Source organism: Halorubrum vacuolatum (assembly GCF_900188065.1).
GTDB classification, from domain to species: Archaea; Halobacteriota; Halobacteria; order Halobacteriales; family Haloferacaceae; genus Halorubrum; species Halorubrum vacuolatum.
The window spans coordinates 283981-339233 of record NZ_FZNQ01000001.1; the positions used below are offsets into that span (position 1 = coordinate 283981).

Annotated in this window: 59 protein-coding genes (1 of these 59 running past the window's edge); 19 read left to right on the top strand and 40 right to left on the bottom strand. The window is 66.6% G+C overall.

What is annotated here, in order from left to right; genetic code table 11:
* Position 1 precedes the first annotated feature (1 nt).
* On the top strand, positions 2–595 hold the full coding sequence (locus tag CHB65_RS01370) for a carboxymuconolactone decarboxylase family protein (RefSeq protein WP_089383246.1): 594 nt from the start codon (positions 2–4) through the stop codon (positions 593–595).
* A gap of 26 nt (positions 596–621) precedes the next feature.
* On the opposite strand, the gene CHB65_RS01375 is transcribed toward CHB65_RS01370, so the two are convergent.
* The 6 genes from CHB65_RS01375 to CHB65_RS01400 all read right to left on the bottom strand — a co-directional run bounded on the left by CHB65_RS01375 (position 622) and on the right by CHB65_RS01400 (position 5583).
* Positions 622–804, bottom strand: a complete 183-nt coding sequence (locus tag CHB65_RS01375) for a hypothetical protein (RefSeq protein ID WP_089383247.1) — start codon at positions 802–804, stop codon at positions 622–624.
* A gap of 105 nt (positions 805–909) precedes the next feature.
* Positions 910–1209 carry a hypothetical protein gene (locus CHB65_RS01380; RefSeq protein WP_089383248.1) on the bottom strand — a complete coding sequence of 100 codons (300 nt, stop codon included), beginning with the start codon at positions 1207–1209 and terminating at the stop codon, positions 910–912.
* A gap of 77 nt (positions 1210–1286) precedes the next feature.
* A complete protein-coding gene (locus tag CHB65_RS01385) occupies positions 1287–2246 on the bottom strand; it encodes a hypothetical protein (RefSeq protein WP_089383249.1) in 960 nt (319 codons plus the stop codon).
* Between the two features lie 84 nt (positions 2247–2330).
* Positions 2331–3014 carry a nitroreductase family protein gene (locus CHB65_RS01390; RefSeq protein ID WP_089383250.1) on the bottom strand — a complete coding sequence of 228 codons (684 nt, stop codon included), beginning with the start codon at positions 3012–3014 and terminating at the stop codon, positions 2331–2333.
* Between the two features lie 84 nt (positions 3015–3098).
* The gene (locus CHB65_RS01395) at positions 3099–3596 is read right to left on the bottom strand and encodes a universal stress protein (RefSeq protein ID WP_089383251.1); all 498 of its coding nucleotides are present in this window, start codon (positions 3594–3596) and stop codon (positions 3099–3101) included.
* Positions 3597–3684: 88 nt separating this feature from the next.
* A complete protein-coding gene (locus tag CHB65_RS01400; RefSeq protein ID WP_089383252.1) occupies positions 3685–5583 on the bottom strand; it encodes an ATP-binding protein in 1899 nt (632 codons plus the stop codon).
* 191 nt (positions 5584–5774) lie between these two features.
* On the opposite strand from CHB65_RS01400, the gene CHB65_RS01405 reads away from it, so the two are divergent.
* Positions 5775–6110: a DUF7113 family protein gene (locus CHB65_RS01405; protein WP_089383253.1), complete on the top strand. Its 336-nt coding sequence runs from the start codon at positions 5775–5777 to the stop codon at positions 6108–6110.
* 89 nt (positions 6111–6199) lie between these two features.
* Positions 6200–7558: a M28 family peptidase gene (locus tag CHB65_RS01410; protein ID WP_089383254.1), complete on the top strand. Its 1359-nt coding sequence runs from the start codon at positions 6200–6202 to the stop codon at positions 7556–7558.
* A gap of 41 nt (positions 7559–7599) precedes the next feature.
* Here CHB65_RS01410 and CHB65_RS01415 read toward each other — a convergent pair whose 3' ends face one another.
* The 9 genes from CHB65_RS01415 to CHB65_RS01455 all read right to left on the bottom strand — a co-directional run bounded on the left by CHB65_RS01415 (position 7600) and on the right by CHB65_RS01455 (position 16087).
* Positions 7600–8286 carry a helix-turn-helix domain-containing protein gene (locus CHB65_RS01415; RefSeq protein ID WP_089383255.1) on the bottom strand — a complete coding sequence of 229 codons (687 nt, stop codon included), beginning with the start codon at positions 8284–8286 and terminating at the stop codon, positions 7600–7602.
* A 65-nt stretch (positions 8287–8351) separates the two neighbouring features.
* Positions 8352–9290: a lipoyl synthase gene (lipA, locus tag CHB65_RS01420; RefSeq protein ID WP_089383256.1), complete on the bottom strand. Its 939-nt coding sequence runs from the start codon at positions 9288–9290 to the stop codon at positions 8352–8354.
* A 78-nt stretch (positions 9291–9368) separates the two neighbouring features.
* Positions 9369–10229: a hydroxyethylthiazole kinase gene (gene thiM / locus CHB65_RS01425; RefSeq protein WP_089383257.1), complete on the bottom strand. Its 861-nt coding sequence runs from the start codon at positions 10227–10229 to the stop codon at positions 9369–9371.
* Positions 10219–10857: a thiamine phosphate synthase gene (gene thiE, locus CHB65_RS01430; protein ID WP_089383258.1), complete on the bottom strand. Its 639-nt coding sequence runs from the start codon at positions 10855–10857 to the stop codon at positions 10219–10221. Before thiE ends, thiM begins: the two co-directional genes overlap by 11 nt.
* A 56-nt stretch (positions 10858–10913) precedes the next feature.
* Positions 10914–11774 carry a mechanosensitive ion channel family protein gene (locus tag CHB65_RS01435; RefSeq protein ID WP_089383259.1) on the bottom strand — a complete coding sequence of 287 codons (861 nt, stop codon included), beginning with the start codon at positions 11772–11774 and terminating at the stop codon, positions 10914–10916.
* Positions 11775–11836: 62 nt separating this feature from the next.
* Complete coding sequence (gene cofG / locus CHB65_RS01440) at positions 11837–13027, bottom strand: 7,8-didemethyl-8-hydroxy-5-deazariboflavin synthase subunit CofG (protein ID WP_089383260.1); 1191 nt, start codon at positions 13025–13027, stop codon at positions 11837–11839.
* 83 nt (positions 13028–13110) lie between these two features.
* On the bottom strand, positions 13111–13785 hold the full coding sequence (gene cofC, locus CHB65_RS01445) for a 2-phospho-L-lactate guanylyltransferase (RefSeq protein WP_089383261.1): 675 nt from the start codon (positions 13783–13785) through the stop codon (positions 13111–13113).
* Between the two features lie 15 nt (positions 13786–13800).
* Positions 13801–14979 (bottom strand): tubulin/FtsZ family protein, encoded by a 1179-nt coding sequence (locus tag CHB65_RS01450; RefSeq protein WP_179213551.1) that lies wholly within the window; start codon positions 14977–14979, stop codon positions 13801–13803.
* Positions 14980–15187: 208 nt separating this feature from the next.
* Positions 15188–16087: a complex I NDUFA9 subunit family protein gene (locus tag CHB65_RS01455; RefSeq protein ID WP_089383262.1), complete on the bottom strand. Its 900-nt coding sequence runs from the start codon at positions 16085–16087 to the stop codon at positions 15188–15190.
* A 135-nt stretch (positions 16088–16222) separates the two neighbouring features.
* Here CHB65_RS01455 and tmk point away from each other — a divergent pair, with 135 nt between their 5' ends.
* The gene (tmk, locus tag CHB65_RS01460; protein ID WP_089383263.1) at positions 16223–16819 is read left to right on the top strand and encodes a dTMP kinase; all 597 of its coding nucleotides are present in this window, start codon (positions 16223–16225) and stop codon (positions 16817–16819) included.
* 25 nt (positions 16820–16844) lie between these two features.
* Here the strand turns inward: tmk and CHB65_RS01465 are convergent, their stop codons facing one another.
* Together CHB65_RS01465 and CHB65_RS01470 are read right to left on the bottom strand one after the other, a co-directional pair.
* The gene (locus CHB65_RS01465; protein WP_089383264.1) at positions 16845–17168 is read right to left on the bottom strand and encodes a hypothetical protein; all 324 of its coding nucleotides are present in this window, start codon (positions 17166–17168) and stop codon (positions 16845–16847) included.
* Between the two features lie 55 nt (positions 17169–17223).
* Positions 17224–17724 carry a DUF5813 family protein gene (locus CHB65_RS01470; RefSeq protein ID WP_089383265.1) on the bottom strand — a complete coding sequence of 167 codons (501 nt, stop codon included), beginning with the start codon at positions 17722–17724 and terminating at the stop codon, positions 17224–17226.
* Positions 17725–17871: 147 nt separating this feature from the next.
* On the opposite strand from CHB65_RS01470, the gene CHB65_RS01475 reads away from it, so the two are divergent.
* From CHB65_RS01475 to CHB65_RS01485, 3 genes are all read left to right on the top strand, one after another.
* A complete protein-coding gene (locus CHB65_RS01475) occupies positions 17872–19170 on the top strand; it encodes a carboxylate--amine ligase (RefSeq protein ID WP_089383266.1) in 1299 nt (432 codons plus the stop codon).
* A gap of 92 nt (positions 19171–19262) precedes the next feature.
* Positions 19263–19532, top strand: coding sequence for an AbrB/MazE/SpoVT family DNA-binding domain-containing protein (locus CHB65_RS01480; protein WP_089383267.1), 270 nt, complete (start codon positions 19263–19265; stop codon positions 19530–19532).
* A 130-nt stretch (positions 19533–19662) separates the two neighbouring features.
* A complete protein-coding gene (locus CHB65_RS01485; RefSeq protein ID WP_089383268.1) occupies positions 19663–20853 on the top strand; it encodes an amidohydrolase in 1191 nt (396 codons plus the stop codon).
* 31 nt (positions 20854–20884) lie between these two features.
* Here CHB65_RS01485 and CHB65_RS01490 read toward each other — a convergent pair whose 3' ends face one another.
* From CHB65_RS01490 to CHB65_RS01515, 6 genes are all read right to left on the bottom strand, one after another.
* A complete protein-coding gene (locus CHB65_RS01490; RefSeq protein WP_089383269.1) occupies positions 20885–21424 on the bottom strand; it encodes a hypothetical protein in 540 nt (179 codons plus the stop codon).
* A complete protein-coding gene (gene mch / locus CHB65_RS01495) occupies positions 21424–22362 on the bottom strand; it encodes a methenyltetrahydromethanopterin cyclohydrolase (RefSeq protein ID WP_089383270.1) in 939 nt (312 codons plus the stop codon). The genes CHB65_RS01490 and mch overlap by 1 nt, the downstream gene beginning before the upstream one ends.
* A gap of 173 nt (positions 22363–22535) precedes the next feature.
* Positions 22536–22862 carry a hypothetical protein gene (locus CHB65_RS01500; RefSeq protein WP_089383271.1) on the bottom strand — a complete coding sequence of 109 codons (327 nt, stop codon included), beginning with the start codon at positions 22860–22862 and terminating at the stop codon, positions 22536–22538.
* An 87-nt stretch (positions 22863–22949) separates the two neighbouring features.
* Positions 22950–23462, bottom strand: a complete 513-nt coding sequence (locus CHB65_RS01505; RefSeq protein WP_089383272.1) for a hypothetical protein — start codon at positions 23460–23462, stop codon at positions 22950–22952.
* A 66-nt stretch (positions 23463–23528) separates the two neighbouring features.
* Positions 23529–23939, bottom strand: coding sequence for a hypothetical protein (locus tag CHB65_RS01510; protein ID WP_089383273.1), 411 nt, complete (start codon positions 23937–23939; stop codon positions 23529–23531).
* Positions 23940–24022: 83 nt separating this feature from the next.
* Complete coding sequence (locus CHB65_RS01515; protein ID WP_089383274.1) at positions 24023–24472, bottom strand: UPF0179 family protein; 450 nt, start codon at positions 24470–24472, stop codon at positions 24023–24025.
* Between the two features lie 111 nt (positions 24473–24583).
* Here CHB65_RS01515 and tmcA point away from each other — a divergent pair, with 111 nt between their 5' ends.
* Positions 24584–26959: a tRNA(Met) cytidine acetyltransferase TmcA gene (gene tmcA, locus CHB65_RS01520; protein WP_089383275.1), complete on the top strand. Its 2376-nt coding sequence runs from the start codon at positions 24584–24586 to the stop codon at positions 26957–26959.
* 16 nt (positions 26960–26975) lie between these two features.
* Here the strand turns inward: tmcA and CHB65_RS01525 are convergent, their stop codons facing one another.
* The 8 genes from CHB65_RS01525 to CHB65_RS17230 form a co-directional block, all read right to left on the bottom strand.
* On the bottom strand, positions 26976–28226 hold the full coding sequence (locus CHB65_RS01525) for a tRNA (N(6)-L-threonylcarbamoyladenosine(37)-C(2))-methylthiotransferase (RefSeq protein ID WP_089383276.1): 1251 nt from the start codon (positions 28224–28226) through the stop codon (positions 26976–26978).
* Between the two features lie 698 nt (positions 28227–28924).
* Entirely contained in the window at positions 28925–29443 is a 519-nt protein-coding gene (locus CHB65_RS01535; RefSeq protein ID WP_089383278.1) for a DUF7342 family protein, read from the bottom strand.
* A gap of 221 nt (positions 29444–29664) precedes the next feature.
* Complete coding sequence (yciH, locus tag CHB65_RS01540; protein ID WP_089383279.1) at positions 29665–29958, bottom strand: stress response translation initiation inhibitor YciH; 294 nt, start codon at positions 29956–29958, stop codon at positions 29665–29667.
* 114 nt (positions 29959–30072) lie between these two features.
* Positions 30073–32445 carry a transglutaminase TgpA family protein gene (locus CHB65_RS01545; protein ID WP_089383280.1) on the bottom strand — a complete coding sequence of 791 codons (2373 nt, stop codon included), beginning with the start codon at positions 32443–32445 and terminating at the stop codon, positions 30073–30075.
* Positions 32442–33581 carry a DUF58 domain-containing protein gene (locus CHB65_RS01550; RefSeq protein WP_089383281.1) on the bottom strand — a complete coding sequence of 380 codons (1140 nt, stop codon included), beginning with the start codon at positions 33579–33581 and terminating at the stop codon, positions 32442–32444. Before CHB65_RS01550 ends, CHB65_RS01545 begins: the two co-directional genes overlap by 4 nt.
* 3 nt (positions 33582–33584) lie before the next feature.
* Complete coding sequence (locus CHB65_RS01555) at positions 33585–34577, bottom strand: AAA family ATPase (protein ID WP_089383282.1); 993 nt, start codon at positions 34575–34577, stop codon at positions 33585–33587.
* 226 nt (positions 34578–34803) lie between these two features.
* Positions 34804–36135 (bottom strand): RNA-guided endonuclease InsQ/TnpB family protein, encoded by a 1332-nt coding sequence (locus tag CHB65_RS01560; RefSeq protein ID WP_089383283.1) that lies wholly within the window; start codon positions 36133–36135, stop codon positions 34804–34806.
* Between the two features lie 337 nt (positions 36136–36472).
* Positions 36473–36637, bottom strand: coding sequence for a DUF7838 family putative zinc beta-ribbon protein (locus tag CHB65_RS17230; protein ID WP_179213552.1), 165 nt, complete (start codon positions 36635–36637; stop codon positions 36473–36475).
* A gap of 87 nt (positions 36638–36724) precedes the next feature.
* Between CHB65_RS17230 and CHB65_RS01565 the strand changes: the two genes are divergently transcribed.
* Positions 36725–37573: a geranylgeranylglycerol-phosphate geranylgeranyltransferase gene (locus CHB65_RS01565; protein ID WP_394335399.1), complete on the top strand. Its 849-nt coding sequence runs from the start codon at positions 36725–36727 to the stop codon at positions 37571–37573.
* A 59-nt stretch (positions 37574–37632) separates the two neighbouring features.
* Positions 37633–37905, top strand: coding sequence for a hypothetical protein (locus CHB65_RS01570; protein ID WP_089383284.1), 273 nt, complete (start codon positions 37633–37635; stop codon positions 37903–37905).
* Positions 37906–37916: 11 nt separating this feature from the next.
* Here CHB65_RS01570 and CHB65_RS01575 read toward each other — a convergent pair whose 3' ends face one another.
* Both CHB65_RS01575 and CHB65_RS16705 read right to left on the bottom strand, forming a co-directional pair.
* Complete coding sequence (locus CHB65_RS01575) at positions 37917–39203, bottom strand: RNA-guided endonuclease InsQ/TnpB family protein (protein WP_089383285.1); 1287 nt, start codon at positions 39201–39203, stop codon at positions 37917–37919.
* A 3-nt stretch (positions 39204–39206) separates the two neighbouring features.
* Positions 39207–39353 (bottom strand): DUF2080 family transposase-associated protein, encoded by a 147-nt coding sequence (locus tag CHB65_RS16705; RefSeq protein ID WP_158059631.1) that lies wholly within the window; start codon positions 39351–39353, stop codon positions 39207–39209.
* Positions 39354–39577: 224 nt separating this feature from the next.
* Between CHB65_RS16705 and CHB65_RS01580 the strand changes: the two genes are divergently transcribed.
* Both CHB65_RS01580 and CHB65_RS01585 read left to right on the top strand, forming a co-directional pair.
* Positions 39578–39946: a hypothetical protein gene (locus CHB65_RS01580; RefSeq protein WP_089383286.1), complete on the top strand. Its 369-nt coding sequence runs from the start codon at positions 39578–39580 to the stop codon at positions 39944–39946.
* 41 nt (positions 39947–39987) lie between these two features.
* On the top strand, positions 39988–40539 hold the full coding sequence (locus CHB65_RS01585) for a hypothetical protein (RefSeq protein WP_089383287.1): 552 nt from the start codon (positions 39988–39990) through the stop codon (positions 40537–40539).
* 196 nt (positions 40540–40735) lie between these two features.
* Here CHB65_RS01585 and aspS read toward each other — a convergent pair whose 3' ends face one another.
* Positions 40736–42040 (bottom strand): aspartate--tRNA(Asn) ligase, encoded by a 1305-nt coding sequence (gene aspS / locus CHB65_RS01590; RefSeq protein WP_089383288.1) that lies wholly within the window; start codon positions 42038–42040, stop codon positions 40736–40738.
* A gap of 493 nt (positions 42041–42533) precedes the next feature.
* Here aspS and CHB65_RS01595 point away from each other — a divergent pair, with 493 nt between their 5' ends.
* The 3 genes from CHB65_RS01595 to thiL all read left to right on the top strand — a co-directional run bounded on the left by CHB65_RS01595 (position 42534) and on the right by thiL (position 45275).
* Entirely contained in the window at positions 42534–42860 is a 327-nt protein-coding gene (locus CHB65_RS01595; RefSeq protein WP_089383289.1) for a hypothetical protein, read from the top strand.
* A gap of 175 nt (positions 42861–43035) precedes the next feature.
* Positions 43036–44298, top strand: coding sequence for a CaiB/BaiF CoA transferase family protein (locus CHB65_RS01600; protein WP_089383290.1), 1263 nt, complete (start codon positions 43036–43038; stop codon positions 44296–44298).
* Positions 44299–44381: 83 nt separating this feature from the next.
* Complete coding sequence (gene thiL / locus CHB65_RS01605) at positions 44382–45275, top strand: thiamine-phosphate kinase (RefSeq protein ID WP_089383291.1); 894 nt, start codon at positions 44382–44384, stop codon at positions 45273–45275.
* 50 nt (positions 45276–45325) lie between these two features.
* On the opposite strand, the gene CHB65_RS01610 is transcribed toward thiL, so the two are convergent.
* Both CHB65_RS01610 and CHB65_RS01615 read right to left on the bottom strand, forming a co-directional pair.
* Positions 45326–45808: a DUF2237 family protein gene (locus tag CHB65_RS01610; RefSeq protein ID WP_089383292.1), complete on the bottom strand. Its 483-nt coding sequence runs from the start codon at positions 45806–45808 to the stop codon at positions 45326–45328.
* A gap of 38 nt (positions 45809–45846) precedes the next feature.
* Positions 45847–47484 (bottom strand): tryptophan--tRNA ligase, encoded by a 1638-nt coding sequence (locus tag CHB65_RS01615; protein WP_089383293.1) that lies wholly within the window; start codon positions 47482–47484, stop codon positions 45847–45849.
* Positions 47485–47641: 157 nt separating this feature from the next.
* On the opposite strand from CHB65_RS01615, the gene CHB65_RS01620 reads away from it, so the two are divergent.
* On the top strand, positions 47642–48079 hold the full coding sequence (locus CHB65_RS01620; RefSeq protein WP_089383294.1) for a universal stress protein: 438 nt from the start codon (positions 47642–47644) through the stop codon (positions 48077–48079).
* Positions 48080–48175: 96 nt separating this feature from the next.
* Here CHB65_RS01620 and CHB65_RS01625 read toward each other — a convergent pair whose 3' ends face one another.
* Both CHB65_RS01625 and endA read right to left on the bottom strand, forming a co-directional pair.
* Positions 48176–49378: an inorganic phosphate transporter gene (locus CHB65_RS01625; protein WP_089383295.1), complete on the bottom strand. Its 1203-nt coding sequence runs from the start codon at positions 49376–49378 to the stop codon at positions 48176–48178.
* Between the two features lie 110 nt (positions 49379–49488).
* Complete coding sequence (gene endA / locus CHB65_RS01630; RefSeq protein ID WP_089383296.1) at positions 49489–50631, bottom strand: tRNA-intron lyase; 1143 nt, start codon at positions 50629–50631, stop codon at positions 49489–49491.
* 629 nt (positions 50632–51260) lie between these two features.
* Between endA and CHB65_RS01635 the strand changes: the two genes are divergently transcribed.
* From CHB65_RS01635 to CHB65_RS01645, 3 genes are all read left to right on the top strand, one after another.
* Complete coding sequence (locus tag CHB65_RS01635; RefSeq protein WP_179213553.1) at positions 51261–53120, top strand: SLC13 family permease; 1860 nt, start codon at positions 51261–51263, stop codon at positions 53118–53120.
* A 91-nt stretch (positions 53121–53211) separates the two neighbouring features.
* Positions 53212–53487, top strand: coding sequence for a hypothetical protein (locus CHB65_RS01640; protein ID WP_089383297.1), 276 nt, complete (start codon positions 53212–53214; stop codon positions 53485–53487).
* Entirely contained in the window at positions 53484–53870 is a 387-nt protein-coding gene (locus tag CHB65_RS01645) for a PIN domain-containing protein (RefSeq protein ID WP_089383298.1), read from the top strand. The genes CHB65_RS01640 and CHB65_RS01645 overlap by 4 nt, the downstream gene beginning before the upstream one ends.
* Positions 53871–53878: 8 nt before the next feature.
* Here the strand turns inward: CHB65_RS01645 and CHB65_RS01650 are convergent, their stop codons facing one another.
* Complete coding sequence (locus CHB65_RS01650) at positions 53879–54286, bottom strand: universal stress protein (RefSeq protein ID WP_089383299.1); 408 nt, start codon at positions 54284–54286, stop codon at positions 53879–53881.
* 82 nt (positions 54287–54368) lie between these two features.
* On the bottom strand, positions 54369–55253 hold the 3' portion of the coding sequence (locus tag CHB65_RS01655; RefSeq protein WP_089383459.1) for a DHH family phosphoesterase. Its footprint extends 1077 nt past the window's final position; 885 of the gene's 1962 nt are visible here — the last part of the coding sequence; its start codon lies beyond the right edge, outside the window; the stop codon is at positions 54369–54371.

Consider the following 55253-nt stretch of genomic DNA (forward strand, 5'->3'; position numbering starts at 1 on the left):
CATGGCACGAATCGACCCCGTCGATCCGATCGATCTGCCGGCAGAAAAACGCGACCTGCTCGATACGCTCTCGGAGAAAACGTCCGACGAGGATACCGTCGATCATCCGCTGGAGGGCGGAACGTTGAACGTCTATCGGACGCTCGGGCGGAACCTCGGCGTCCTCGAGGGCTTTCGAGCCTACGGAAGCGTCGTCTGGAACGAAAGCGGCCTCACACCGCACGAACGCGAAACCGTCATCCTCGCCACGTCGTATCATGCCGGCTCGGCGTACGAGTGGCACCAGCACGTCCGTGTCGCGCTCGATGAAGGAATGAGCCCCGAACACATCCTCGCGATCGCCAGTGAGGAAAGCGACCGGCTGGACGAGCCGTTTGCCGCGCTCGTCGCGTACGTCGAGGCGTTCGTCGACGACGACGTCGATGACGCGATCCATGCCCGATTAGCCGGTCACTACGACGAGGAAACGATCGTCGGGATCTGTGCCCTCACGGGCTGTTATCTCGGCCTCGCTCGGCTGTTGAGCTCGCTCGATGTCGAGACCGAGTCCGAGTTCGTCGGGTGGAAGCTGGAGCGGTTGGAACTGGACCGCTAGCGCGGCAGAACACGGCGAGGCGGCGCTTACCGGTCGTCCTGCGGACTCGTGACGAGGAACGTTCGGCCACCGCGACGTTCGAGATGTACCTCGCTGCCGGCGACACGGTTCACACGGGCGCGGTCGGCGATCCGATCGGCACGGCAGTTCGTGACGTCGACGCGCGTCAGTGAGGCGTATCGGGGGCTCGCTTGGCTTTGCATGCTCATGACCGTAGATCGGATCGCACAGCACCTATAAGCGAGCCATGCGCGGAGTGAAAGTGAAAGTGGACGGGAGGATGACGGAACCGGGCGGCGACGATCGCCTGTGTCTTATCGTCGGAGCTCGGCTTCGTCGTCGCCCTCGATGAACCGGACCGTGAAGTAGTCGTATCCGCCATAGGCGACGTCGAGCGCGCCCATCCACCAGTTCCACCGCTCTGGGAGCGAGGAGTCGTCCGGCGCATCCGAGAGGTGGCGGATGATATCGGGGACGGTCAGCGCGTGCCCGCGGTCACGGGAGGGATTTCCCGAGTCGGCGAGGTCCCGGGCCGACCGGACGATCGCCCGGCGCTCGGCCGCGGTGCCGCCGAACTCCGCCGCCAGCGCGGCGTCGAGACGTTTCGGGTCCATACCCCGGCTAAGTGGTCGGGCTATTTGAGTCGTGCGGTGGTGTCACACACCGTCTCGCACCGCCGCTCGCCACGCGTTTATAACCGCGCGGCCAGCGCGAAAAAGACGAGGCTCATCGGCGATGCGAGGACCGCTAACGCCCAGCCGCCGCTCTCGCCGGTCGCGAGCGCGATGGCGAGCCCGACGACGAGGGTGCTGGCTCCGACGAGCGCAAGGACGACCCGTTCCGGGACGCTCGCGCGGTCGGGGCCGTCGCTTCGCGCCAGCGCGCTTTTAAGCGCTCCCTCGACCATGTCGGCTCGATCCGTCGGGACGAACAGCCACGGCGTCGACCGGTACCACTCGTTGCCGCGGAACGCCAACAGGAACACCGTCGTCCACGGCAGGTCGATCCGCCGCGTCCGCACCACCGCATCGAGGTCCTCGGTCCGTGTACGGTCAGTCTTGACGTTCCGACGTTCGACCGTCCGATCGGCCGGATCGAGCCGGTACGTTGCGCCCCTGAAACCGGCCATCGCCGGGGCGAAGAGGATCAGCGGAAACAACAGCCAAAGGCTCCCCGTGAGCCACGGGAGACCGGCCAACCAGATGCCGAGGAGGGCCCCTGCACCCGCAAGCGTCCATCCCGGCCGCAGGTTTCGCGTGACCTGCTTGGGAGCGTAGCCGAACTCGGCGATCAGGCGACGCCGTTTCTCCGAGGAGGCGCGGTCGGCAACGATGAGGAGGTAGATGAGCGAAAACGGGCCGCCGATCAGGAACAGGATGAGCAGCGCCCATTCGGCCCCAAACGTGAGCGACCCGGACCCGAGCGCGGGAACGAAGGCACCGACTGCGAGCCCAAGCACGGCCAGCAGCCCGAACAGGACGGTGAGCGCCATGCCCGTGATCAGCGAACGGATCCGATCGTATCGAACCGGCCCCCACTCGATGGCGGCGCCCGGCCCGTCGGCCGCCCGTGTGGCTTCGGCCGACGTCGTGACCGACTCGGTCATTGCTGTAACGGGTTCGGTCGTAGCCGATTCGGTCTCGGAGGGCATTAACGGCGGTACGCTGGCTGGAGGCATAACTTGTGGGCCGAATTCGATGGGCCACGCCGGCCAGCCAAAGCGGATTCCCCAGCCTTAATTGTCCGTCGCTTCGGGCTCGCTTAGGGACGCCGTGGTGTCCTCGACGGTCGGCTCGAACGATCCGTAATGAACGACCTCCGAGACCGGCCGTCGGAACTTCCGCGGGAGCCGTTCCGCCTCGGCGTCCTCGTCGGGATAGCCCATCGTCAACAGCATGATCGGGACGTATCCGGCCGGCACCTCGAACGTCTCACACAGCGCCTCGGCGTCGAACCCGCCCATCGGGCAGGTGGCGACTCCCCGATCGCGTGCGGCGAGCATCAGCCCCATCGCCGCGAGCGACGTCGACGTCACGCTCCACCGGTGTCGCTCCGCCTCGGGGAGCTCCCGCATCCCGACGATCGACTCGCGGGTTCGCTCGGCGGCGGCCTCGTCGCGGTAGCCCTTTTCGATCTGATCCGCAAGGACCCGGTCGACGTGGGCGGCCGGATCGAGCGACCCGAGGACGGCGATCGCGACCGGCGCATCGGTCACGTGCGGCTGTCCGTAGGCGACCTCCTGAAGGCGCTCGCGGTCCTCGTCGTCGGTGAAGACGAGGAACTCCCACGGCTGGAGGTTATAACTGGAGGGCATGAGCGTCGCGTCGGCGACGATGGCCTCGATCGTTTCCCGATCCAGCCGTGCATCCGTGTAGGATCGGACGGAACGGCGAGCCTCGATCACCTCTGTGAACTCCATCGATCCATCGGTCGGGCTCCAGCGTGATGAATCGATCCACATCCGTTTCGGCCGTCGCCTATTCGCCCGCTCAATGACCCGTAGTCACCGAACCACCGTCACCGGTATCTCCGCGCGTCTGACGACGCCCTCGGCGACGCTGCCGAGGAACACCCGGGAGAGGCCCGTCCGTCCGCGGCTCGCGAGCACGACGTGATCGAACGGGACGTCCTCGCCCGAGCCGACCGCGTCCGCTGTATCCGTGCCGTCCCCGGTATCCGCCCCCGTCGACTCGATCGGCTCGCTGCCGTGGGCGACGTTGAGGATCATGCGCGTCGGGCGGCCCACTTCAAGACGCGTCTCCACGTCGCGGTCGAGCGCCGCCGCCGCCCGATCGAGGACGCGCTCGCCGCGGGCGCGTGCGCTCTCATACCACTGTTCGACCGCGCCGGGGAAGCCACCCTCCGCGCCCGTCGAGGACTCCGCCGGGTTGATCACGTGGAGCAGCGTCACCGACGCCGCCGGCCATTCCGCCGCCGCGAACCGGGCCGCCTCGATCGCCGCATCCGAGCCGTCGACCGCGACGAGAATTCGTTTGCCCATGGTTCACCTCCTCGATAGTGGGATAAAAAGATCGGTTCCGCGGGGAACGACGCCGGCGCTCGTGACGCACGAGCCCTGGCTCACGTGCTCACTCGTGCCGGGTCACACAGGTCGAAAGGCCGGTTAGCTCGACTGGCTCGGAGTTATCCGGCGAGTAGACCACCATCTGTCCCTTCTCCATGTACGGCACTTTCCCGGCGAGCGTCGACGGGATGTTGACGCTTTTGATGGCGTCCTCGTCGCCGAGGTTCAAGACGACCTTCGTGTTGATCTGTTTGAAGACGGACTCCGCGACGTCCTGTGGGTCCTGCGTGATGAGAAAGAGCCCGAGCCGCTCCTTACGGCCCTGTTTGGCCGCCTCGGTGAACTTTCCGACGACCCGCTCCGCCTGCACGTTGTCGGCGTCCGCGAGGAAGTTGTGCGCCTCGTCCATCCCGATGAGCAACGGCGTCCGTTTGATCCGCTCGCTGGTGGGGTCATTGGAGAGTTTATCGTCGATGAGCAGCGCCGCCACCGCGAGGACGACGATCTCCTTCTGTCGGGAGGTCGGGAGGTGATAGGTCGGGATCACGGTGAGCCCTCCGGGCCTGACGAGGGTGTGATCGAGGTCGGTGATCGGCGTCGCGTCGGCGTCGAAGACACCCGAGGGAACCGCCCGAACCCGCCGTTTCACCGCGTCGAAGGTCGCCTCGTGGACGCGGCCGGTCTCGTCGAGCTCCTCCTTTAACGCGGGGTCATCGAGATACGAGAGGAACTGCCGATATGTCCCGGAATCGCCGTAATCGCGGAAGAACCGGTTGAGAAGCGTGAGCAGGGCCGGATACTGGTTGTCGTTCAGCCCCGAGCCGGCGACGAGCCACGGCAGCTCCTTCGTGAGCGAGAACGGGATCGTGAACTCGACCTGTTCGGCCCGATGCCCTTCGCCGGGATAGCTCGCGTCGACAACCCGGGGGACGAGCGCGACGGTGTCGTCGTGGCCGCCATAGGCGATCCCTTCACGCTCCAGCCGGCGGGCGGTCTCGGCGTCGAGCGCGGGGTTGTCGTCGTGCATCTGGGCGTACTCGTCCTGGGGGTCGAACTGGACCACCGCCATTCGTGCCTCGCGACCGTCGTCCATCGGATAGGTCCGGTCGGGATCGAGGTACTGTCTGAGGACGTTCTTCGAGGCGTGGGTCTTTCCGGAGCCGGTGCCGCCGGCGACGAGCGTGTGTCTGAACGCGAGCGGGTCGCCGTCGCCGTAGTCGTCCTTGACGCGATAATCCACCGTCGGCGGCTTCGCGGCCGTACGGACGACCTCCCCGCCGACGGAGAGGTGCCCGAGGAAGACGCCCTCCTCGGGGATCTTGAGCCCCGTCTTTATTTCGCGGGCATCCGCCGCCTCCTCGACGAGCGCGCCCGGTTTCGGGACGCGATCGGTCATCCGTCGACTGAGGTCCTCGCCGACCCCGTAGACGATGGACATCGGTTCCAGTTCGGCCATGAACTTGTAGTCGCGCTCGGAGAAGTCGTTTCGGCGCATCCGGCGGCGCGCGTGGATCTCCGTCGCGTCGTCCGATCGGAACTCCTGGGCGTACTCCAATCCCGTGATCCGACAGAAGAGCCGTTCGCCGTCGGGATAGGGGACGACGAGATACTTCCCGAGCCTGACTGACTCCCGGTTATCGGTCGTGACGAACGCCTGCAGCGTCGTCTCCTCCGCCTCCTCGGCGACACGGAGCCCCCGTGAGACCGACAACACGCCGAGCCCGGAATCCTCGCCCACCGGTTCCGCCTCGTACTCGGCGAACGCGCCGCCCGCACCCGTGTCCGCGTCGTGGCCCCCGACGTCGCTCCCAGCCCCGGCGGCATCCGACTCCACGACGTCGCCGGCGGGCCCGTCCACGTCGGCGTCCCCGTCAACACCGGCGGCGTCCCCGTCAACACCGGCGGCATCCTCGTCCGCATCATCTCCGTCGCCGACGAAATCCGTGAAGTCCTCAAGGGTCATGTCCCATTCACCGGGCGCGAGGTGGAAAGCGGTTTCCCCACGACGGGTCGGGGACCGGTGTGCGGAACGGTCGACGCGACACGACGGAGTATATACCGGACCGGACGGCCGACACGCCAGCGGCGTCGTCGATACCCGATCGAACGGCCGACCATGGGTCCCTTTTTAGGCCGCGGACGCCTACCGTTTCTATGATACTCGTTCGCGGCAGCGGCGGGGGGACGGACCTCACCGGCACGGTCTTTGAGCGCGGCGAGGAGCCACCCACTTATAAGGGTGCGCCGAACGAGGACGCCCCGTACGTCTGGGTCTGTGACGCCTTTTATCAGGTCGAAAGCGGCGGATCGGCGCTGCGCGTGAACGGCTCGGAGATCCGGGTCGCCTTCGAGGAGCCGATGCCACGCGGGTTCGACACTCGCGATCAGGCCCTGAAGGCGGCGAAAGAACATGTTCGCACACAGTTCGCACGGATCGGCGTCAACCCCGACGACGTGGTCATCGAAGTCACGCGAGCCGACCCCGTTTGAAGGGAAACAACCATCCACCGACCGCGACGCGTCCGAGTCGAAACGACCGCTTCCCACAGTCCCTTTTGAGTGCGGTTCGTCGTGTCCGTATGGCCCAGCTACCGGACCGCGTGATCGGGAACGCACGGACGAGCGATTTCGGATGGGAGCTGTTGACCGACCTGACCGACATCGGGGATCGCATGGCCGGATCGGCGGGCGAGCGGCGCGGCGCGGAACGGGTCGTCGAGGCGTTCGAGGCCGCCGGACTCCGAAACGCCGGTCTGGACGAGTTCGACATTCCCGGCTGGTGGCGCGGGGACGCGTCGCTCGCGCTTTCCGGCCCGGTATCGCGGCGACACGAGGGGAGCCACGAGGTGATCGGGCTCCCGGGTACCCCGGCGGGCACGGTGACCGCGCCGCTCGTCGACGTCGGCGACGGCACCCCCGCCGAGTTCGAGGAAGCGGGCGACCGATTGGAGGGCGCCGTCGTCATGGCCTCCTCGCGAACGCCATCGGATCACGGCCGCTGGATCCATCGGATGGAGAAGTACGTGGGCGCGGTCGAGGCCGGCGCGGTCGGGTTTATATTCAGCAATCACGTCGAGGGATCGCTCCCGGCAACCGGCGAGATCGGCTATCACGAGCGGCCGGGGCCGATCCCGGCCGTCGGGATCAGCAGCGAGGTCGGCGCACGGCTCGCACGACTTGCCGAACGGGACGGTGGGGGCGACCCACCCGAGGTGACGATCGACGTCGACTGCCGGAACGAGCCGACGACCTCGGTGAACGCCGTCGCGGACGTCGGGCCCGACACCGCGGAGGCGATCTGGATCACGGCCCACGTGGACGCGCACGACGTGAGCGACGGCGCGAACGACAACGGAGCCGGAAGCGCGCTCGTCGCCGAGGTCGGTCGCCTCCTCGCGCAGGTCGAAGCCGACCTGGAGCGCCGGGTGCATCTCGTGACGTTCGGCGCGGAGGAGATCGGCCTGTGGGGCGCGTATCACGCGGCGGAGACGACGCCACACGAGGAGATCGCCTGCGTGATCAACCTCGACGGCGCGTGCAGCTCGCGAAACCTCCGCGTCGGGACGAACGGGTTCGAGACCCTCGGGGAGCTCTTCGAGTCGGTCACGGCGGACCTCGACGCACCGCTTTCGACCGCGGATGGGATCTCTCCGCACGGCGACCAGTGGGCCTTCGTACAGGAGGGAATCCCCGCCGTGATGGCCGCAACGACGTCGGAGGCGTCAGGACGGGGCTGGGGACACACCCACGCCGACACGCTGGATAAACTCGATCCCCGGGACCTCCGCGAGGTCGCTATCCTCATCGCCGAGGCGACCTATCGGCTCGCGAGCGAGGATCGCCGGATCCCGCATCGATCCCGCGAGGAGACCAGAGACATGATCGACGAGGGCTACGTTCGCGAGTTGAAAACTGGCGGTCGGTGGCCATACGAGTGAACACGCCGCTATACGATCTCTCGCGGTGAGCGCTCCGTCGCTCAGCTCGAAAGCTCCTCTCGGAGCTGAGTCATCACCTTCGACTCCGCCCGCGAGAGGTGTTCCCAGACGGTCGTCGATCCGAGATCGAGCGCCTCGGCGACGTCATCGATGCCGACGCCCCCGTCATGTTCGTAGTAACCACGCTCGATAGCCGTCGTGAGCACCTCCCGTTGTCTGCGCGTGAGGTCATCGAAAAATCGGACCCGGGACAGCTGCGGGGGCCGGTCCAGATCCGAGAGGGGGACGTTTCGAACGAGCGTGACGTCGTTGTCGCTGCCCTCCATCGTCCGGATCACGCCCGAAAGGTCCTCGTCGGGATCGAGATAGAGGATCCACCGCTCGACCCCGCCGGTGATCGTCGTCCCGGTTCGATAATGAATACCCATCCCGGAGAGCACGGACGACATGCTCTCCTTTTTGCCCGAATCGTACGCGACGGCGACGTAGATCGGGGAGGTATCGGGCGGCATCAGTGGGTCGACATCGACGACGGACGGATGTTCACGAAGCGTGAATACGAATCCCGCAATGTCATCGGATGGTCCCTCAAGTTCGACGATCCGTTTCTTGATCGGCCCCTGACCGGTCATTGAAGAGACCGAGCGCATCGTCACCGACGGGTGCGCGATGCTGGCTTCGTACTCGGGTTCACCGTAGTGACGAACGTCGAGGATCACCTCGCGCATACTGCGGATAGATGCAGCGGGGCAATGATAGCGGTTTCGACGGAACCCCCGACCGTCCGGTCGTCTCAGTCGCCACCGGCCGCCCGTGCGTGTCGTCTCGCGTCTTCCGGCGAACGTCCCTCCCTGATCATCGCATCGATGAAGAGCTCGCCGGCTCGGTATGACGAGCGAACCATCGGTCCGGATGCACAGTAGAGGAAGTCGAACTCCTCCTCGGCGACGGTTTGCCAGACGTCGAAGACGTCGGGATGGACGTACTCGAAGACGTCGAGGTGTGTGCGGGACGGTTGGAGGTACTGCCCGAACGTGACGATATCGACGCCGACCTCCCGGAGGTCACCGAGCGTGCGGTACACCTCGTGGTCGTACTCGCCGACTCCCAGCATGAGGCTCGTCTTCGTATAGACATCGGCGGTGCGATCGATCCGGTCGAGCACCGAAAGCGACTGTTCGTAGGTCGCACGGCGATCACGGACGGGCCACTGAAGCCGCTCCACCGTCTCCACGTTGTGGGCGATCACGTCCGGGCCGGCATCGACGATTCGGTCGACCGCCTCCGGGTCGCCCTGGAAGTCGGGGATCAGCGTCTCGACGAGGATGTCGGGGTCACGGCGTTTGATCTCGCGGATCGTCTCGGCGAAGTGTGCCGAGCCGCCGTCCGCGAGGTCGTCGCGATCGACGGAGGTCAACACGACGTACTCCAAGCCGATCTCCGCGACCGCGTCCGCGACGTTCGCCGGCTCGTCCGGATCGAGCGGCTCCATCCCGCCGGTTTCGACGTCACAGAAGTTACAGCCCCGCGAGCAGCGGTCGCCCATCAACATGAACGTGGCCGTTCCGGGGCCGTTCCGGCCGGACCAACACTCGCCCATGTTCGGGCAGTTCGCCTCCTCACAGACGGTGTGGAGGTTCCGGTCGCGGAGGCTCGCTTTGATCGACGTAAAACGGGTCCCGGACGGCGGGCGCGACTTGAGCCAATCCGGTTTCCGTCGTCCGCGTTGCATACTCACACGGTCGGGTCGCTGGAGGCAAAAACGTGCGGGTCGCCGGTCCGCTCACTACCCGTCAACAATCACGATCGGTCACTCCGTATGTATCCGACCGGCGGCGTCGATCCCGGACGCCTCCACCGCGAGGGCTGCGACCGCGTCCATGAACGCCGTTCGATAGCTCGCCGGGCCCGGCGGGTCGCCCGCGGCGGCCCGTTCACCGGCGACGCCGAACGCGACCGTCGCGATCAGCATGGCCTCGGTATGGGTCCCAAGCGGGGGCACGTCGCCGTGTGCCAGCGTCGCGAACGTCGCGGCCGTACTCCCGAGCATACAGCCCGACCCGACGAACGTCCCCATTCGCTCGTGACCGGCGGTGACCCGATACACTGCCTCGCCGTCGGAGACGACGTCGACGGGACCCGATGCGATGACGACCGCGTCGTGTTCGGCGGCCAGCGCACGGGCGGCCCCGTCGATCGCATCGCCCTCGTCGACCGACTCGACCCCTCGAACGGCGGCCTCCTCCCCGGCGAGTCCGCGTATCTCCCCGACGTTACCCTTTATAATGTCGACGTCGACGGCATCGAGGATCCGTCCGACCGATTCGACGCGGTGAGGCGTCGCGCCGTAGCCGACCGGATCGAGCACGACCGGACTCCCGGCGTCGTTGGCGCTGCGCCCGGCATCGATCATCGCGTCGATGTCGTCGCGGCTCGCCGTCCCCGTGTTCAACAGGACGGCATCGGCGCCAGCGGCCATGTCGGCGGCCTCGGCGGGGGCGTCGGCCATCACCGGGAGGCCGCCCCAGTGGAGGGTGATATTCGCCGTCTCGCTCGTCGTCACGGCGTTCGTGAGGTGATGCACGAGCGGCGATCGGTCCGAAAGCGCCGACAGCGCCCGGTGAACTCGCTCGCCGTCGATATCGACGTGCGCATCCTCCTCACCGGGCATCGGCGACCACCTCCCCAAGCCGGCGGGTCGCGGCCGCCGGATCGGCGGCGGCCGTGATCGCCGAAATGACGGCCACGCCCGTCGCGCCCGCCTGAATGACCGCGGCAGCGTTGCCCTCGCCTATGCCACCGATCCCCACGATCGGGAGGTCCACCGCCGAGGCGATCGCACGGATCCGTTCGGGGCCGATCCCGGATTCCTCCTCCGGGACGTCCTTCGAGTCGGTGGCATACACCGCGCCCACGCCGAGATAGTCGGCCCCCTCGGCGACCGCCCGCTTCGCTTCCGCCGTCGTCGACGTCGAACAGCCGATGATCGCTTCGGAGCCGAGTTGATCGCGGGCGACATCGATCGGGAGATCGGACTGGCCGAGATGAACACCATCGGCGTCGATCGCCGCCGCGATGTCGACCCGGTCGTTGACGATGAGCGGTACATCCGCGTCCGCGGTGAGTTCGCGTAGCTCGCGACCCAAGCGGTAGCGATGGCGCGCATCCGTTCCCTTCTCGCGTAGCTGTACGGCGTCGACGCCGCCGGCGAGCGCCGCCCGGACGACCGCGACGGTGTCACGGTCCCCCGATCGGCTCGCCTGCGTCACGAGGTAGGTCCGCCACGTGGATGGTTCCATGGGTGGTACCACTCAATGATGGAGAAAAACCGTTCCGCTTCGGGTCGCGTTCGACCCTACTCGTCGGCGGCGATCGCCTCGATCGTCTCGATGCTGCCGGTCAGCTCGCGGTGGACGTACGGGATGTCGATACCCGCGTCGTCGAACGCCTCCTTCACCGACTGGACGTACTCGGAACGGATCTTCACGAAGTCACCCCGGTCGGGGTCCTCGATCCACCATCGCGACTGGAGCCCCACGTCGGAGTCGCCGAGGTCGACGAGCCTGACCGAGGGGGCGGGGTCATCGAGGATGTCCTCGTGTTTTTCGGCCTCCCCGACGATGATGTCGGTCGCCTCGTCGATGTCGTCGTCGTAGCCGATGCCGAAGACGAACTTCTGTCGGAGCGTGTCGTAGGCGACCGGGTTGGTGACGGCGTTGTTCGCGAGGTCGCCGTTCGGCACGGTGACCAACTCGTTGTCGAAGGTGCGCACCCGCGAGACGCGGAGGTCGATGTCCTCGACGCGCCCGGCGTTGCCCTCCCACTGGATCCAGTCACCCACCTCGAACGGCTTGTCCTTGAGGATGAAGATCCCGGCGACGAAGTTGCCGAGGAGGTCCTGCGCGGCGAACCCGACCGCGAGCGCGAGCGCCCCGCCGAAGACGGCGAACGCCGAGAGGAACGCCCCGTATCCGGCGACGGTAAAGGCGATGGCGATCGCGGCGACCCAGACGATCGCGTTCGCGACGCTCGTCCCCAGGCTCCGGACGACCTCGTCGAACCCGCGCGAGCCCAACACCCGGCGCACCGCGGGGACGAAGAGCGTCTTTCCGAGGAGCAACACCACGACGAACCCGAGCAGGAACGCGGCCGCGGAGACGACCACCGCACCCGGGTCAAGCGCATCGACGACTTCGTCGGCTTGTAAAGGGAGCATCACCGACCCTATTTGCGAGTATATTTAAAGAAGCTACTGGCCACGCGGTTTTTTACTGACGGTCACGGCGGTCGGCTCCGCCCGGCCGACGGGTTCGCGTCGCCCTCGGCGGACAGCGGTCCCTCCCCCCGTGCAACCGCTCGAAGCCGGCGTCCATGCACGTCGTCCCGGCGGATCCGTTCCTGCACCGCCGGCGGGATCCACGCGTCGCGGTCGCGTGGTTGGTCCGCTCGGTCCGACGACGCCGGCCGGATGTCGTCGGGGAGGTAGCGGGCGTGCGTCGGCAGGCGTTCCCGAAGCGGCACGTTCCCGTCCGCGGCGATCGACCGAAGTTCCGAAAGCCCCGGCCACGCGTAGTCGGGATTGATGTAGTCGTCGGTGACCGGCGAGACACCGCCGAGATCGTCGATCCCGCAGTCGAGCAGCTCGGCGGCGGCGGTGAGGTTCGGCGGCACCTGCACGGAGACCTCCGCAGGGAGCCCCGCGCGGGCCATGGCGACGACACGCCGGAGGGCCTCACGGTCCGGCCCCTCGAAATCGGAGCGTTCGTTCGGCACCACCGGCTGGACGATCACCTCCTGGACGTGCCCATACCGCTCGTGGAGCCGGCGGATCGCGAGGATGCTTTCGGCGCGATCGCGCCATCCCTCGCCGATACCGACGAGGATCCCCGTGGTGAACGGGACCCCGTGCCGACCGGCCGCCCGGATCGTTTCGAGGCGACGCTCGGGGGTCTTCTTGCGTGTGCCCGAGTGGGCGTCCACGTCGGCGGTCGTCTCGAGCATGACGCCCATCGAGGCGTTCACCTCCCGAAGGGTGCGGAACTGCCCCTCGGTGAGGTCGCCGGGGTTCGAATGCGGCAACAGGCCCTCCTCCAAGGCGATCGCACAGGCCGTATAGAGGTAGTCGTGGATCGACTCGAAGCCCCACTCGGCGAGGGTTTCGTGGATCGAGACGTACCGATCGTCGGGGTCGTCGCCGAAGGTGAAAAGCGCCTCCGTGCAGCCGGCGTCCGCGCCGACCCGGCAGCGCCGACGGACCTCCGCCGGCGAGAGCAGCGTCGCCTCGCCCGGGACATCGTAGTACGTACAGTACGTACACGTGTAGCGACACGCCGTGGTGAGCGGGATGAAGACGTTGCGGGCGAACGTGAGTCGGTCGGTCGGGTCGACGTCGGCCGGCGCGATCGAGCACAGCCGCTCGACGTCGGCGTCGTCGATCTCGATCCCGAAGCGGCTCGTGGCCGATGACACGGATCGCGTTCGGCGGCCGAGGGTTATAAACCGCCACGGTCGCAGGAGATGACGCTTATAAATGGCCACGGTAGCGGTTTCGTTCACTCACGAACGACGCCGACGCGGCCGTCCGTAACGCCGAGTCGAAAACCGGCCTCGCGGAGCCACGCGGCCGCAGCGCCGTCGCCGTGGAGCAACACCTCCGTGAGATCCGCCGGTTCGTCGACGTCGCTCGCGAGTCGATGGGAATCGATCTCCCTGACATCCGCGTCGATCGCCGCGGCGATCCGTCGATGATCCCGGACGGACGCCCCGTGATAGTCGACCCGAAACGACGGGTCCCGGACGACGAGCGCGTTCGTGCCACCGCCGCGTCCGGGCGCGATGACCACGTCGCCGTCGGCGGTGAGGAGCCGTTCGATCGCCGCCGACGTCGCGATGGCGAGGTCGGCCATCACGACCGCGACCGGCTCGTCTGGGGTCGGCCGACGGTCAACGAGTTGCGCGTTGACCGCCGCCGAGAGGGCCCGATCGTCGACGATGACGGGAGGGGTGGCGATACCGGCCGCCGCTGTAATGGCGTCAACGTCGAGGTCGTCGGCCGGCGACTCCGCCGGCGGAGTCGTCAACAGGGTCGGCTCGCCGCCTGCGGCCCGTACGGCGGCGAGGACATCGGTACACATGGCGCGGGCGAACGCCGTCCGCTCCGCTCGCGAAAGCACGCTCGACAGTCGAGACTTTGGACGGTCGGTCGAAAACGGAACGAGCACCTCCATCGGAGGCTCGGTCGTTTAAAAGAGCGATTCGAGCTCGTCCTCGCCGTCGTTGACGAGGCTCTCGAGGTTCTCCTCGCTCTCCTCGCGGATCTCCGCGAGGTTGTCCTGCGCTTCGATGGCGACCTGCTGCAGCTCCTTGATCCGGGGGACGTTCGTCACGCCCGCAAGCAGGATGACCGTCGCGACGAAGCCGGCACCACGGTACGGGTAGTCGCCGCCGCGGACCTCCATCGACCCGGTCTGCTCTTCGAGCCACTTGCGGCCGCGCTCGATCCCCTTTCTGTTTAAATACTCCGGCGGCCCCGCGAGCACGAGCAGCGCGCGCTCCGTGCCCTCGATCTCACACGGAAGCGTGAGCCGACCGAGCGCCGCCTTCCGGACGAGGCTCGTGATCCGGTTGGTGGTGTGAGCCGTGTCGAGTTCGTCGACGCCATCGTCGTTGCGGAGCCGCGAGAGCAGCCCTCCCGAGTTGCGCTCTTCGACCTCCTCTTCCGCGTAGCCGACCGTGGAGACGCCGCCACCGGCGAGCGTGTTGATGATCTCCGAGGAGTCGACGACGCTCTCTGCGACCTCCTGCCCCTGTTTGATCTCGCCGGCCCCAAAGAGGATCCCGAAGCGGCGAACGATCTCCTCGTTGATCTGCTCGTAACCGCCCTGCACGGACTCCCCGGTCTGTCGCCACGCATCGTTGTCGAAGACCATGAGGTTGTCCACCTCGCGGACGAACGTCTGGAACGACCGCGCGGCGTTGAGCGTGTAGATCCCGCCTTCGTCGCTGCCGGGCAGGATGCCGAGCCCGTAGACCGGCTCCGTGTAGATCCGCTTGAGGTGTTTCGCGAGCACCGGCGCGCCGCCGGAGCCCGTCCCGCCGCCGAGCCCCGCGACGACGAGGAACGCGTCGACCTCGTGGACCGGGATGGAGTCGATCGCGCCCTGGACCTCGTCCATGTCCTCCTCGGCGATCTCCGCGCCCAGCTCGTTGTCCGCGCCGACGCCGTGGCCCTTCACGCGCGACTGTCCGATGAGCACGCGCTGCTCCTCCGAGATGTGTTGTAATCCCATGAGGTCGGCTTTCGCCGTGTTGACCGCCGCCGCCGCCCGCACGATCTCGGAGCCCGTCCGCTTGTCGTACTCCAGGAACTTGTCGACGACTTTCCCACCCGCCTGTCCGAATCCGATCATTGCCAGTTTCATCGTGTACCCCGCTTACCGTTTGAAAACACACAGCGCCAACTGGAATATAAGGCTTCTGATGCCGTTACCAGCTTTGAGATTTCCGTGCGACGCAGCGACGCGGTAACCCCGACGCGGTGGGGTGATTTCGTACCGTTCGACGTCGATCGATATCGTGATTTCATGTTGACAAGTGTGGTTCGATCCGGTCCCACCGTATCCGTGTGGTTCATGCGACCCCCAGATACGACGCGAGCGTGGTCATCTCCGATTCGTCGATCCCGAACGCCCCGACATCGTTCTCGGCCGCCGTGTTGTCGAAGCTGAGCGAGCGGTACTGATCGGCGCCCATCGGAAAGCCGGGGACCGCCCCGAGGACGGTCAGCCCGACCTTCGCGAGCGGCATCGGCAGCGGCACGATCGTGATCCCTTTCCGTTCCGCTTCATAGACCAAGTCCGTCACCTCACGGAGGGTCAACACCTCCGGGCCGCCGACCTCGTACGTCTCGCCCGCGTGATCGTCCGTCTCGGCTGCGGCGACGAGCATCGGCACGAGGTCCTCGACGTGGATCGGCTGAAACCGGGTCCGGTTGCCGCCGCCCGGAAGGGGATACATCGGCACGACGGGCGCGAACATCTTTTTTAACCGCTTGGTGAAGCCGACGAACTCCCCGCCGTCGCCGAAGACGACGGAGGGCCGGAAGATCGTCCATTCGAGGTCGCTCTCGCGGACGATCCCCTCGGCTTGCCCCTTCGAACGGATATACGCCGTATCGCCGTTCGGGTCGGCCCCGAGCGCGCTCATCTGAACGAATCGGCTCGCGCCACCCGCCTCGGCCGCCCGGACGAGGTTTTCGGTCCCGCCACGGTGAACCCGGTCGTGCATCTCGTTGCCGCCTTTCGGCTCGAAAAGCGGCGAGAGCGCGACGAGGTTCACCACGACATCGTGCCCCTCGACGGCCGGCTCGATCGAGTCGTACGCCGTGACGTCGCCGGTCGCCGACGTGACGCCCTCGGGGACGTCGTTCGGCGAACGCGACAGGGCGGTCACGTCGTGGCCCCCGTCGGCGAGCGCCCGACAGAGGTACGACCCGATGAACCCGCCACCGCCGGCAACAAGCACCTTCATGGGGCGTAACACGTGAGGATGAACCGTAAACTTACCGCGCTTGTCAGACGTGGGGCTGACGACGGGATGACGGCGGCAGCGGAGCTCGTAATCGGTATCACCCCGATTTATAAACGCCGCCCCCCGAGCGCGACCATGCTGGTCACGCTGGAGGGACTCGACGGCAGCGGTAAGACGACGGTCTGGGAGGCGCTTCGCGACGTCTATCCGGACGCGACGTTCACCCGTGAGCCGACGAGCAGCTGGTATGGCGACGCCGTCTACCGATCCATCGAGGACGACGACGCCGACCCGCTCGCGGAGCTGTTCTTATATACTGCCGACCACGCCGACCACCTCGAACGGACGATCCGGCCGGCGCTCGCCGACGGCGACCTCGTCGTCTCCGATCGCTACTCCGACTCCCGGTTCGCGTATCAGGCGGCGACGCTGGCGTCGAGCGATATCGAGATCCGCCGCCCCCTTGAGTATATAAGGGGCATCCACGAGGCGTTCTCCCGTCCACCCGACGCGACGCTCTATCTCGACCTCGACCCGCGAACCGCGGCGGAGCGCTCCGGGCGCACGAACAAGTTCGAGGAGGACGGCTACCTCGCCGCCGTCGCCGAGAACTACGAGCGACTGATCGCCGCCGAACCCGACCGATTTGTTCGGATCGACGCGACCCGTTCGCCCGAGGAGGTCCTCGATCACGTCGAGTCGGTGATGGAACGGTTGCTCGCCGAGGGCTGAATTCGCGGATCGAGTTAGCCCCCGCTCACGTCGTGTCCGGCAGCTCGTACTCCTCCGGCGGGGGCATGTAGAGGTAGTCGATCGTCGCGCCGAGCACGACGGGCAAGAAGACGAGCACGGCGAACACGACCGACGGGCTCCCGAGGTCGACGCCGGTGCCGACGCCCAACACGCCGGTAAACACCAACGTCGAGGCGAGCAGCACGATGGGTGGGAAGATCGCCGTATAGACGATCCACCCCCATGTCGTGTTCAACCGGAGCCGGAAGAATCGTGTCATGACGCCGGCGGCGAGGGTGTGTGCGGCGATCAGCGCGAGCAGCGACACGAACCCGAAGACCGAGAGCATATCAGTGCTACGTGCTCCCGGCTTTTCCGCCTATCGGAGTGCCGGGAGCGGGCGCTTACGGCCCGGCGCTTCCCTGCCGACGTGCGGCCGAGAGGAGATCCGAAACGGGTTCGACGTACTCATAGCCCGGGATCACCCCCTGCACGTAGGTTCCCTCGACGAAGTCGATAAGCGCGCCCGCGTCGTCGACGCCGCGGCGTTCGTTGATATCCGTGAACGAGAAGGCGACCGTTATCTCCTCGCCCGTACGTTCGACGTCGGGGTCGAACTCGTGTTCCTTCCGGGTGACCGCGCCGACGTCGACGACACGCAGCTCGAACGTCTCGTACCAGCCCTCCTCGACCACCTCGGCGATCTCGTCGGCCGCCGTCGCCGACAGGGTCGGAACCGTGACGGTCACGTCGAATCGAATCCGACCGTCCTCGGCGTCCGCGACGTCGACCGCGCCCTCGAAGGCGGTCGTGGTCGACTCCCAGCGTGCGTCCCGTACCTGCTCGAAGGAGCCGTGGCTTGCGAACGCGCGACGAACGCGACCCGGTGGTGTCTCGGAACTCATGTGAGCTGAAAGGGGCCGATCGCTACAAAAGGGCGTTGTGTCCGGTGTCGCGCCCATGCCGCACGGAGCGCCTCGCCTCCGTACACGATAGTGGCACGGTCGACCGGTACTGATGCGACTTTAGGGTTCGACCGGAAAGGGGGATCCATGGCCGACCGAGTTCTCTCCACCGCGGCGCTCATCGACGCGCTCGCGGACGCCTCCTTCGACCGCCCGCCGGCGCTCGTCAGCAACGCACATATCACCGGCCTCGGCGTCGCCCGAGCGCTCGCCGCCCACGACGTGCCCGTGATCGCCCTCGATCGCGCCGGTGGTCCACCCTCGACCGACGACGACGGTATTGAAACGGTCCCGCACGACGGGCTCGCGCCGCCGTCCGAGGCGATCGATTTCGCCGGCGCGGTGACCTACCCCCTCGACGACCTCGATGGCTTCCGGGCGGACGTGGAGGCGATCGTCGAGGCCGCCGGCACCGAGGCGGTCGCGTTCGGTTGTATGGACGAGTGGGCGCTCGCGTACGCGGAGGCACAGCCGGACGGCGTCCGACTCCCCTTTTCGGGGATCGACGTCGTCGACGACGTGTTGAACAAATCGAAACTCTACGCGACCTGTGAGGATCTCGGCGTGCCCTACCCCGAGACCTATCGGCTCGGCGACGGTCCGGAAGCGGACGCGACGCCCGAAGAAGCGGCGGACGCGCTCGGCTTCCCGCTCGTCGTCAAGCCGGCGCTGAAACGCGAGTTCGAGGAAGCGTTCGGCACGAACGTGATCGAGGTCGACGATCACGAGTCGTTCACGAAGGTCGTGGACGAGGCGAGGGAGGCCGAGATCGACGTGATGGCACAAAAGCGGGTCGACGTCGCCACCGGCGAGGACCACTCGCTGGCGTCGTACGTGCCGCCCTCGGGCGTCGAGGACGCGCTCGCGGTCGTCGGCAACGCCGCGGTCCGGTTCCCCCGCCAGTTCGGCACCTCCTGTCTGGTCGAAACCGTCGACGCACCCGAGATCGAAGCGCGCGCGCTCGCCGTCCTCGAGGACGCCGGCTACTATGGGATCAGCGAGTCGGAGTTCGTCTACGACGCCGAGCGCGAGGAGTTCCTGCTGCTCGACGTCAACACCCGCCCGTGGAAGTGGATCTCGATGCCCGTCGCCGCCGGCGCGAACCTGCCGATGGCGGCCTACGCCGCCGTCACCGACGCCGAGTACGAGTCGGACGGGATCGAACCGACCCGGTGGGTCTACCTCCGCGACTATCTCACGCTGCTCGCGACCGACGACGGGTTCTGGGACGTCCTCCGCGGCGAGGACTGGGGACGGCTCGTCTCCGGCGCGTTCGAGACCGAGGGCTCGCTGACGACGGGCGTCTACCGGCCGTCAGATCCCGGCCCCGCTGAAAAGCTCTTGCAAACGGCGTTTCTCGACCGGGAGTACTACTGCTCCTGTTGAGGCGTGCGGATCGGTTGTGATATAAAATCGGTGCTGATTGAACACCGTTCGCACAGAATTTCATATGTAAGGAAGACCAACTTAAGTAAGGAATGGCGATCTCAGCCGACGGAACGGTTACGAGCAAGGGGCAGGTGACGATCCCAAAGCGGATCCGCGACGAGCTCGGCCTGCGCGCGGGGACGGAGGTGGAGTTCACCCTCGCTGAGGATGGGACGCTTCGGGTCCGGCCGAAGCAACCGGCGTTCGAGCGACTGCGGGCCGTCAAAGACCAACTCGTCGAGCACGACATCGATCTCGAGCAGATCCGTCGGGAATCGAAGCGTGAGTGGAGCTCACACCTCGACGTGAACGAAACGTGATATTCTTCGACTTTCTTGGTCGCTGAGCGCCACTCCCGTTTCCCTCTCGTCCTCGTTCTCGTTTCTTGACGAACCGGCAACCGATCCACCCGGCCCGAACGGTTTCCCCCAAGCGCCGATGAGTACGACCATGTACGCCATCACCAACGGCCTCGTCCACACCGCCACCGAGCGCGGAACCGTCGAGGGACACGTCCTGATCGACGACGGCGAGATCGTCGCCGTCGGCGACGTCGATGTCCCCGCTGAAGCGACCGCGATCGACGTCGGCGGCGACCACGTCACGCCGGGGCTCATCGACGCCCACAGCCACGCCGGCATCTCGGAGTGGGGCGAACCGGAGGACCGCGACTACAACGAGGGGACCGACTCGGTCACGCCCCACGTCAACGCGCTCGACGGCTTTCATCCCCGCGACGAGGAGCTGAAACACGCCTTCCGGAACGGGGTGACATCGGTGTCCGCACGGATGGGCTCGGGCAACGTCATCGGCGGGATCATCTGCTCGATGAAGACCTACGGGCTGACCGCCGACGGGATGTTGATCCGCGAGGACGGGATGAAGGCCGCGATGGGCGAGAACCCGAAGCGGTTCCACGGCGAGGAACAGGGTCGCCAGCCGAGCACCCGCCCCGGCGTCGCCGCCACGCTCCGGGAGGCGTTCATGGCCGCCGAGGACTACGTCGACCGCCGCGAACACGCCCGAAACGCGGGCGAACCGTTCGAGCGCGACCTCGGGATGGAGAACCTCTCGCGCGTCCTCACCGAGGGCTTCCCCCTCCGGGTGCACGCCCATCGGGCCGACGACATCATGACCGTCTTCCGGATCGCCGAGGAGTTCGGGATCGAGAACCTCTCGATCGAACACGCGACCGAGGGGCACCTGATCGCCGAGGAGTTCGCGAAACGGGACGTACCCGCGGTCGTCGGCCCCTCGCTCTACTCGGGTGCGAAGTACGAACTCCGCAACATCACCTTCGAGACGCCGGCGATCCTCCACGAGGCCGGCGTGGAGGTCGCGATCCAGACGGACGCGCCGGTCGTCCCGCAACACCACCTCGACGTCTGTGTCGGGCTCGCCGTCCGGGAGGGCTTCCCCGCGGACGACGCGCTCGCGGCGGTCACCCGCGTTCCGGCGGAGATCCTCGGGATCGACGACCGCGTCGGTACGCTGGAGCCTGGAACGGACGCCGACCTCGCGGTCTGGGACGGCGTGTTCTATGAGAACGGTACCCGGACGCGACACGTCTTCGTCGACGGCGAACACGTCTTCGACCGCGAGCGCGACGCCGTCGATCCGCGCGAGGAGTACGCCTGGTAGTCGGATTCTATCGACCCACCGGTCGGCCGTCTCAGTACGCGTCACCCGCGACGTAGCCCGCGTCACCCGCGACGTAGCCCGCGTCGCCGTCCGCGTCCGCCGTAACCCGTTCCGCGAGATCGACCAGGGTGAGCCACCCGAGCAGCCGCTCGGCACGCTCCAGCCAGCTCGTCTCCCAGTCGGGATCGCGTGCACGGTCGTGTCGGGGCACCCGATCGCGGGTGGCCGCGAACACGTCCGCGGCGGTCACCGGATCCTCGCGGGTCGCCTCGCCGAGCAGCGCGAGTGCCTCCGGGGCGAACAGCACGCGCTCGCGAAGCCCACGTCGCACGCCCTCGGGAGTGAGATCCGCGTCCGTGCGTTTGAACCCACGCGGCGTCGACTCGACGAGTTCGAGCGCGTCGAGAAACGCCAGCCAGTCGTTCGCGACCTGTCTGGTGTCGAGATCCGTTCGGTCACAGAGGCGCGCACAGCAGTCGTCGGTTCGGCCGGGGACGAGCGGAACGGCATCCCGGTACGGCGTGATCCCGGCGAGCGTGTCCGGCGGCTCCGGCACCGGCTTCAGTCGCATCAGCGGTAGCCGAACGACGCCGCGAGCAGCTCCTCGTCGGTCTTTCCGACCGTGTAGACTGGACCGTCGACGACGTCGACGGTCACTGTGGCGGGCGCGAAGACGGTCTCGGGGATCGAATAGAAGTCCCAATCGGCCGCCTCGAAGATCTCCACGAAGGGCGTCCCGTAGTCGTCACGGGCCGTCGAGACGAGTCCCTCGAACCGATCGTCGTCGCGGGCGACCTGCAGGTGAACCTCCCCGCCGTAGGCCAACGCGTCGTTCGTCCGGCCCATCGCGCGGTCCTCGTCGTAGGTGACGGGGGCGATCGGGGCCCGTCCGGAGGCGTGGAGGACGTCGGTGGGCTCGTAGCCGATCTCCAGCAGGCGGAAGACCGCCAACTCGGCGGCGCGGGCGGCAGTCGCGACCGAGCCCGCCATCGACCCGGTCGCATACGTCGGGAGGAAGACGCCGCTCGGTTCGACCTCCGAGAGCTCCGCGACGTGCTCGGCGACCGTCACGTCCGGCAGCGCCGTGGATTCGACGGTCAGCGTGGCGAACTCCGAGGAGTCGTAGTAGCCGACCCGCTCGAACTCCGTCTCGCGGCCGACGAGCGCGCGGGCCGGCCCCGATCCGAGCCCCTCGAACCCGTTCTCGAAGGCGAGCTCCCAGCCGGCCTTCTGTGAACACAACAGCGAGACGGCCGGGTGGTCGGTCGAGAGTTCGACGTAGGCGCGCGGCGCGCCCGCGACCTCACCCATCGACGTCCGGACGTTCGCGAGCCCCGCGGTCTGGATCTCCGCGAGCAACAGTCCCGCCTCGACGCCGCCCCCGGCCTCGACGCCGAAGTCGACGACCGTCGCGCCGTTGTCGAGTTCGTAGCCGACGACGTTCAGCTCGCCCGCGAAATCGAGCGCCTCGTCGACGAGTTCGATCGCGGTCCGATTGATGCTCTGCATATGGGTCCGTTCGCCCCCCTGACGTAAGGGGTTTGTCGGTCGGCGATCGGTCGGTTGAGGTTCGGTTGGTCGGTTGTCGGTCGGCGATCGGTCGGTTGACGATCGGTGGATTGAGCGTCGGTCGGAAACTGCCGTGGCCGACCGACCGGTATCGTTCCCGCCACAACGGTGACTCAGTGGTTGCCGTCGGGAAGTGGCTCGACACGGAACACGTAGTCCGCATACGCCTTATCGAGGTTCGTCGGCGACTCCTCGGCGGTGTGGATCTCACAGAGACGTGCTGTCGCCTCCACGGCCCCCTTTCCGGTCTCCTCCTGATACCGTTCGGTGACCGAGAACGCCGCGAGTTCACGGCAGTTCCGGCGATAACATTCCACGGGGGTATCGTCGGCCGGTTCGGGCTCGTCGCCGCGTTCGAGCGCCTCGGCGACGTCCCGTTCGATACGTCGTCGTTCCTGGTTGCGCGCCTGCTCTGCTCGTCCCGATTTGGTGTCCGCCATACCTGAGGGATCGGGCCTCGGGCTGATAATAATATGGCCGTCGGATCGATAGGTCAGGGCACTCGACGGACGGTCGATCCGACGTCCCTACCAGAAGCCGCCGGGTCCACCCGGACCGCCCGGCCCCCGCGGCCCGGACGCCCGTGGATCCGGGTTGATCTCGACGAGTTCGGTTTCCGCACGCGGGTCGATCTCCCGGCCCTCCTCGTAGCGCACGAACGAGAGATAAAAGGCGTCACCACAGCCCTCGCCTCCAGCAACTCCCTCACCTCCAGCAACCTCCTCGATCCCCTTGCCTCCAGCAACCTCCTCGCTTCCCGCAATCCCCTCAACCCCCTCGCTTCCCGCAATCCCCTCGGTCTCCGTGTTCGCGCCCGCCTCGGTTCGGTCCGACGCGGGCCGCCAGCGGACGCCGTCGCTTTCGCCACAGACGAACCGGACGCCGTCGGCTGCGTCGTCCTCGAACGGCTCCGTCGGGGCGACGTACCGCCAGCCCTCGAAGGGATACGGCGTCACCGCCTTGTCCGCGAGGTAGCCGTCGCGGTCGAGTTCGGCGAGCGTCCCACAGCGCGGACAGTAGTAGGTGACCGGAAAGCCCATCGGCGGGCCGTACGTGCGCCGTGGTTAAACGCCCGTCGACGGGGGATCGCGGATCGGCGGACGGGCTCAAACGGTTCGCGTCATGATCCAATCATACTCCGACGCTTGCAGATAGTCGTCGGGCGTTCCCTCGCGGATCACGCCCGAGGAGTACGTCCGTTCGTGATCGTAGGCGATCACGTGTCGAGGGATCGGGATCGCACGCGTATTGTACCCACACACCCCGATCCCGACGCCGGGTCGGTTGTGTGCGATCGCCCACGAGACGACCGCCGTCGCGTAGTCGACACAGTCACCCCGTTCCCGACAGTAGGTCTCGAACGGATTGGCCGACACGTCGATCAGGCCGTTGAAATCGTCCTGTTCCCACTCGAACCGGCCGGACCATTCCTCGACGTCGACGTCCGACCAGAACGGATCAAGCGACGCCAGCAGTCGAGGATTCGCGACGAAGAACACGGTCCATCGACAGAGCATGGCCCGTATTCGTGCTTGACATACAGTAACATTACCGGTGAGAACGTGGATCCACGGTAGCTGAGGGGAACGATCCGATCCGGTCACTCTGATTCGGCGGCGAACTTCACGAGCGTCAGATCCCGATCCAGCGCGCAGTGATCGTGGGGCGGCTCCCCGAGCACCTGTTCGATGACGCGCTCGTCGTCGAAATCGGCTCCTTCGGGGACGCAGTACTGATGACTCGGGCATTCGGTGTGCGGGCAGGGCCCGGCGAGTTCGACCTTGCTGCCGGCGTACGCGACCTTCGAGGGGACGTTCGCGGGAACGGGTGCGGGCTCGACCTCCACCGCCCGAACGCCCGCGTCGTGGACCGCACAGTCGAGCGTCTGGGCGTTCTCGCGAACGCCGGTGATCCGATAGCGGGTCCCCTCGGAGAGGTTGAGACACTGTCCGCGGTACGGACAGCCCTCGCAGTCGGGCGATTCGCCCCCGTAGACGAACTCGCGACCGACGTCCGCGAGCCGGCTGCCGATGAGCGTGATCGTGGTCATACCCGATCATCGGCCCCAGCGATGGTAAGCGTCCCGGCCGAGAGGGTCGGCCGATCCCGGCCGGACCACGGAGGGCAAGACACATCCCCACCCCCCGACAACGCGGATGCGATGATCGGAACGCTCGCGAGGGAGCGACGACGGGAGGCCGTGCGGGCGAACGAGCGCCGCCTGATCGTCCTCGCGGGTGACCGTGATCGTGGGATCGACGCCGCCTACGAGATCGTCGACGCCGTCGACGGGGACGATCCGATCCGATCAGACGACGTCGCCATCGTCTCGACCCGTGAGGGATTCCGGTTCGATGAGTATCGACCACGGAACGCGCGCGGGCTTCTCGGAGCCACCCGCACGGTCGTCGTCGTCGACTGTCACGAGCGGTTCGTCCCGAACGCGCTCGGGGCCGCCGCGGGGGCGGTCGACGGCGGCGGGCTCCTCGTCCTCTTGACGCCCGATCTCGATCGATGGCCCGCCATCCGTGATGGGTTCGACCGGGCGCTCGCGGTGCCGCCATACGAATTGTCCGACGTGACGGGCCGGTTTCGCGAGCGGCTGGTCGGGACGCTCCGACGACATCCGGGCATCGCCATCGTCGACGTCGGCGACGGCGAACGCGGCCCCGAGAACATGCACCTCATTCGCGACGGACGGGCGGACCCGCCACCTGCGACCGATCACCGGCGGCCGCGTCGACCCGCAGATGCGGCCTTTCCCGACGCCGCATACGAGGCCTGTCTGACCGCCGATCAGGCGCGTGCGGTCCGGGCGCTCGAATCGCTCGCCGACCCGGGAACCGCGGTCGTCATCGAGTCCGATCGGGGGCGGGGAAAATCCAGTGCCGCCGGGCTGGCGGCGGGATCGCTGGCGCTCGCCGGCGCCGACGTGCTCGTCACCGCCCCCGCGTTCCGGAACGCGAGGGAAGTCCTCGAACGGGCGCGGGAGCTGGTCGGACTCGAAGATGACGGTGATGGTGGAAGCGACGACGACGAAGCGGCACACGGGGGACGGACCGCTACGGAGACGACACACGGGGAACGGACCGCTACGGGGACAGCACACGAGATTCGAACCGCCACGGGTGGCCGCGTCCGGTTCCTGCCGGCGGCCGAGGCCGCCGACTGTCTCGATGATCCGGATGCCGTCATCGTCGACGAGGCGGCCGCGCTCCCCGTCCAGCTGCTCGAACGCTTCCTCACGGCACCGTCGGTCGCGTTCTGCACGACCGTCCACGGCTACGAGGGGGCGGGCCGGGGCTTCGCCGTCCGGTTTCGCGAACGGCTCGCGGACGCGGACCACGTCGTCCGGGACGTCCATCTCAAGGAGCCGATCCGCTATGTGCGGGGTGACCCAGTCGAGAGATGGCTCTTCGATGCGCTCCTCCTCGATGCCCGCCCCGCCGTCGAGGCCGCGGTTGCGGATGCGGACTCTGCGGACGCGACGTACCGCGCGCTCGACCCCAAAACGCTGCTCGGGAACGATACCCTGTTAGCCGAGACGTTCGGGCTGCTCGTCGTCGCCCACTACCGCACCGAGTCGAACGACCTCGCGCGGGTGCTTGACGCGCCCAACCTCCACACCCGGGCGCTCGTGGTCAACGACCGGCCCGTGGCCGTTGCGCTGCTCGCCCGAGAGGGATCGCTTCCGGCCGACCGCCGCCGATCGATGTACGAGGGGGATCGGGTCCACGGGAACATGGTGCCTGACCTGCTCACGAGCCAGTTACGCGACGAGGCGGCCGGCGAACCCGCGGGGCTCCGGGTCGTCCGGATCGCGACCCACGACGCGCTCCGTGGAACGGGCTTCGGCACCCGCCTCCTCGATCGGATCCACGCGGAGTTCGCGGACGACGTGGACTACGTCTCGGTTGGATACGGGGCGACGCCCCGCCTGCTCCGGTTCTGGCGGCGCGCGGGCTATCGGACGGTGCACCTCTCGACGACGCGTAACGACACCTCCGGCGAGCACTCCGTGGTGATGTTGCGGCCGGTGACCGAGTCCGGGCGGACCCTGCTCTCCCGGCACGCGAGCGCCTTTCGACGGCGCGAACGGGATGCGCTCTCGGACGCCCACCGGGAGGTCGACGTCGACGTGATCCGTGGGGCACTCGGGTCCTCCGCACCCGATCCGGAGGGGACGTCCACGGTCGATCTGACCGATCACGAGTGGCGCGCGGTCGTCGCGGCCGCCTACGGTCCCGGCATGTACGACGTCGCTCCCGGCGCGTTTCGTGACCTCGCGTTCGCCGCGCTCGTCGGTTCCGACATCGAAGCAACCGCCGACGTGGCGGTCGAACTGGACGACGAAGCCGAGCGACTCCTCGTCCGGAAGGTCTTACAGGGATGGTCATGGGGGGACGCCGTCGCCAACCTCGGCTACCCCTCGACACGCTCGTGCATGCGAGCGATCGGGGAGGCGACGAAGCCGCTCGTGGAGCGGTTCGGCACCTCGCTCGCCCGGCGGGAGCGCGATCGCTTTATAAACGGTTAACAGTCGAGGACGTCGGTCACACCGGCTCGCCGAAGGCGTACACCGTGTTGTGGCCGGTGACCTCGACGTCGAGGAACTCTCCGACCTCGATCCCGCGCTCGCCGGCCCGCTGAATGATGACCTGTCGGTACGCGCCGTCACGACACTTCACGGAGTCGGCGGTCCCCTCCTCGACGACGAGCACCTCGCGTTCGGTGCCGACCATCGACCCATAGGCCTCGCCGACGACCTGCATCTTCAGCTCCGACATCGCCTTCGAGCGCTCCTTTTTAATTGTCCCGCCAAGGCCCTTCATGTCGGCCGCGTCGGTGCCGGGACGCTTGGAGAAGCGGGTGACGTTGATCTTTTCGGGGCGAACCTCCCGTAAGAGCTCCATCGACCGCTCGTGGTCTTCGGCCGTCTCCGTCGGGAAGCCGACGATGAAATCGGTCGAGAGCGTCCACTCGTCGAGTCGGTCGTCGAACGTCTCGACGACCTCGCGGAACTTCCCCACGCGGTGTTGTCGGCGCATCGCTTCGAGGACCTCGTCGCTGCCGGACTGCACCGGCGCGTGGATGAAGTCGTAGAGCTTCTCGTTGCGCGCGAAGACGTCGGCCAACTCCTCGTGGATGCCGTGGATCCCGCCGGGGTTCGCCATGCCGAGCCGGACGCGGAACTCGCCGTCGATGTCACAGATCCGATCGAGGAGTTCGGGGAGCTTCCGTTCGCCCGTATCCCAGCCGTAGACGCCGGTATCCTGGCCGGTCACGCGGATCTCCTTTGCGCCGGCGTGCACCAGCGCGCGGGCCTTCGCGACGTTCTCCTCGACGGACGGGGAGTCGACGCGGCCGGTCGCGAACTTGGTGATGCAGTACGAGCAGTTGCTCATACAGCCGCGGGCGATCGGGAGGATGCCGACGACGCCGTCGAGCACGGGGTCGACGTCGGGCGTGACGGTCGGGCACTCGCCGTTGAGGACGTGTTCGGGGACGGCGTCCCAGTGGAGCACCTCCGCGTCGATGCCGGCCTCGCGGAACGCCTCGCCCTGTGCGAGCGCCATGCAGCCGGTGATCACGAGTTCGGCGGTCTCATCGGCCAGCTCCTCGGCGCGTCGGAGCATGTTTCGCTCGGTCTTTTCGACGACCGTGCAGGTGTTGAGGATGGCGACGTCGGCCTCGTCGGGGCCGGGGGCGGGGCGGTGGCCGCCGTCGCGCAGCGCCCGCTCGATCTCGCGGCTCTCACCCCGGTTGGACGTACAGCCGTACGTCTCGATGTGATACGTCGCCATCGGATACCCTGAGTATCGGTCCCGCGGGCAAAAGGGCGACGGATCGGGCGTCGGCGGGTGAACACGTCCGCGGGCGACGATCGGACTGAACTGCCGGACGCGACGAGCGGGGATAGTGGAGGTTCCCACCGCGCCGGTTTATAAACCGGTTCGGCGCGCCCGCCCGCGGCTTTTAGCAGCCGCGGGCGGCCCGCGAGGGAGTTGCGTCGGGGCCGCCGAGCGGTCCGGCGGCCCCGACGGAACGAGGCTGGGGAGGGCCGAGGATGAGGCAGACCTCGGGTGGCGTTATATCCTGCTTGGAAACCACATTTTCAGACACATTCTTGTCTGAAACAGCCGGTCGCTGAGAACTGCGAACTGCGCGGTCTTTTGCTCGGGCTGTTTATAAGCGATCGTGAGAGACCGTGCGGCTGTTTATAAATATGCCGTGGCAGTGATCTGGGGCCTTCGGCGGCGTCCCGAGCGAGGAGCGCGGATCGACTGTTGCCACCGCACCCGAATCCTCACGCCTCCCCAGCCTCGCCACGGCTGGCGGACCCGCCAGCCGTGGGCTCCCTCGCGCTCGGTTTCACGCCCTTCGGGCGCTCACCGGGGCGCGCCGACCGCACGAGTCGAGTTGCGTTGAACCTGGAGCGCATCCGCTCAAGCACCGCCCGATCGATCGGTGGCGGACTGGCACCGTCTTCCGCCGGAACCATTTATATATGGGTCGTGGCCTGTGACTCTGCGACCTTCCGACGTGCACGTTCGTGCAGTCGACGCTCCTCGATGCGCGTGGCCCACTCACCGAGGTCCGCGTACACCTCGTCGATACGGTCCGCATCGAACGAGAGGACATCGACGTCGGCGGGTGAATCCACCCCGTATTCGTCTCGGTGCTTTTGGATCTGGTCGGTCAGTTCGGACACGCGAGCTTGTAGCTCCTCGATGGTCCGATTCCGTGCCAGTTCGTTAACCCGCCGCCACTCGAAGTAGTCGTCGTTGCGTTCGTATCCGACCGGTCGGCCCTCGTGTATCACGACGATCCCTAAGTCGGCGTAGAACGACAGGTGCGTTCGTGCCGACTCCGTCGAACAGTCCGCTCGCTCGGCGATCTCCGCGGCCGTCATCGGCTCCCGGGCATGGAGGACCGCCCCATACACGCGCTGTTTCGTATCTTCCCCCTCAAACGGCCTCTCGAAGGGTGGCGGGCCGTCGCGGCGGGCGTCAGCCGTCATAGTATCAGCTACCTGTTCGCCATATATGTACTTTGCTGAGAGAAATATGTTGGTTTAAGCTGTGCAGGACCCCTCCGATGCCGATGACGCGGCTACATTACTGCCGGTTCGTTCTGTCCACCCTCGGATGAACCCATCGCTCGACAGCAACGCCGCTCGCGGAGTGTGGCGCACGAACGAAAAGCGTCGGGGGTGCCCGACGGCGGGTAGTTAGCGAACGGTCACGCGACGTTGAATCCCTTATCGCGGAGGAACTCCTCCACGCGACCCGAGTGGTTCCCCTGCAGCTCGATGGCGCCCTCCTCGACGGTGCCGCCGCAGGCGAACTTCGATTTGAGATCCGAGGACAGCGAATCCATGTCCACGTCCTTCGGGTCGAATCCTTCGATGACCGTTACCTCCTTACCGTATCTGCGCTCGTCGATGCGGATGCTGATCTGCTGGGACTCCTTCGCGACGTCCTCACAGACGCAGAGTTCCTGGGGCAGCCCGCACGTCGAGCAGACTTCCGACATTACGTTTTGAGCGTACTGGTCGCCGGTATTAAATAGTGTCGGGAGTGTAGCCGGATCACACGTCCGGTCGGCGCGAGAGGGCAACGACGACCGGCTTCCTCCCGTCTCCGATCGCTATCGTCGCCCGAACAGCCGACCGACGAGCGGCGTCGATTCCCACGCCAGCCGTCGGACCGTCCGCCGCGCCTCGTCGACCTCCTCGCGGCTCACGTCCCCCGCATAGACGGCCCGCTCGTACACCGCCGCGACCGCATGCACACGGTCGTCGACGCCACGGACGCGGAGCGCGGTGAGATACGATCGCGGCGTCTCCCCCCGACGGCGTCCGCGATGTCGTGCCGCGAGCAGTCGTTCGAGGTCCGCGAAAGCCCGCTCCGCATCCGCCACAGGCGTCCGCCGACGCGCCGGGAGTCGAACACGGAGCGCGAACCGCAGCCGCCCCGTCACGCCGGTGTGGTGGGCCCCGGCGACGGCGACGACGAGGACGAAGAGGCCGTAGCCGAGCGTCTCACGCGACGGCGCCGGAACGCGATCCGTCGGCGACGTGGCGTCCGCCCCGTCGACGGCCTCCTCGGCTCCGAGTTCATCGGGTGTCGCCTCGCCACCCCCGATACCCTCAAGCGCGTCCTCGGGGATGTCGGAACCGGCCGACGCGTCGTCGACCGTTTCGTTGTCCACGTCGTCCGCTGCCGTTTCCTCATCCACATCCGCTGACTCTTCGACCACATCGGTCTCGTCATCCGCATCGATCTCCTCCGGCAGCGTCGGGCTCCCCTCAGGGGCGCTCCCTGCGGTGTCGACGCCCGCCACGCCGTCCGCGCGCGCCTCCGCAAGCCGGATCTCACGGACCTGATCGCGTTCCGCGCTCGGCGTCGGATCGAACTCCACCCAACCGTGTTCCGGGAAGTAGACCTGCACCCAGGCGTGTGCGTCCTGCCCACGGACGACCCACTCGTCGTCGCCGACCTGTTCGCCGCTGCTGTAGCCCGTCACGAACTGTGCCGGCACGCCCTGTGACCGGAGCATCGCGACCATCGTCGTCGCGAAGTACGTACAGTAGCCCGCGTCCATCTCGAAGAGGAACGCGTCGGCGACGTCGCCGTCGGGCCGTTCGACTGACAGCGAGTAGTCGTACTCCTCGATCAGGTACGTCTCGATGGCCACGGCCGCCTCGTAGGAGTTCTCCGCGTCAGCCTCCGCGAGGATCTCCTCGGTGCGTTCGCCGAGGCGATCGGGGGTGTCCTCCGGCAGCTGGGTGTACCGATCGAGGACCTCCTCGTCGGACGCCTCGTCCGCCGCACGTAATTCCTCGGGGTCGGGATCGGGAACGCGGCTCTCGACGGGGACCGATTCGCCTTCGAGCAGCTCGGTTCCCGGGCGGAGCGTCCCGCGCTCGTCGACCTGCATGCTCTCGCCGAGCCGGCCGTCGACCTGAACGGCCTGCCACGGCGCGGGAAGCGCCCGCATCTCGGTCTCGGGGACGACCGTCGACGAGACGGCGACGGTCTCGCCCGGCGGTCCCGAAAGCGCTCCGGTGTGTGGCCGCTCATCGCCCGAACGGACCCAGCCGTCACCGGTGTAGGTGTCGTACGCGCCCGTCCGCCAGTTCGCCTCGACGTCGCTTTCGATGGTGAACCGCACTTCCGGGGAGAGTTGTGCCGATCCGACGATCGTCAGCTCGTCGTCGTCGATAAGCGTCGATTCGAGCCCCGGCGTGCCGCCCGACCCGCCCCACGACTGGGTCGCACCCGCCGGGATCACGGTGATGGTCGCGCTCGCGACGAGCATCACCGCCAACACGAGCGCGAGGGTATCGCCATGCCCGGACAGCCCGCCGGGCACACGAAGCGTCGTCGCCCCCGCGGCGAGCGCGACGCCGAGAACACCCACGATGGTGACGGCGTCGCCGGCGTCGCCGCTGAGCACGAATATCCCCAGGATGCCGCCGGCGATCCCGGCTGCGAGAACGTGTCGACCCCGCCCGGTGAGATACGTGATGAGGAAACTCAACACGGGGATGACCGCGACCATCCACACGTCGACGCGCGCGAGCCGCAGCACCGAGAGGCCGGTGAGAAACGAGAGCGTATCGAAGAACACGCCGCGGAACGAAAAGAGCGCACGTTGACTCTCGGGGACGGCGAAATAGTAGCCCACCAATGCGAGACCGAGGCACACGAGCGTTGCCCATGCGACGATTCGTTCACCGAACAGCCGTGAGCAGGCGAGCCCGAGGACGACGGCGAGGAGCACCCCGGCGACGATCCGGGAGCTGCCGCCGACGATGTCGGTGATCGACAACACGGTGTGGAGATACGCGCCGACGATCGCGGCGACCCCGACCGTCGCCGGATGCACCAGTCCCGGCGGGAGCGATCGGACCGATGCGGCCGTCGATCGGCTGAACACGCGTCTCTCCGCACCGTCGTCCCCGCCATCTCCCCGTGTGGCCCCCTTATCGGTCCCTGCCGTGTGTCGCGTCCTCATCGACGCTCACCCCCGTCGGCGAGCGGGGCTCTCGGCCGGTCCGTCCGATTGCGCGTGGGTGTCGTGGGATCGTCTCGTGCACCCGACCCATCCGTCGCCTCCGAACGAAGCGCGGTAAAGGAGGTCGGCCGGCCGTTCGCGTGGAGACGCACATCCGTGTCGTCCGCGACCAGACGGACGTCCGCTTTCGCCCCGTCGCTCGGCGCGCCCGGCCCGGTGAGCGCCGCCAACTCAAGCAGCTCGCGCCGGCCGGTCGAGTCGGGGTGGGCGACCGCCGAGCCGTCGGGGAGCCGAAGGTCGACCGACACTCCATCCGAGAGGAACGCCAGCGAGAGGCTGACGGCCGCGCTCGCGAGCAGGTCCGCGGCTGCCTCGTCCGCCGCAGCGATCCCCTCCCCGCCCGGCCCGTTTCCGGTGTCGACGGTCCGGCCGACGATGGTCACGCGACGGCGTTCGCGCTCGGCGGAGAACGCCTTGACCACCAGCTCGTCGTGTTTGGCGGTGGCCGGCCAGTGGACGTCACGCAGCGAGTCGCCCCGCGCATACTCACGAAGCCGGTCGAACGCCTCGCGTTGTGGGCTCCGTCCGATCCCCTCCTCGGCGTACAGGCCGCGGCGGAATCGCGGCGATATCGGGTGGCGTTCCGGATACGCGATCGCCGTCGTCCGCTCATCGACGACCAGTTCGCGTACGAACAGTCCGAAGACGTCGGTCGCCTCGATCCGCACCGGTCCAAACCGCCGCCGACCCCGGGAGACGTACTCGACCGTATAGCTGACCGGCCCCCCGCCGATCGTCGTGAGGGACGGCTCCCGACCGAGTATCGTCAGCCCGTCGTCGACCACGTCGGTCACACGGGCGAGGAACGGTGACTGACCGAAGGCCGTGCCGTGAGCGCCCTCGAAGGTGAGCGATACCGTACGCCGCTCGCCCACGAACCCGTCCGCGGGTCGCGACCGAACGGCTTCCGGCCGGTCGACCCGTGCGACCTGCAGATACCCCGCGGCGAGCGCGACGAGGCCGGACAGGATGACGGCGTTGATCGCCCCGCCGCCGCCGGCGAGCGCGAGGGCCGTCGCGAGGACGCAGACGACCACGACGATTCGACCGCGCCGGGTGAGCGTTGGCGATCGCATCGGTCACTCCACGTCGACCCGGTCTAGCGCCTCGGCGACGATCTGTCGGCCGGTGGTCTCGCCCGATTCAGTCCGGATCCGATGTGCGAGCACCGACTGTGCCTCCCGTTGCACGTCGTCCGGGAGGACGTAGTCGCGACCGTCGAGGACGGCCCGGGCCTGTGCGGTTCGGAGCAGGGCGAGGCTGCCGCGTGGACTCACGCCGAGGGCGGCGTTTCGACGGGTGTACGTCGCGAGCCGGGCGACGTACGCCCGAACCGGCTCGGCCGCCTCCACCTTCGCAACGGTTCGACGGGCCCGCAGGAGATCCTCGACGCTGGCAACCGGTTCGAGCGACTCGACCGGATGACCTGCATGGTCATCGACCAAGCGCTCAAGCATGTGTACCTCCTCGTCGGTTCCGGGGTAGCCGAGCCGGATCTTCTTCGTGAACCGATCGAGCTCCGCGACCGGCAGCTCGTAGGTCTGGCCCGGCTCCACGTCGTTTTGGGTCGCGATGACACAGAACGGATCCGGAAGCGATCGCGTGACCCCGTCGGTCGTCACCTGTCGCTCCTCCATCGCCTCCAGGAGGGCGGACTGCGTCTTCGGGGGCGCGCGGTTGATCTCATCGCCGAGGACGAAGGTGGCGAACACCGGGCCGGGACGAAAGTCGAACTCCTCGGTGCGCTGGTTGAACACGTTGACGCCGGTGACATCGGAGGGGAGGAGATCCGGGGTGAACTGGACCCGTTTAAACGAGGCATCGAACGAGCGGGCGATCGCCTTCGCGAGCGTCGTCTTCCCGACGCCGGGGACGTCCTCGATCAGGAGGTGGCCACGGGCGAGAACGGTGACGATCACGTCCTCGATGGCATCGCGGTGGCCGACGATCACCGCCTCGACGGATTCGATAACCTCCTCGGTAAGCCGGGCGGTCTCCGTCGGGCCGAACGGGGGAAGGTCACCGGAGTCGTCCTCGACGGTCGTCTCCGTCGTGTCGGTCACATCAGTCATTCGCGTCCCTCCCGCATGGCTCCGGGCCGTACGGTTCCTCGAGGTCGCGTCGCCGGCGACGGAGGCCGGCGCAGGGGCGTGAAACGATCCATGTGAACAGGGTGCGCACTCGTCGTCTACCGGACCGTTGGGACGAAGGCTTCATATCCGTTCCGCCGCGTATTTGACATCCTCCCGCGCCTGAAGACGCGGGAATCCCACGGCAACGCGCCGCTGAGTTGGGATATTACGGTTCGCGGTTCACGACCTGTTCTCGTGGGACAAAAACGCCCTCACTACGGTCGAACAAGTGAACCGCTGGCTGTGCCAACCAGCCGTTATCCCTATCTCCGCCCCCAGAACGCGAGCCGTTCTGGTGTGCGGACGAGACGCTGTGCGTCTCGTCACCGCCATCCGTGGCGAGACTCGGGAGTACCTTTTGTCGAATGTTCTCCGCGCCATTCACGTCCGCGTTCGCAACCGTATCGCACCTCTCACACACGTACAGTCCGCGTTCCACACGCTGATTATCGTCGGTGTGACCACACGCTGAACACGACTTCGACGTATCGCGTTCCGACACCAACTCTACGTCGATGCCCTCGGCTTCCGCTTTGTAGTCGAGTAGCCTCGTGAAACGGTCGAACGCCCACCCGTGCAAACCGAGATTGCCGTGGTCGCCCCAGTTTCGAGGTTCACCGTTCCCGTCGTCCTCTCGAATGCCACCGAGATCGCCAACGACGAGCGTGCCGACACCTCGTTTGACACACGCTTCGACGAGTGCTTTCGAAAGCGTGTGCAAGAAGTGAGTCCGGCGACCAGTCCGCTTGCGGTCGAGACGGGTAGCCTCTCGCGACGAGGAATCGTCGCACTTGGCTTTCTTTTTCGCGAAGTAGTATCCGTCCTCTTTGAGTGCGCCGCCGGGGTACAACACCGACTCACCACCGAACGAAACGGCGGCGAAGTTGCAAATCCCGAGGTCAACACCAGCCACTTCGTCGCCCGGTGGTTCCGGGTCAATAGTGGTACGACAGACGAATTGAAGACGCCACTCGTGGCGTTTGTAGATCGCGCGAACCTGTTGAATGTCCCACTCGGTCAGGTCAACATCCGGGCGAGTCTCGTACTCGCACAGGATGAAGTCCGAGCGGTGTTCTTTGAGGTTGCGACCTTTCGAGAGGCGAACGCGGGTGAACTGTTCGTCGTGCTTGAAGCCAGCCGCTTTGAACGACACAGTTGAACGTGGGTGGGAATCTCCGCTCTTGCGGTAGCCGGGCGGTCGGGCACGGTCATCGCCGTTCCGACGCTTGCGGAACCAGCCGTTGAACGCTTCAGCGAGTTCTTCGAGAACGCGCTGACTGGATTGAGAATGTAAGTCCGTGTAGCGTTCATGGCTTTTGAGTTCGGCTTTGAGTTCCCCGTCATCGGGGATCTCACCCGTCTCATCCCACTGTTCTTGTGCGTAGTAGCGACCGACGTTCCAGAGTTTTGAGGCGGCCCATCCGAGCTGGTCGAGGTCGTCACGAACCTGTCGCTGGTTCGTGATCGTGGCCTCGAATGTTCGGATGGTTCGACTCATTTTCTGGCTTCATAACCAGTTATGTGTGGCGTTTTGTTATTCGTATCGGCTGGCGTGGAATATCCGGCCTTGCTGTCGACGGTGGGGTGCGTAGGAGTTGTCGGATTCATCCTGCGTTAACGAGACCAAAGGTCTCGTTCGCACACCAGAAATCATAGATTTCTGGGGACGCCTAAAGGCGCAGGTATTCTCCTTGATTTCGTATAACCGTTTCTCGTGGCCACTCCGCAGCCACACAAGGCATCTCACGTCCGTGTGTGCCGCCCGCAGGCGGTCACGACCGCGTGGGGCTACGCGGAAAGCAAGGCGAGTGCCTCGGGGCTTGGCCCGCGACGGTTCACGCCGAAAGCGTGCTGATACCGTTGACCTCGACGAAGCCGTAGCCGCACTCCGGACATCGCCACTTTTGCTTCTCACCGAGATGAAGCGTCATCGCCGCCGTCCGGTAGAACGCGCGGGTCTCCTCGCATCTCGGACAGTCGACGTCTTTCTCCAGCGCCATGTCCGAGGGATCCGTCCGAAGCGGTTTTTAACCTACTGATCCGCGCCGTCCCGGCCCCGTTTCACGCCGCTTATAACGGATGGGGTAATGCAACGAAACGACTTGCACGCTACCGTCCGTGGACTGGTCGAGCTCACCCGCCCGGTGAACTGTGTCGCCGCCGGATCGTTGACGCTGATCGGGGCGTTCGTGGCCGGGATCGGGGACGAAGCCGTCCTGACGGCCGTCGCCGTCGTCACCACGGCCGTCGCCGTCGGCGCCGGCAACGCGATCAACGACTACTTCGACCGCGAGATCGACGCGATCAACCAGCCCGATCGACCCATTCCGCGTGGAGCGGTCTCCCCGCGTGCGGCGCTTGCCTTCTCGTCGCTCCTCTTTGCGGTCGCGGTCGCCCTGACGCTGCTGCTGCCGATCGCGGCCATCGCGATCGCCATTATCAACCTCCTCGCGCTCGTGACGTACACGAACGTATTTAAAGGGCTCCCGGCGTTCGGCAACGCCCTCGTCGCCTACCTCGTCGGGTCGACGTTCCTGTTCGGAGGGGCCGCCGTCGGCACCCTCGAAACGCCGATCGTGCTCGGGGTTCTCGCCGCGGCGGCGACGTTCACCCGCGAGGTCATCAAGGACGTCGAGGACATCGAGGGCGACCGCGAGGAGGGGTTGAACACGCTCCCTATCGCCATCGGATCGGACCGCGCGCTGTGGGTCGCGACCGGGGTCCTGCTCGTCGCCGTGGCGATCAGCCCCCTTCCCTACCTGCTCGGCACCTTCGGCGCGGCCTATCTCGTCGTGGTCCTCCTCGCGGACGCGATCATGATCCACGCCTGTGTGGAGGGCTTCCGGCGGCCGACCGTCGCCCAGCGGCGGTTTAAATACGGGACGTTCCTCGCGGCGCTGGCGTTCGTCGTTGGGCGGGCGGCGGCCCTGATCTAGCGGTCCCGTCCGTCCGCACATCGATGCCGTTTTTACCGCCCGCGTCGCGCGGACAGCCAATGCGAGGGACGCTGTCGGATACGCTGTTTCGGGAGCCGGAAGGGGTCGGAAGCGGCGCGCTCTGGCTCGTCCTGGCCGCGGGTGTGTTCGGATACGCCGCCTTTCTCGCGAGTCGCGGCGGGTCGGGACAGGCGTTTCTCGTCATGCTCGGCGGGGCGCTCTCCTGTTTCGGGCTGGCGGAGTCGCTCCCGACGCGGTACCGCTGGCCGGCCGGCGTGCTCCGGGTCCTCGGCGTGATCGGCGGGATCGGGGCCATCTTCGTCGCGTTGTGAACTACCCCACCCTACTCGCTCACGGCTTTCGCCGTTCGCTCCTTGAGGGTGGGGCTTCCTGTTTCCACGACGCACTTTGCAGATACGGACGTATCCACAGGGAGCTCAGTCTCCACAGGCGTTAACGAATCGCGCAGCGATTCGTTCGCACACCAGAAATCAGAGATTTCTGGGGACGTTGATTCGGAGTGAACCACTCCTACGTCTTCGAGACCGCAAGAAAGGATGTTCCACGCCGCGTTCGCGTCCCTGTCCGCCTCGAACCCACACGACGGACAGGAGTGTTCACGCACCCACAGCGGTTTCTCTGTCGAAACACCACAGGAAGCACATTCTTTCGTCGTTCCGCTTGGGTTCACGGCGACGAAATGCGTGCCTTCGCGTTCGCACTTGTATTCGAGCATCCGCAGGAAAGTCCCCCACGCCGCCCCTGCACGGTTCCGTGAATTACCCGGCAGTTCGACCAAGGCTTTCGCGTCCAAGTCTTCCACGGCCACGAGGTCGTACTCGGTGGCGTAGTAGTTCGACAACTTGTGGAGGAAGTCCCGTCGCTTCCGCTTCAGGTCGGCGTGGCGTTCGGCCACCACTCGGCGTTGTTTCTCCCAATTTGCAGAGCCGTGTTTCTTCCGCGAGAGGTCGCGTTGAGCGTGTTCCAACCGTTCGCGCTCGTCGGAGAAGTCCGGTGACTCGACAGCGGTTCCGTCCGTATCGTGGACGTACTTCAGGATACCAACGTCGATTCCAACGACTTGCTCGGGGTTCTCCGGTTTCTCGGGCGTAGCTTCGTCCACGTCGATACCTAACGTGGCGAACCACTCTCCAGTAGATTCTTGTTTGACCGTGACTTGTTTGATAGTCGCGTTCTTGGGGGTGTCTCGGTGGAGGTGAATCGGAATCTCACCAATCTTACTCAACCACAACGTGGGCCGACCACTCGTATTCTTGAGTTTGAAACCGGACTGGTTGTAGGTGAGCGACCGATACTCCCGAGGCGGTTTCCACTTGAGCATCCCCACGGCACGTCCGTTCTCCTTCTGCGCTTTGAGCGTGGAGAGGTTGTCGTAAACGCGCTTGACGACCATCTGGAGAACTTTCGAGTGAATGTCTCCGAGGTCATCCCACCACGTTTTGAGGTCGGGAAGTTGTCCCTGCACCTCGTAGCGAGCGGGGATGTCGTCTGCCTCGTTGAGCCGGTGGAGGACGTGGTTGTAGAGTTGCCTACAAGTATCGACGTGGTACAGAAGTTTCTCTTCAAAGGCTTCTGACGGGTTGAGTCGATACTTGTAGTTGTAGTGCATAGGCTATTCGTCTGGATCGGGTTCGGAGACGCGGACGACTTTCACGTCGGCTCCGCGCCAGCGTTTGGGGACGATGACGTGGGCACTGTTCCCCGACGGTTTTGCGGTTCCGTCGAGGACTTCTTCGCCTTCGATTTCAAACCTATCCATCATCGATGTATAGACTTTATATAGACATAAAGGTAGCGGTGGGCCTGTGGGCCGGGTGGTGAACGTGTTTGTGAACCGTGCGGCGCTGTATCCCCTCCCTACTGCGCTACTCGGTCGCTTTGCTCCCTGCGTTGCTCCTTGAGGAAGGGGACTTAGCGCCTAATTCCAGTCAACCCCGTCCGAAAGCCGGTGGGCCCTTATATCCCGTCGTCCGAAGGATGGATATGAGCGACTCGCTCTATGGACGGTACGGCCGACAGGTGCTCGGCGGGATTATCCTCGGGCTCGCGCTGCTATCGGCGGTCGGCGGCTATTTCCAGATCGAACAGCGTGGCCTCGCGGCGATCGGGGACGTCGGCGTGAGCCTCTACATCGCGGCGCTCGTCGTCTGGGGCTTTTTCAAGGAGGGGTTCGACACCTTCCGGTTCCGGGCGGCGCTGTATTTCGGGCTCGTGTTGTGGGGGACCGTGGACATCCTCGGCGGCTCGGAATCGCCGCTTTCCTACGTCCTGCTCATCGGCGGCTCGCTGCTGCTCGCGCGGGCGATGTATAAATATGCGGAGCAGCAGCGAAAGCCCGTTTACGAGCGGTGACCGACATACTCATTGCCGTTCACTTATAAAGGGCAAGTAGTATGCGCGTTCGAGACTGGCAGGAGATCCTCGCGGACGTCGCGGGCGATTCGACCGACCCGGACGGCTGGCGGGCCGTCGCCGGCTCGCGCCGCTCGGGGCTTGGAGAGGACCTCTATTTCGGCCACCCGAACGTCGGCGTCTATCACGTAAAGACGTACGCGAAGAATCCACAGGAGCTCCGCGGCGTCGGCGCGAAGGTCGCGAGGAAGGTCGACGACGAACTCGATCCGCTCCTTCCCGACGCCGACTCGCCCGGCCGGTTCGCCGTTCGAACCCCGCCCGAGGACGAGACGCAGGCCGAGGAGATGGCGACGCGGCTGCAGGAGACGTTGAAGGTTCACGCGGAGGCCCCGACGGAGCCCGATCACCTCTTTCGGGACGTGATGGAGGCGCTCGACTCCCCGGCGTTCGGCCCGATGGACTACGAGTTCGACGGTCGCCCCGACGAACTGGATGTCCTCACCGACACCTTCGAGGAGGCCGAAGAGCTGCTCTCGAAGGAGCTCGACGAACTGATCGAAGCCGACGACGTCGACCGCGGCTTTTATTGATCGCCGATCCGGCGGCACACGACGGCGATCGCATGACTGCCGCGCGCCCGAAGGGAGGGCGCGCTCGCGCTATTGAGAAACCCGATAACCCGTCACGCAAGAATGGCGGTCACGGCCCTCCGTGTGGGTCGGTGACAAGACCGGAACGGCGTTCTCGAAGCGCGGTTCGATGTTTTTCGAGGCCCGGACGCGACCGTCAGGGCTCCAAGCGGTTCGGGTCGCGCGGGAACATGATCGCCTCCTTGATGTTGTCGAGGCCGGTCACTTTCTGGAGGAGTCGGTCGATCCCGAGCCCGTAGCCGCCGTGCGGCGGCGTGCCGAAGTCCAACGCCTCGAGGTAGAACTCGAAGTTCGCCTCCTCGACGCCCTCCTCGGCCATCACTTCACGCATGACGTCGACGTTGTGCTGACGCTGGCCGCCGGAGGAGAGCTCCAGTCCCTTATATATAAGGTCGAACTTGCGGGAGGCGATCTCGTCGCCCTCGACGTCCTGCATGTAGTAGAACTTCTCGTCGGGGTAGCCGACGACGAAGACGGCGGGGTGTCCCTGCTCCTCGAAGTACTCGCCGAGCAGCTTCTCGCCTTTCGTGTCGAGGTCGGTCGGGTCCTCCGGGAAGTGGCCGAACTCGGTTTCGAGCAGGTCGAGCGCCTCATCGAAGGTGATCCGCGGGAAGTCGTCCTCGGGGACCTCCAAGTCGACGTCGAGCAGGTCGAGTTCGCGCTCGGCGTTCTCGGCGACCGCCCGAAGCGCGTAGCGCAGCGACTCCTCCTGGACGTCCATCACGTCGTGGTGGTCCTCGATGTAGGCGAGTTCGACGTCGAACATCGCGATCTCCGAGACGTGTCGGGAGGTCGCGAAGTTCTCGGCGCGGAAGGCCGTCCCGGTCTCGTAGACGGCCTCGTAGCCGGCGGCCATCAGGATCTGTTTGTACAGCTGTGGGCTCTGTGAGAGGAACGCGTCGCGGTCGTAATAGAGGATCGGGAACAGCTCCGCGCCGCCCTCCGCGCCGCCTTTGGAGATGAGCGGGGTCTTGATGTCGACGAAGCCCTCCTCGTCGAACCACTCCTCCATCGCGGCCATGAGCTTCGAACGCAGCGTGAACACCGCGAGCACCTCGGGCTTTCTGAGGTCGAGCGCGCGGTTGTCAAGCCGGGTCGAGAGGTCGACGTCGACGTCCTTTGCGATCTCAAGTGGGAGCGGGGACGCGGCCTCATCGAGCACTTCGTATTCGTGCGGGACGAGTTCGACGCCGCCCGGGGCCTGTCCGCTTTCGACGGGCTCGCCGACGACCCGGACAACGTCCTCTGAGCCGACGTCCTGGACCGCCTCGAACAGATCGGGTTCGCGCTCCTCTTTAAAGACGACCTGAATGAGTCCCTCGCGGTCGCGAACGATGAGGAAGACGAGTCCGCCGAGGTCGCGGATCTCGTGTACGTGTCCCGCGATGGCGACCTCCTCTGCGTCCGGTTCGACGTCGACGGTGTGAATACGCTCGATCATGGGGAGTGAATTACGAGAAACTGTTCCGGCGTCCATCATAGGCCTGTCGTCTCGGCGTTGCGCGGATGCGACCCGTGAGAGTGGTATTGGTTGACATGGGCGGCGTAGATTTAAGAGCCGCGAGGCCAACGAACGTGATACCGGCGCCTCGTGCGCCCGCCGAGATCCGATGTCAACGCCCTGCCCGAATCCGATCGCGTCCGCCGCATCCGCAAGCGGCGCGTCCGCGACGGTACACGGCTGGGCGCTTGCAGGGATCCCGGCCACACGGTCCGTCCACCCGACCGCGTAACGCGCGTCGGCTGGGGAGTTTCCCCGAAGGACGGACCATCCCTTCGTTCTCCACAGCCGATGCCGTGCCGGTCGGGACGTGACCGTTCGCCTCACGCGGGAGCGAGCAGGCGTGTCGATCATCCGTCGATCGGGCCGCCCGTTCCCGAGGAGCCGACCATCCACGGCCGTCGGCCCGCGTTCGACTCGCGGCGTGAGGCCTATGGCAGCCGCCACCCACCGACTGCTGGCCAGAACGGAGCTGACCGTCCGCGTCTCGCAGGGGACCCCCGGCGACCTCGCAACCGGCGCGCGCACGCAACTCGAACGCGTCGATGGCGTCGCCGTCGACGATCTGGAGATCGCCGGCCTCCAGCCCGGGCTCAACGACACGACCGTCGAGGCGGTCGCAACCCTCTCGATCGACGGCGAGGTGGGAGTCGGTCAGGACACGGAGCGATTCGATCCCGAGGGCCACGTCGCCGAGCGGCTCGCGAGCGGCTTCGGTGTCGAACCTGAACGGGTCGAGCTGATAGAACCGGCCGGGTGATCGTTCGCGGGTGCCGTTTGTTCCACCGACGTCCACATACCGGCAGCCCCGACGCACGCCGGGAGGCTCATTAGTCATCCGGGAGACGACGAGGATATGCAACGATCGATCGGCCGGTTGCGACACCGCCGTGCCACGAGCGGAGTCGTTCCCATGCGAAGCGAGGTGATCGACGGTGGTCGGTGAGGCGCGGACGTCCACGGGGGAGACGGGGCCGCTGGATGGGATCACGGTCCTCGACCTCTCGCGGGTGCTCGTCGGGCCCTTCTGTACGATGCAGCTCGGCGACCTCGGCGCGGAGGTTATCAAGGTCGAACGGCCCGGGCAGGGCGATCAGACGCGGACGTGGGTGCCGCCCGCCTTCGGGGAGGGCGAGGGCGCACAAAGCGCCTACTACGCCAGCATCAACCGGAACAAACGCTCGATCGAGGTGAACCTCGCGAGCGAGGAGGGCCGCGAGGTGGTCCGGGAGATCGCCCGCGAGGCCGACGTCCTCGTCGAGAACTTCCGCGTCGGCAAGACCGACGAGTGGGGGCTCGGCTACGGCGACCTCCGCGAGATCAATCCGGGGCTCATCTACTGCGGGATCTCCGGCTACGGCGAGTGGGGTCCCGACCGCGACAAACCCGCCTACGACATCATGATGCAGGCGCGCGGCGGGTTCATGTCCTTCACCGGCGTCGAGGGCGGGCCGCCGGTCCGGATCGGCGTCGCGCTCGCCGACATCGGCGCGGGGATGTACGCCACACAGGCGATCCTCGCGGCGCTCTTCGAGCGCGAGGTGGGTGACGGCACGGGACAGAAGGTCGACGTGAGCCTGCTCGACGGTCAGGCGGCCTGGACGAGCTACATGGCGACGAACTACTTCGCGAGCGGCGAGCCGCCGGGCCGAATGGGGAGCAAGCACCCGAACATCGCGCCGTATCAGGCGTTCGAGACGGCCGACGGCTACGTCGTCGTCGCCTGTTCGTCGGATCCGTTCTGGCCGCGGCTCTGTGAGGCGCTCGATCGCCCCGACCTGCTCGCCGACGAGCGCTTCGAGACGAACGAGGGACGGGTCCGTCATCGCGACGAGCTCGACCCCGAACTGGACGCGACCTTCGCCGAACTCACCACCGCCGAAGCGGAGGCGTTGCTCGAAGACCGCGACGTGCCCGCGAGCCGCGTGCGCGACGTGAGCGAGGTCTTCGCCGACCCGCAGGTCGACGCCCGTGGAATGCGCGTCGAGATCGATCACCCGACCGCCGGACCGATGACGGTCCCCGGGTCGCCGATGCACCTCTCACGGACCCCCGCGACCGTGCGCCGCCACCCGCCATCGCTCGGTGAACACACCGAGGCGATCCTTCGGGAGTACGGCTACGACGACGACGAGATCGACGCGCTTCACGAACAGGGAGCCGTGGCGAGCGGCGGCGGGGACGACGCCGATCCCTGAGCCACAAAACCCCCGGACAGCACTCCCTTCGGACCCGGCAGTGATCGGGGGATTATATACCTCCGTGCGTGATATCGACTCCCGTGAACGAGCGCGATGCCCTCCGGATGCTCGCCATCGACGTTCCACACGCCGGCGACGATGCGGCCGTCGTCGACGACCTCGTGATCACGACCGATATGCTCCACGAGCGGACCGACTTCCCCGCCGGAACGACCCGCTATACGGCCGGCTGGCGTGCGGTCGGCGCGTCGCTCTCGGACGTCGCCGCGATGGGCGCACGGGCGACCGCCGCGGTCGCCGTCTACGCGGACGAGGGGTTCGATCCCCATGAACTCCAGCGGTTCGTCTGCGGAGCGAGCGAGGTCTGTGCGGCCGTCGACGCCGAGTACGTCGGGGGCGATCTCGACGTCCACTCGGAGTTCACGACCGCGACGACCGCCGTGGGCGACGTGACCGACGCGGGACCGGTGTTGCGCTCCGGCGCGTCCATCGGGGAGGCGCTCTGTGTCACCGGCGAGTGGGGTCGGTCGGCGGCCGCCCTCCGGCTCTTCGAGCGCGACACGGTCGAGTCGGTCGAGCGCGCGAACGACCTGTTTCGGTTCACCCCGCGCGTCGCCGACGGCGTCGCGCTCGCCCCGCACGCGACCGCGATGATGGACTCCTCCGACGGGCTCGCCCGGTCGCTCCACCAGCTCGCGGAGGCGAGCGGTGTCGGGTTCACGCTCGACCGCGAGGCGGTTCCCGTACATCCTGCCGTCGACGGAGTCGCCGCCGACGCCGACGAGCGGTTCGAGTTGGCGACGACGTTCGGGGAGGACTTCGAACTCGTCTGTACGGTCCCCGAGGATCGTCTCCACGACGCGCGGGCAGCCTGTCCGGCCGGCCTCACCCGAATCGGCTCCGTAGTGGCCGATGAGGAGGGGGTCACCGTCGACGGCGAGGCGCTTCCGGACGCGGGATACACCCACGGGTGAGCCAATACGGCGGCCGATTGGAGGCCGTGTCGCCGCCGATCGTTCGCCGACTACGGTTCCGTGAGCGTCCCCGGATCGAAGTCCTCAGGATCGAACTCGTGTGCGCGAAGTAGGTCCGGGTCAACGACCCGGAGCACGGACTCGTTCGTCGCCTCCAAGATCACCGGCGGGGCGACGTCGGCCTCGACGGCCTCCAGCCACCGGCCGACACAGAGACACCAGCGGTCGCCGGGGACGAGCCCGGGGAACGCGAACGCAGGCTGCGGCGTGATCAGGTCGTTTCCCTGTCGGCGACTGTATCGAAGGAACTCCGCGGTGACGACCGCACAGAGCGTGTGCTCACCGACGTCGCCATCGACGTCGCGGCAGTGGCCGTCGCGAAGGTAGCCGGTCTCGGGGTCGTGGCTGCAAGGCGCGAGTTCGCCGCCGAAGACGTTGCGGTCGTCGGCCTCCGCTGTGGTCGTCTCCGCGTCCGGCGTGGCCGATGAAATCGTCTCCGCGTCGGTGGCCGGATCGGAATCCTCGGGGGACATACCGTCCCTTCGGCACGGCCGTTCTTAATTCGAGGCCCTCAGTGCTCTCCGCCCGTCCCACGTCGATCGGAGTCGAGGTCGATGTCGAGATCCGCGAGCAGTTCCTCAGCCTCCGCACGTTTCTCCTGGTGGTCCGCAAGGAACTCCCGCATGAGCTCTGCCGCCTGCTCTTTACAGCCGCCACAGAGCCGCTCGCCGGTCACGCATTCGGTGTACACCTCCGTGGTGAGCCCGTCGTCGTCGCCCGCGAGCAGGTAGGCGTACAGCTCGTAGACCGGGCACTCGTCGGCCTCGCCGCCCAGTTCGCGCTGTTCCTCGGCGGTCGAGCGCCCGCCCGTCGTCGCCGCCTTCACCTTCTCGTACCCCTCCTCGGGGTCATCAAGCAGGGAGATGTGGCTCGCGGGGATGGAAGAGGACATCTTCCCACCTGTGAGCCCCGACATGAACCGGTGATAGATCGAGGAGGGCTGGCGGAAGCCGAAGCCGTCGTGGTCGAGTTCGACCTCGCGGGCGAGCGCCTCCGCGGCCTCCCGTGAGAGGTCGAAGGCGTCGATGTGCCCTTCGAAGACGCGCTTTTCGCCCTCGACGGCGTCGATCAGCGCCTCGAACGCCTCGTCGGTCGCGTTGCGGTCGAAGAAGCGGACCCGGGGACGAAGCGGCTCCTTCCCGGCCGCCCGGAGCTTTTTCAATGTGGTCGGCTTCGCGTCGGCAAGCGGGGTCGCCTCGGGCCCCTCGCTTCCATCGTCCGACGGCTCCGGCGGCTCGTACGACTCCAGCCATTCGGCCGCGTCCTCACACCGAACGTCGCCCGCGGGGTCGGTCTCGTCGTCTTCGGAATCGCCCACGGCACCCGCGAGCGCGTCGTAGGCCGCCCGCACGAGCTGCCGCTCCGCGTCGGTCAGCTCGAAGCTGGCGAACGCCTCGGTCACCTTGAAATAGCGCACGCGGGTGGCGAGGTCGCGGGTCAATCGCACGTGGGGATCCTGGTCGGGACCGACGGGGATCACCGTGGGCTTCGGCTCGTCCACGAGCTGCGGGTAGAGGATGTCCGCCGTCTGCGTGACGACGCTCTGCATGTGCGAGATGTTCGTCTCGCCGTCGAAGCCGTAGATCGCCTCGAACTCCGAGAAGTTCGCCTTCGCGCCGAGTTCGAACGCGAGGTCCTGTACCTCCCGGTTGTCCGACTGCCGGTAGAGCGTTCCATCCTCCGGGTCGAACCCGAGCGCGAGCAGCGAGAGCAGGTAGTCGCGGGCGTGTTCGTCGATCTCCGGCCAGGACATCCCGCGGGCCGAGTGTGCTTCGAGGTCGGCGATGAGCCCGAAGACGTCGCCGCCGCGCTCCTGATGCCAGATCAGCTCGTCGAAGACGAGCTTGTGGCCGATGTGCGGGTCGCCGGTGGGCATGAACCCCGAGAGCGCGGCGAACGGCTCGTCGTTCGCCATCGCCTTCGCGACCGCGTCGTACTCGCGGTGCCCGAAGATGACGCCGCGGCGCATCAGGTAGTGCGGGTCGGGGACGTCGTCTTCGACCGCCTCGAACGCCTCGATCCCGAACTCCGCGAAGAGGTCGGCGTAGTCGCCGACGCTCGCGGACCCCCACGGGTCGAGCGCGACGTCCGCGGTCGGCTCGTCGGCCCGGTCGGTCCCGCCGTCGGTTTGGGGGGATTCCTCGGTCATACGTATCCTCCCGTCGGTCGAGTCAAAAACCGTTCGTTTGTGTGGGAACGATACGGAGTGTGGGAACGATACGGACACGGGTGGAGCGCGGGCTGTGTGAAGTGCGATCCGGGAACCCGTGGCCGTGATTTATGCCGTCGCCGCTCCGACGCCACGCATGGGAGTCGAACCCGATCACGTGTTGGTCCCGCTTGACGGGTCGCCGCTGGCGGAGGACGCACTGGAACACGCACTCGCCGTCTTCGACTGCCGGGTGACGGTGTTGAACGTCGTCACGCCCCTGGACGCCGACATGGCGGAGGGCGGTATCCTGGGGTCCGACGACGGGCAGGAGGCCGGCGCACGGGAGCGGGCGGAGCGACTGGTCGAGCGCGCCCGCGAGCGGGCCACGGTCGAGGGCCGGACGATCGAGACGGTCGTCGAGACCGGCGACCCCGCCGACGTCATCGTCGACTACGTGGAGCGTCACGACGTCGACCACGTCGTGATGGGCAGCCATAGCGGAAAGCGGGGACGGATCACGCGACGACTGCTCGGTACCGTCACCACCGCCGTCCTCGGCAACGTCGACGTGACGGTGACCGTCGTTCAGTGACTGGCCGCCGAACCGCGATACCTTCGCTTATAAACCGAGCGTCGTCGGGCCGCGGGGAGTCGTCCACGTGCTGGCGACCACCGGGGAGTCGAACGCTCACGCGATCCCAAGTATCGTTGAGAGCGCCCGATAGAGCCCGAACCCGATCGCGATCGACGTCGAGAGCGTGATCAACCAGAAGGCGATCGTGACGCCGATCTTGCGGCGCGAGACGCCCGCCGAGCCCGCCGCGAGCCCGCCGCCGATCACCCCCGAGATGATGATGTTGTTGAACGAGATCGGGATCCCGAGCGCGATGGCGACCTGCGCGATGATGAACCCCGGGACGAGCGCCGCGATCGATCGGCGAAGGCCGAGCTGTGCGTACTCCCGGGAGGTCGCCTGCAGAAGCCGAGGGGCCCCCATCCACGCGCCCGCGAGGATACCGCTCGCGCCGACGCCTAAAAGCACGATCGCGGGGAGCCCGAGCTCCGTGCCGTAGAGGTTCTCCAGGGGACCGGTCGCGAGCCCGACCTGACTCCCGCCGCTGGAGAAGGCGACGACGCTCCCGAGAACGAGGAGGAACGTCCGAATACCGTCGCGGACGGACGCCCGTATTCGCCGGCGGATCACGGCAAACCCGCCGGCCGCGAACGCGGCGGTGACGCCGATCACGACGACGTCGACACCGAGCACGGTCGGCCCGCCGACGAGCGCGGCGACCGCCTCGGCGACCGACCCCTGTGCACGCTCGGGATGTGGGATCACACCGAGCCGAACGTTCGCGAGGATCCCGGCCACGACCCCCGCGAGCAGCGGGACGGCGACCGTGTCCGGGATGTCGTCCCGGCGGAGCAGCGTGGCCGTGACGTACGCGAGCCCGCCGGAGACGGGCGGTACGAGCAGCCAGAAGGTGCCGAGCCGGCGGTACGTGTCGAATGCGGGGTCGCCGCCGAGCGAGAGGCCGACGCCGATCATCGCGCCGGTCGTCGCGAACGCCGCGGGAACCGGATAGCCGCTGTAGACGCCGAACGTCATGAACCCGCCGGCCACGATCAATCCCGAGACCGCCGCAAGCGGCGTGATCTGCACCCCGTCGATCAGCGCGGCGCCGACCGTCTCCGAGATGGCCCCGCCCTGCGTCAGCGCGCCGGCGGCCGCGAGGATCCCGATGAGAAACGCCGCCCGCATCGTCGAGACGACGTTCGCGCCGATCGCGGGCGCGAACGGGGGCGAGTTGCTGTTCGCGCCCAACGACCACGCCATGAACAGGCAGGTGACGGTCGCGAGCGCGACGAGCGCCCAGAAGGCGAGTGACATCGTCTCATCGATCCGTACGGTGAGCAGGCTTAAAACTGGCGACGATACGTGGCCGCGCCCACGCAAGCCGCTTTCACGGCGTCAGCCGATCAAGCGACAGCCAGTCGATTTCACGGCGTCAGCCGGCCCACCGACAGCCACTCGATCGTCCCGTCGGGCCAGACACCTCCGTCGTCCACGTCCACGATCCCAAATACCAGCGCCTTGCGAACGCCGCCGGCGAGCCGGACGTCGAGCGAGAGCTCCCGCGGCGAGAGGACGTGATCGGGTGCGACGACGCGGACGAGGTGTTCGGAGTGTGGGAGGTCCTCCACGGTCTCGACGTCGAGATAGGTCCGGAAGTCCGCGCCGAATTTAAATCCCGTCTTGGGGACCACGTCGCGCTCGCGGAGACGACGATAGACCGCGAGCCGACGGTCGAACCGGTCCCCCTCCACGTCGCGGCCGCGGGCGACGATCGCCGCGGTCGCGGCGGTGCGGTCGGACCCTTCCACGCCGACCGCATCATCACCAACCACCGACCGCGAAAGCGAGAGGACCCCGTCAGCGGCGAGCGCGGCGGCCTCCACGAGCGAGAGCTGGAGCGCCCCCTCCACCTCGGCCGCTCGACCCGTGAGCGGGCGGCCGTAGAAGCCCTCTTTATATAGGGCGTCGGGCGCGTCCCAGACGATCACCCGGTCCGAAAGCAACACGCCCGTGAGCGTCGACGGCGGCTCGTACGCCGTCGTCCCCGAAACGTCGGCCTCGTTCGCGTCGAAGTAGGTGATGTCGCTCTCCTCGTCGACGATCGCGAGGGTCCGACCGGCGAGGCCGGCTATGTGGATCGACTCGCGCTCGCCGACGACCTGTACGGGATACCGGACCGCACCGGTGTCGGGCGTCGAGCCGCGTTTATATACGATCAGGTCGGTGGCGTCCGCCCCCGCGTGCTCCCCGCCGGGCCAACCGTCGCGGACGGGCGAGAGATAAAAGCCCCTGTCGCGAAGGTCCGCGAAGACGAGATACCGGACCGCGAACCGGTCGCCCGCGGCCGCGCTCTCGGCGAAGAACCGCTCGAAGCCGACCGTGTCGCCGTCGGGGAGGGTGATGCCGGAGAGGTCGCCGCGGAAGAGCAGGTGGGCGGCCTCGACGCGCGAGAGGGCGATCTCGTTGCCCGCGACCGGCCGGCCGTATCCCCGGGAGTCGTAGAACCGCTGGCGGGCGTCGCCGGCGACGTGGACGGCGTCGTCGCGGAGGTCCCCTGTGGGTTGCATGCTCGTGTGGCCGGCCGGGCGGAGTAAGGCGGTTGCGGTCGGCGGTGGCCGGCGTTCATCCAGTTTATAAGGCGTGTTATGGGCTGAAACAGCCGGTCGCTGGAGCGTGCGAATTGAGCGGTTGTTTGCTCGGGCTATTTATAAACGGTGCTGAGGAGTTGTGTAGCTGTTTATAAGTAGCACGCTGATCCGGACCATTCCGTGGAGTGGCGAAAGAGGATCGACCACCATCGCCGCTATCTTCCCCCGCACTTGAACGTCCCTGCACCGCAGCCTCACGCCTCCCCAGCCTCGCCACGGCTGGCGGTACGCCAGCCGTGGGCTTCCTCGCGCTCGGGTTCGCGCCCTCCGGGCGCTCACCGGAGCGCGCCGACCGCCATGGACTGGATTATATATCGTCTCACCACCCGGTTGGTGGGATTTATAAACGGCCGATCGAGTCCGGGATCGATAGCTGCGTCCCCTGTATTGACCGCAACCGAGCCGAAATATATCAAATCAGAAGGATTTCAACAGAGCCGTTTTATATAACCGTCCGCTGCTTTAAAAGCGGCTGGCCTGCTGGTTTCACATCCACCATCCGATCGCTTCGGGAGGATTTTTATCGCCGCCTCCATTCGAGGGTATCTATGGACGCATCTCTCGTGGTACAGGCCGGCGGGGAGATCCCCCCGCTCACCACGGAGATCCTGGTCATCTTTGCGATCATCGCGCTCGCGCTGGTCCTCTTCATCACCGAACCGGTCCCGATCGACATCGTCGCGATCGCCGTGCTCGTCGCGCTCGTCGTGCTCGAACCGTGGACGCAGATCGATCCCGCGACGGGCGTCGGCGGCTTCGCCAGCTCCGCGACGGTCACCGTCCTCGCGATGTTCGTCCTGAGCGAGGGGATCCGCCGCTCGGGACTTATCAACATCATCGGGACACAGATCGCCGAGCGCTACGGCTCCAACCCGTTCAAACAGCTGCTCGCCGTCCTCGGGCTCTCCGGGGGGACGGCCGGGTTCATCAACAACACGCCGGTCGTCGCCGTGATGATCCCGATGGTGAACACGCTCTCACGGAAGACCGGCATCTCCCCGTCGAAGCTGCTCATCCCGGTCTCCTACACGGCGATGCTCGGCGGGATGCTCACGCTCATCGGCACCTCCACGAACATCCTCGCGAGCGACGTCTCCGCACGGCTCATCGGCCGCCCCTTCTCGATGTTCGAGTTCACCCAGCTCGGCCTCCTCGTGCTCGTCACCGGGATCATCTACCTCATGACGGTCGGGCGGCTGCTCATTCCCGAGCGGATCAAGATGAGCGACGAGCTGATCGAGGGCTTCGAGATGACGGAGTACCTGACGGAGGTGGTCGTGACGGAGGACTCACGGCTCATCGGCAAGACCGTCCCGGACGGACTCGCCGAGCTCAAAGTCGAAGCCGACATCGTCCAACTCGTCCGGAACAAGCAGGTGTTCAGCGAGCCGCTCGCCCGCAAGGAGATCCGCGCCGGTGACGTCCTCGTGTTGCGGACGGATCAGGAGAGCCTGCTCACGTTCATCGAGTCGGAGGGGCTCGAACTCGCCCCGGACGCCGAGGTCGACGAGGACCAGCTTCGCGTCGAGGACGACGAGTTGGAGCCGGTCACCGACCAGCGGCTCGTCGAGGTCGTCATCTCGCCGGAGGCGTCGGTACTCGGACAGACCCTCGAGACGCTGAACTTCCGGCAGCGATACGACGCGACGGTGCTCGCGATCCGCCGCGGCGGGGAGATCATCCACGCGCGGATGGACGAGCGCCGACTTCGGGCGGGCGACACGCTCCTGATCCAAGCGACCGAAACCACCGTCAAGCGCTTCGCCAACGACCGCGACTTCATCGTCGCCCAGGAGCTCACCCTCCCCGACTTCCGCTACTCGAAGATGCCCCTCGCGATCGGGATCGTGGTCGCGGTCGTCGCGCTCGCGGCGCTCGAGATCGTCCCCATCCTGATCAGCGCGCTCGGCGGCATCGTCGCGATGGTCGCGACGGGCTGTGTCAAACCCGAGGAGGTCTACCCGTCGGTCGACTGGAGCGTGATCGTCCTGCTCGCCGGGCTCATCCCGCTCGGCGTCGCGATGGAGCGGACGGGAGCCGCCGAGTGGCTCGCGAGCGTCATCGTCGTCTACGGCGTGAGCCTCTCGCCGGTCGTCCTCCTCGGCGCGTTCTACCTGTTCACCGCGCTCATCACCAACGTCGTGAGCAACAACGCGAGCGTCGTGTTGATGATCCCCGTCGCCATCGACACGGCCAACGCGATCGGTGCCGACCCGTTTTCGTTCGTGCTCGCGGTCACCTTCGCCGCCTCGACGGCGATGATGACGCCCATCGGCTACCAGACGAACCTCATGGTCTACGGGCCCGGCGGCTACAAGTTCACGGACTTCTTCCGCGTCGGCGCGCCCCTCCAGTTGCTGTTGACGGTCGTCACGACGCTCGGGATCGTCGCGTTTTGGGGGGTGTAGCCTGAGAAGTGACTCGTGTCACGTTCAGCTATGGGAAAGATCACTAATTCATGGGATAAAATATTTGTCTGCTCCAAAACAAGGGAACACTATGTCAGTCGAAACGGACTCGCACGGACGTCTCTATCTGTCTTCCGAGCTACGGCAAAAATACGGAGAAAAGTTTCACATTGTCGAATACGACGATCGACTCGAACTCATCCCGATCGAAGAGGACCCACTACGGGCAGTTCGGGAAGCAGCCGGTGATGCCTTTGAGGGTACGTCGGTCGAGGCACTCAAAAAAGACGCGCTCGAACAGGCTCAAAACGAAGCGAAAGCGGACCTCGAACGGGCGACGGGTGAGGCAGGGGACGCCAGTGAATGACGGTCTTCGTGGAGACTGATTTCGTTATTGCACTGGTGAAAAATTCCGACTGGCTCAAAGGACGGGCTGAGGAGGCTCTTGAAAGCCATGATGTCGTCACCTCTCCGTTCTCGTATCTTGAACTGCTGCTCATCCGGGAACGGTACGAATACGACTACCCGCGACTGGTCGCGAATATGCTCGATATCGTTCCCGTCCGGACCGATGAAGAACGCCAGATCGTTTTAAAGGCAGTTCACTACTACGAGGAAGGGCTGACCCCATTCGACGCCTTTCACGCCGCTACTGCCGAGACCTGCGGCTATCCAATTCTCTCATCGGACATGGCGTACGAAGTCGTCGGTTCCGAACGCCTTCCATTGGAGCCTGATACGAGGGGGTGAGCCGCTAGTTATTCCCGCACAATAAGGACCGATGTGGACGCGTGACGGGCGACCCTCTCGGTGACGTCACCGATGAAGAACCGCTTCGCGGTCGAGGGGCGTTTTCCACCGAGCACGATGAGGTCCGCGTCCATCGACTCCGCGTACGTGAGGATCGTTTCGGCGGGATCGCCCCGTTCAAGCGTCGTCGTCACGTCGATGCCCCGTTCAGCGGCACGAACCTCTACCTCCCGTAACGCTGTGTCGCCCGCCTGAACGAACGGCTCGCTCATCGCCTCGGTGCGGTCGAATCGTCGATCAACGACGAAGAGGGCATGGAGAGAGGCACCCTCCGCTTCAGCGAGGCCAATCGCCTGATCGACTGCGACATCGGCTTCGGGGCTGTCGTCCGTCGCAACGAGGATCCGCTCGTACATACCGCCCCTTCCGGTGGGAACTGCAAGTAGCTTTCCGGCACCTATCGAGGTCAGCGATGAGCCCGAAAACGAACCGAACGCCTCAGTCGTCGAGCGCGGTCGCCGCCGAGAGCGACTCGTCTATCTCGGCTTCGGCCATCTTCTCGATGAGCGCCTCAAGCACGGCTTCACGGCGACCCTTCACGAACTTGATCGAGCCGACGACGAGGTGACCGCCACCGGAGACGCCCGCCTCGGGCAACTCCTCGTTCAACTCGGTGACCATCGTCGGGATATCGAGCCGGACGCCGTCGGAGCGCAACACACAGAAATCGGGGCCGTAGCCGATGGTGATCACCGGGTCACCCGTCTCCTGGACGCGGGTGTCGTGGAGTTCGCCGGTCGTCTTCCCGGGCGCGGGATAGGTGAACCGGCGGGCGTACTCGTCCAGATCGATCCGGTAGAGGTGCGCACCGGAGGCGAGTCGCTCGTGTTCGACGTGCGCGTCGAGCGCGTCGAGCTGGCGGTCGACGTCGCGAGCGGCGCGCTCCGAGAGGAAGGCCACGAGCTCCTCGTGGCGGTCGGGGTCGTCACAGCCGACGTTGAGGACGTCGTTGACGAGCGTCTTTCCTTCCGAATAGCGCAGCCAGTGGGCGGCGTAATCGAGCGCCTCGCCGATGTCGAGCAGGTCGTCCTGTTCGTAGCCCGCCTCGGCGGCGAGCGCGATGTAGTCATCCATGACCTCCGCCTTCGAGCGGTCCGAGAGGCCGGCGACGGCGGGGACGTGTTCCAACTCCTCGGTGAGCGAGGGGTCGATCAACCGGGCCAACTCGACACACATCATGCCCGTCGTGATCCGGTAGTCCTCCCCGTGGAGGTACGGGTTGACGTGTGCATCGAGCAGCGGCCCGACCGCCTCGGGGTCGGGATGGTGATGATCGACCACCGCGATGGGGATGTCGTAATGGGTGAGGTTCTCGTAGGCCGG

Bases quoted from the DNA above. Each gene is read 5' to 3' on its own strand.
- CHB65_RS01370 (WP_089383246.1), top strand. From the start codon at position 2: ATGGCACGAATCGACCCCGTCGATCCGATCGATCTGCCGGCAGAAAAA.
- CHB65_RS01375 (WP_089383247.1), bottom strand. From the start codon at position 804: ATGAGCATGCAAAGCCAAGCGAGCCCCCGATACGCCTCACTGACGCGC.
- CHB65_RS01380 (WP_089383248.1), bottom strand. From the start codon at position 1,209: ATGGACCCGAAACGTCTCGACGCCGCGCTGGCGGCGGAGTTCGGCGGC.
- CHB65_RS01385 (WP_089383249.1), bottom strand. From the start codon at position 2,246: ATGCCCTCCGAGACCGAATCGGCTACGACCGAACCCGTTACAGCAATG.
- CHB65_RS01390 (WP_089383250.1), bottom strand. From the start codon at position 3,014: ATGGAGTTCACAGAGGTGATCGAGGCTCGCCGTTCCGTCCGATCCTAC.
- CHB65_RS01395 (WP_089383251.1), bottom strand. From the start codon at position 3,596: ATGGGCAAACGAATTCTCGTCGCGGTCGACGGCTCGGATGCGGCGATC.
- CHB65_RS01400 (WP_089383252.1), bottom strand. From the start codon at position 5,583: ATGACCCTTGAGGACTTCACGGATTTCGTCGGCGACGGAGATGATGCG.
- CHB65_RS01405 (WP_089383253.1), top strand. From the start codon at position 5,775: ATGATACTCGTTCGCGGCAGCGGCGGGGGGACGGACCTCACCGGCACG.
- CHB65_RS01410 (WP_089383254.1), top strand. From the start codon at position 6,200: ATGGCCCAGCTACCGGACCGCGTGATCGGGAACGCACGGACGAGCGAT.
- CHB65_RS01415 (WP_089383255.1), bottom strand. From the start codon at position 8,286: ATGCGCGAGGTGATCCTCGACGTTCGTCACTACGGTGAACCCGAGTAC.
- lipA (WP_089383256.1), bottom strand. From the start codon at position 9,290: ATGCAACGCGGACGACGGAAACCGGATTGGCTCAAGTCGCGCCCGCCG.
- thiM (WP_089383257.1), bottom strand. From the start codon at position 10,229: ATGCCCGGTGAGGAGGATGCGCACGTCGATATCGACGGCGAGCGAGTT.
- thiE (WP_089383258.1), bottom strand. From the start codon at position 10,857: ATGGAACCATCCACGTGGCGGACCTACCTCGTGACGCAGGCGAGCCGA.
- CHB65_RS01435 (WP_089383259.1), bottom strand. From the start codon at position 11,774: ATGCTCCCTTTACAAGCCGACGAAGTCGTCGATGCGCTTGACCCGGGT.
- cofC (WP_089383261.1), bottom strand. From the start codon at position 13,785: ATGGAGGTGCTCGTTCCGTTTTCGACCGACCGTCCAAAGTCTCGACTG.
- CHB65_RS01450 (WP_179213551.1), bottom strand. From the start codon at position 14,979: ATGAAACTGGCAATGATCGGATTCGGACAGGCGGGTGGGAAAGTCGTC.
- CHB65_RS01455 (WP_089383262.1), bottom strand. From the start codon at position 16,087: ATGAAGGTGCTTGTTGCCGGCGGTGGCGGGTTCATCGGGTCGTACCTC.
- tmk (WP_089383263.1), top strand. From the start codon at position 16,223: ATGCTGGTCACGCTGGAGGGACTCGACGGCAGCGGTAAGACGACGGTC.
- CHB65_RS01465 (WP_089383264.1), bottom strand. From the start codon at position 17,168: ATGCTCTCGGTCTTCGGGTTCGTGTCGCTGCTCGCGCTGATCGCCGCA.
- CHB65_RS01470 (WP_089383265.1), bottom strand. From the start codon at position 17,724: ATGAGTTCCGAGACACCACCGGGTCGCGTTCGTCGCGCGTTCGCAAGC.
- CHB65_RS01475 (WP_089383266.1), top strand. From the start codon at position 17,872: ATGGCCGACCGAGTTCTCTCCACCGCGGCGCTCATCGACGCGCTCGCG.
- CHB65_RS01480 (WP_089383267.1), top strand. From the start codon at position 19,263: ATGGCGATCTCAGCCGACGGAACGGTTACGAGCAAGGGGCAGGTGACG.
- CHB65_RS01485 (WP_089383268.1), top strand. From the start codon at position 19,663: ATGTACGCCATCACCAACGGCCTCGTCCACACCGCCACCGAGCGCGGA.
- CHB65_RS01490 (WP_089383269.1), bottom strand. From the start codon at position 21,424: ATGCGACTGAAGCCGGTGCCGGAGCCGCCGGACACGCTCGCCGGGATC.
- mch (WP_089383270.1), bottom strand. From the start codon at position 22,362: ATGCAGAGCATCAATCGGACCGCGATCGAACTCGTCGACGAGGCGCTC.
- CHB65_RS01500 (WP_089383271.1), bottom strand. From the start codon at position 22,862: ATGGCGGACACCAAATCGGGACGAGCAGAGCAGGCGCGCAACCAGGAA.
- CHB65_RS01505 (WP_089383272.1), bottom strand. From the start codon at position 23,462: ATGGGCTTTCCGGTCACCTACTACTGTCCGCGCTGTGGGACGCTCGCC.
- CHB65_RS01510 (WP_089383273.1), bottom strand. From the start codon at position 23,939: ATGCTCTGTCGATGGACCGTGTTCTTCGTCGCGAATCCTCGACTGCTG.
- CHB65_RS01515 (WP_089383274.1), bottom strand. From the start codon at position 24,472: ATGACCACGATCACGCTCATCGGCAGCCGGCTCGCGGACGTCGGTCGC.
- tmcA (WP_089383275.1), top strand. From the start codon at position 24,584: ATGATCGGAACGCTCGCGAGGGAGCGACGACGGGAGGCCGTGCGGGCG.
- CHB65_RS01525 (WP_089383276.1), bottom strand. From the start codon at position 28,226: ATGGCGACGTATCACATCGAGACGTACGGCTGTACGTCCAACCGGGGT.
- CHB65_RS01535 (WP_089383278.1), bottom strand. From the start codon at position 29,443: ATGACGGCTGACGCCCGCCGCGACGGCCCGCCACCCTTCGAGAGGCCG.
- yciH (WP_089383279.1), bottom strand. From the start codon at position 29,958: ATGTCGGAAGTCTGCTCGACGTGCGGGCTGCCCCAGGAACTCTGCGTC.
- CHB65_RS01545 (WP_089383280.1), bottom strand. From the start codon at position 32,445: ATGAGGACGCGACACACGGCAGGGACCGATAAGGGGGCCACACGGGGA.
- CHB65_RS01550 (WP_089383281.1), bottom strand. From the start codon at position 33,581: ATGCGATCGCCAACGCTCACCCGGCGCGGTCGAATCGTCGTGGTCGTC.
- CHB65_RS01555 (WP_089383282.1), bottom strand. From the start codon at position 34,577: ATGACTGATGTGACCGACACGACGGAGACGACCGTCGAGGACGACTCC.
- CHB65_RS01560 (WP_089383283.1), bottom strand. From the start codon at position 36,135: ATGAGTCGAACCATCCGAACATTCGAGGCCACGATCACGAACCAGCGA.
- CHB65_RS17230 (WP_179213552.1), bottom strand. From the start codon at position 36,637: ATGGCGCTGGAGAAAGACGTCGACTGTCCGAGATGCGAGGAGACCCGC.
- CHB65_RS01565 (WP_394335399.1), top strand. From the start codon at position 36,725: ATGCAACGAAACGACTTGCACGCTACCGTCCGTGGACTGGTCGAGCTC.
- CHB65_RS01570 (WP_089383284.1), top strand. From the start codon at position 37,633: ATGCGAGGGACGCTGTCGGATACGCTGTTTCGGGAGCCGGAAGGGGTC.
- CHB65_RS01575 (WP_089383285.1), bottom strand. From the start codon at position 39,203: ATGCACTACAACTACAAGTATCGACTCAACCCGTCAGAAGCCTTTGAA.
- CHB65_RS16705 (WP_158059631.1), bottom strand. From the start codon at position 39,353: ATGGATAGGTTTGAAATCGAAGGCGAAGAAGTCCTCGACGGAACCGCA.
- CHB65_RS01580 (WP_089383286.1), top strand. From the start codon at position 39,578: ATGAGCGACTCGCTCTATGGACGGTACGGCCGACAGGTGCTCGGCGGG.
- CHB65_RS01585 (WP_089383287.1), top strand. From the start codon at position 39,988: ATGCGCGTTCGAGACTGGCAGGAGATCCTCGCGGACGTCGCGGGCGAT.
- aspS (WP_089383288.1), bottom strand. From the start codon at position 42,040: ATGATCGAGCGTATTCACACCGTCGACGTCGAACCGGACGCAGAGGAG.
- CHB65_RS01595 (WP_089383289.1), top strand. From the start codon at position 42,534: ATGGCAGCCGCCACCCACCGACTGCTGGCCAGAACGGAGCTGACCGTC.
- CHB65_RS01610 (WP_089383292.1), bottom strand. From the start codon at position 45,808: ATGTCCCCCGAGGATTCCGATCCGGCCACCGACGCGGAGACGATTTCA.
- CHB65_RS01615 (WP_089383293.1), bottom strand. From the start codon at position 47,484: ATGACCGAGGAATCCCCCCAAACCGACGGCGGGACCGACCGGGCCGAC.
- CHB65_RS01620 (WP_089383294.1), top strand. From the start codon at position 47,642: ATGGGAGTCGAACCCGATCACGTGTTGGTCCCGCTTGACGGGTCGCCG.
- CHB65_RS01625 (WP_089383295.1), bottom strand. From the start codon at position 49,378: ATGTCACTCGCCTTCTGGGCGCTCGTCGCGCTCGCGACCGTCACCTGC.
- endA (WP_089383296.1), bottom strand. From the start codon at position 50,631: ATGCAACCCACAGGGGACCTCCGCGACGACGCCGTCCACGTCGCCGGC.
- CHB65_RS01635 (WP_179213553.1), top strand. From the start codon at position 51,261: ATGGACGCATCTCTCGTGGTACAGGCCGGCGGGGAGATCCCCCCGCTC.
- CHB65_RS01640 (WP_089383297.1), top strand. From the start codon at position 53,212: ATGTCAGTCGAAACGGACTCGCACGGACGTCTCTATCTGTCTTCCGAG.
- CHB65_RS01645 (WP_089383298.1), top strand. From the start codon at position 53,484: ATGACGGTCTTCGTGGAGACTGATTTCGTTATTGCACTGGTGAAAAAT.
- CHB65_RS01650 (WP_089383299.1), bottom strand. From the start codon at position 54,286: ATGTACGAGCGGATCCTCGTTGCGACGGACGACAGCCCCGAAGCCGAT.